Source organism: Hallella mizrahii (assembly GCF_009695775.1).
GTDB classification, from domain to species: domain Bacteria; phylum Bacteroidota; class Bacteroidia; order Bacteroidales; family Bacteroidaceae; genus Prevotella; species Prevotella mizrahii.
In genome coordinates, this window is sequence record NZ_VUNG01000016.1 from 1 (window position 1) to 57,671 (window position 57,671).

The 57,671-nt window shown below is 51.8% G+C and carries 37 protein-coding genes (1 of these 37 running past the window's edge); 22 read left to right on the forward strand and 15 right to left on the reverse strand.

What is annotated here, in order from left to right; genetic code table 11:
* Positions 1 to 234 precede the first annotated feature (234 nt).
* The 3 genes from FYJ73_RS07465 to FYJ73_RS07475 all read right to left on the reverse strand — a co-directional run bounded on the left by FYJ73_RS07465 (position 235) and on the right by FYJ73_RS07475 (position 6,890).
* A complete protein-coding gene (locus FYJ73_RS07465; RefSeq protein WP_154534094.1) occupies positions 235 to 1,362 on the reverse strand; it encodes a glycoside hydrolase family 43 protein in 1,128 nt (375 codons plus the stop codon).
* A 216-nt stretch (positions 1,363 to 1,578) separates the two neighbouring features.
* Positions 1,579 to 3,573: a RagB/SusD family nutrient uptake outer membrane protein gene (locus FYJ73_RS07470; protein WP_154534095.1), complete on the reverse strand. Its 1,995-nt coding sequence runs from the start codon at positions 3,571 to 3,573 to the stop codon at positions 1,579 to 1,581.
* An 11-nt stretch (positions 3,574 to 3,584) separates the two neighbouring features.
* Entirely contained in the window at positions 3,585 to 6,890 is a 3,306-nt protein-coding gene (locus FYJ73_RS07475; RefSeq protein ID WP_154534096.1) for a SusC/RagA family TonB-linked outer membrane protein, read from the reverse strand.
* 191 nt (positions 6,891 to 7,081) lie between these two features.
* Here FYJ73_RS07475 and FYJ73_RS07480 point away from each other — a divergent pair, with 191 nt between their 5' ends.
* The 12 genes from FYJ73_RS07480 (at position 7,082) to rpe (ending at position 23,608) form a co-directional block, all read left to right on the forward strand.
* On the forward strand, positions 7,082 to 11,158 hold the full coding sequence (locus FYJ73_RS07480; RefSeq protein ID WP_154534097.1) for a hybrid sensor histidine kinase/response regulator transcription factor: 4,077 nt from the start codon (positions 7,082 to 7,084) through the stop codon (positions 11,156 to 11,158).
* 1,087 nt (positions 11,159 to 12,245) lie between these two features.
* Positions 12,246 to 12,596 (forward strand): NADH-quinone oxidoreductase subunit A, encoded by a 351-nt coding sequence (locus FYJ73_RS07485; protein WP_154534098.1) that lies wholly within the window; start codon positions 12,246 to 12,248, stop codon positions 12,594 to 12,596.
* Positions 12,587 to 13,402 carry an NADH-quinone oxidoreductase subunit B gene (locus tag FYJ73_RS07490; protein WP_154534099.1) on the forward strand — a complete coding sequence of 272 codons (816 nt, stop codon included), beginning with the start codon at positions 12,587 to 12,589 and terminating at the stop codon, positions 13,400 to 13,402. Before FYJ73_RS07485 ends, FYJ73_RS07490 begins: the two co-directional genes overlap by 10 nt.
* Positions 13,403 to 13,417: 15 nt before the next feature.
* Positions 13,418 to 14,995: an NADH-quinone oxidoreductase subunit D-related protein gene (locus FYJ73_RS07495; RefSeq protein WP_154534100.1), complete on the forward strand. Its 1,578-nt coding sequence runs from the start codon at positions 13,418 to 13,420 to the stop codon at positions 14,993 to 14,995.
* 123 nt (positions 14,996 to 15,118) lie between these two features.
* The gene (locus FYJ73_RS07500; protein ID WP_154534101.1) at positions 15,119 to 16,204 is read left to right on the forward strand and encodes a complex I subunit 1/NuoH family protein; all 1,086 of its coding nucleotides are present in this window, start codon (positions 15,119 to 15,121) and stop codon (positions 16,202 to 16,204) included.
* 7 nt (positions 16,205 to 16,211) lie between these two features.
* Positions 16,212 to 16,787, forward strand: a complete 576-nt coding sequence (locus FYJ73_RS07505; RefSeq protein ID WP_336509586.1) for a 4Fe-4S dicluster domain-containing protein — start codon at positions 16,212 to 16,214, stop codon at positions 16,785 to 16,787.
* A gap of 5 nt (positions 16,788 to 16,792) precedes the next feature.
* Positions 16,793 to 17,314: an NADH-quinone oxidoreductase subunit J family protein gene (locus FYJ73_RS07510; RefSeq protein WP_154534103.1), complete on the forward strand. Its 522-nt coding sequence runs from the start codon at positions 16,793 to 16,795 to the stop codon at positions 17,312 to 17,314.
* A complete protein-coding gene (gene nuoK, locus FYJ73_RS07515) occupies positions 17,311 to 17,619 on the forward strand; it encodes an NADH-quinone oxidoreductase subunit NuoK (protein ID WP_154534104.1) in 309 nt (102 codons plus the stop codon). Before FYJ73_RS07510 ends, nuoK begins: the two co-directional genes overlap by 4 nt.
* Before the next feature lie 7 nt (positions 17,620 to 17,626).
* Positions 17,627 to 19,588: an NADH-quinone oxidoreductase subunit L gene (nuoL, locus tag FYJ73_RS07520; protein ID WP_154534105.1), complete on the forward strand. Its 1,962-nt coding sequence runs from the start codon at positions 17,627 to 17,629 to the stop codon at positions 19,586 to 19,588.
* A 36-nt stretch (positions 19,589 to 19,624) separates the two neighbouring features.
* Positions 19,625 to 21,148 carry a complex I subunit 4 family protein gene (locus tag FYJ73_RS07525; RefSeq protein ID WP_154534106.1) on the forward strand — a complete coding sequence of 508 codons (1,524 nt, stop codon included), beginning with the start codon at positions 19,625 to 19,627 and terminating at the stop codon, positions 21,146 to 21,148.
* 24 nt (positions 21,149 to 21,172) lie between these two features.
* Positions 21,173 to 22,645 carry an NADH-quinone oxidoreductase subunit N gene (locus tag FYJ73_RS07530; protein ID WP_154534107.1) on the forward strand — a complete coding sequence of 491 codons (1,473 nt, stop codon included), beginning with the start codon at positions 21,173 to 21,175 and terminating at the stop codon, positions 22,643 to 22,645.
* A gap of 291 nt (positions 22,646 to 22,936) precedes the next feature.
* Positions 22,937 to 23,608 (forward strand): ribulose-phosphate 3-epimerase, encoded by a 672-nt coding sequence (rpe, locus tag FYJ73_RS07535; protein ID WP_154534108.1) that lies wholly within the window; start codon positions 22,937 to 22,939, stop codon positions 23,606 to 23,608.
* A gap of 316 nt (positions 23,609 to 23,924) precedes the next feature.
* On the opposite strand, the gene FYJ73_RS07540 is transcribed toward rpe, so the two are convergent.
* The 8 genes from FYJ73_RS07540 to FYJ73_RS07575 form a co-directional block, all read right to left on the reverse strand.
* A complete protein-coding gene (locus FYJ73_RS07540; protein ID WP_154534109.1) occupies positions 23,925 to 24,386 on the reverse strand; it encodes an endonuclease domain-containing protein in 462 nt (153 codons plus the stop codon).
* Positions 24,387 to 24,492: 106 nt separating this feature from the next.
* A complete protein-coding gene (locus FYJ73_RS07545; protein ID WP_154534110.1) occupies positions 24,493 to 25,089 on the reverse strand; it encodes an RNA polymerase sigma factor in 597 nt (198 codons plus the stop codon).
* Positions 25,090 to 25,325: 236 nt separating this feature from the next.
* Complete coding sequence (locus FYJ73_RS07550) at positions 25,326 to 26,426, reverse strand: SGNH/GDSL hydrolase family protein (protein WP_154534111.1); 1,101 nt, start codon at positions 26,424 to 26,426, stop codon at positions 25,326 to 25,328.
* 119 nt (positions 26,427 to 26,545) lie between these two features.
* Positions 26,546 to 29,236 (reverse strand): DUF5686 family protein, encoded by a 2,691-nt coding sequence (locus FYJ73_RS07555; protein WP_154534112.1) that lies wholly within the window; start codon positions 29,234 to 29,236, stop codon positions 26,546 to 26,548.
* A 171-nt stretch (positions 29,237 to 29,407) separates the two neighbouring features.
* The gene (locus tag FYJ73_RS07560) at positions 29,408 to 30,115 is read right to left on the reverse strand and encodes an HAD family hydrolase (RefSeq protein ID WP_154534113.1); all 708 of its coding nucleotides are present in this window, start codon (positions 30,113 to 30,115) and stop codon (positions 29,408 to 29,410) included.
* 43 nt (positions 30,116 to 30,158) lie between these two features.
* The gene (locus FYJ73_RS07565; RefSeq protein ID WP_154534114.1) at positions 30,159 to 31,091 is read right to left on the reverse strand and encodes a CDP-alcohol phosphatidyltransferase family protein; all 933 of its coding nucleotides are present in this window, start codon (positions 31,089 to 31,091) and stop codon (positions 30,159 to 30,161) included.
* A 50-nt stretch (positions 31,092 to 31,141) separates the two neighbouring features.
* On the reverse strand, positions 31,142 to 31,963 hold the full coding sequence (locus FYJ73_RS07570; RefSeq protein WP_154534115.1) for a hypothetical protein: 822 nt from the start codon (positions 31,961 to 31,963) through the stop codon (positions 31,142 to 31,144).
* Complete coding sequence (locus FYJ73_RS07575; protein ID WP_154534116.1) at positions 31,956 to 32,687, reverse strand: nucleotidyltransferase family protein; 732 nt, start codon at positions 32,685 to 32,687, stop codon at positions 31,956 to 31,958. Before FYJ73_RS07575 ends, FYJ73_RS07570 begins: the two co-directional genes overlap by 8 nt.
* 208 nt (positions 32,688 to 32,895) lie before the next feature.
* Between FYJ73_RS07575 and FYJ73_RS07580 the strand changes: the two genes are divergently transcribed.
* The 4 genes from FYJ73_RS07580 to FYJ73_RS15900 all read left to right on the forward strand — a co-directional run bounded on the left by FYJ73_RS07580 (position 32,896) and on the right by FYJ73_RS15900 (position 37,069).
* Positions 32,896 to 34,995 carry a patatin-like phospholipase family protein gene (locus FYJ73_RS07580; protein ID WP_154534117.1) on the forward strand — a complete coding sequence of 700 codons (2,100 nt, stop codon included), beginning with the start codon at positions 32,896 to 32,898 and terminating at the stop codon, positions 34,993 to 34,995.
* A 690-nt stretch (positions 34,996 to 35,685) separates the two neighbouring features.
* On the forward strand, positions 35,686 to 36,330 hold the full coding sequence (locus FYJ73_RS07585; RefSeq protein ID WP_154534118.1) for a response regulator transcription factor: 645 nt from the start codon (positions 35,686 to 35,688) through the stop codon (positions 36,328 to 36,330).
* A gap of 134 nt (positions 36,331 to 36,464) precedes the next feature.
* Complete coding sequence (locus FYJ73_RS07590; RefSeq protein WP_336509587.1) at positions 36,465 to 36,632, forward strand: type II toxin-antitoxin system HicA family toxin; 168 nt, start codon at positions 36,465 to 36,467, stop codon at positions 36,630 to 36,632.
* A 176-nt stretch (positions 36,633 to 36,808) separates the two neighbouring features.
* Positions 36,809 to 37,069: a hypothetical protein gene (locus FYJ73_RS15900; RefSeq protein WP_235899281.1), complete on the forward strand. Its 261-nt coding sequence runs from the start codon at positions 36,809 to 36,811 to the stop codon at positions 37,067 to 37,069.
* 41 nt (positions 37,070 to 37,110) lie between these two features.
* Here the strand turns inward: FYJ73_RS15900 and FYJ73_RS07600 are convergent, their stop codons facing one another.
* Positions 37,111 to 41,118: a hybrid sensor histidine kinase/response regulator transcription factor gene (locus FYJ73_RS07600; RefSeq protein WP_154534120.1), complete on the reverse strand. Its 4,008-nt coding sequence runs from the start codon at positions 41,116 to 41,118 to the stop codon at positions 37,111 to 37,113.
* Between the two features lie 258 nt (positions 41,119 to 41,376).
* Between FYJ73_RS07600 and FYJ73_RS07605 the strand changes: the two genes are divergently transcribed.
* The 5 genes from FYJ73_RS07605 to FYJ73_RS07625 all read left to right on the forward strand — a co-directional run bounded on the left by FYJ73_RS07605 (position 41,377) and on the right by FYJ73_RS07625 (position 52,253).
* Positions 41,377 to 43,704: a beta-glucosidase gene (locus FYJ73_RS07605; RefSeq protein WP_154534121.1), complete on the forward strand. Its 2,328-nt coding sequence runs from the start codon at positions 41,377 to 41,379 to the stop codon at positions 43,702 to 43,704.
* Positions 43,705 to 43,927: 223 nt separating this feature from the next.
* Positions 43,928 to 46,996 (forward strand): SusC/RagA family TonB-linked outer membrane protein, encoded by a 3,069-nt coding sequence (locus FYJ73_RS07610; RefSeq protein ID WP_154534122.1) that lies wholly within the window; start codon positions 43,928 to 43,930, stop codon positions 46,994 to 46,996.
* 50 nt (positions 46,997 to 47,046) lie between these two features.
* Positions 47,047 to 48,609, forward strand: a complete 1,563-nt coding sequence (locus tag FYJ73_RS07615; protein WP_154534123.1) for a RagB/SusD family nutrient uptake outer membrane protein — start codon at positions 47,047 to 47,049, stop codon at positions 48,607 to 48,609.
* A 39-nt stretch (positions 48,610 to 48,648) separates the two neighbouring features.
* Positions 48,649 to 49,857, forward strand: coding sequence for an esterase (locus tag FYJ73_RS07620; RefSeq protein WP_154534124.1), 1,209 nt, complete (start codon positions 48,649 to 48,651; stop codon positions 49,855 to 49,857).
* A 35-nt stretch (positions 49,858 to 49,892) separates the two neighbouring features.
* Positions 49,893 to 52,253, forward strand: a complete 2,361-nt coding sequence (locus FYJ73_RS07625; RefSeq protein ID WP_154534125.1) for a beta-glucosidase — start codon at positions 49,893 to 49,895, stop codon at positions 52,251 to 52,253.
* 219 nt (positions 52,254 to 52,472) lie between these two features.
* On the opposite strand, the gene yfcE is transcribed toward FYJ73_RS07625, so the two are convergent.
* The 3 genes from yfcE to FYJ73_RS07640 are packed head-to-tail and all read right to left on the reverse strand — an operon-like array spanning position 52,473 to position 54,050.
* Positions 52,473 to 53,015, reverse strand: coding sequence for a phosphodiesterase (yfcE, locus tag FYJ73_RS07630; RefSeq protein ID WP_154534126.1), 543 nt, complete (start codon positions 53,013 to 53,015; stop codon positions 52,473 to 52,475).
* An 18-nt stretch (positions 53,016 to 53,033) separates the two neighbouring features.
* Positions 53,034 to 53,753 (reverse strand): sigma-70 family RNA polymerase sigma factor, encoded by a 720-nt coding sequence (locus FYJ73_RS07635; protein WP_154534127.1) that lies wholly within the window; start codon positions 53,751 to 53,753, stop codon positions 53,034 to 53,036.
* 57 nt (positions 53,754 to 53,810) lie between these two features.
* A complete protein-coding gene (locus tag FYJ73_RS07640; RefSeq protein ID WP_154534128.1) occupies positions 53,811 to 54,050 on the reverse strand; it encodes a hypothetical protein in 240 nt (79 codons plus the stop codon).
* 162 nt (positions 54,051 to 54,212) lie between these two features.
* Between FYJ73_RS07640 and FYJ73_RS07645 the strand changes: the two genes are divergently transcribed.
* Positions 54,213 to 57,671: the 5' portion of a BadF/BadG/BcrA/BcrD ATPase family protein gene (locus FYJ73_RS07645; protein WP_154534129.1), read on the forward strand. The gene runs 897 nt beyond the window's last position; only the first 3,459 of its 4,356 coding nucleotides appear in the window; the start codon lies at positions 54,213 to 54,215; its stop codon lies off the right edge, out of view.

Below are 57,671 nucleotides of genomic sequence, written 5' to 3' on the forward strand. Positions count from 1 at the left end.
TACGCTCAGATGCTGCCCGGACAACTCGCTATTGATTAACAAGTCTTAAATCTTACTCAGCCTAGCATAAAACGGGGTACTCGAAAGTACTCTGTTTAAAGCTGATAAGCAACAATTGGACATTTACGATACTTAGGCATTGATTACGCCATTGTCGCTACAAAATTAAAAAAGAAAATCGACAAACGATCGTGTTTCCACGATCGTTTGTCGATTTTCTTGTGTTTTGCTTGTTCATCGTCTCAGCACGGGCTTGCCGTCCTCGAAGCGGATTGGGATCCACAGATGACCGCTGTTGCCGAGCTCTTTCGGTTTCCACACGTCGGCCATGAACAGATATTCGGCGCCGCCGAACTGTCTGCGAAGCTTTGCGTCCGACACCTTATATATATAAGCACCCTGTCCGCCAAACGTCGTCTCAGCACCTTCACCTCGGCAGGGATTGGGCAGTTGCGTCCACGGGCCGAAGATGTTCTTGGCAGTAAAGAGACGAGCGGCATTCGGAGCCCAACCTGTACAGCCACTCGTGATCATCCAGTAGGTACCATCCTGCTTGAAGATAGTCGGTGCCTCGTTTTGTCCACCGGCAGCCACACGCACAAACGAGCCGTTGTGACCGAGGTAGTCGTCAGTGAGTTGCGCGATGTTGAGCGTCATATTATCCTCAGAAGAGAAGATGTGGTAAGCCTTGCCGTCGTCATCGACAAACACCGTCTGGTCACGCGCCATCTGTCCGCCTTGCAAGTCACGCATGAAAAACATGCCACGCTCGATCTGTTTCCGCCATTCCGGTGTCCACCAAGTCTGCAACTCGGGAAAGAGCAGCTGATGGCGCAAGTCGGTAGTGTCGGGCAGACAGAAGCCTATCGGATAGCAACCCGCATTGACGCGACCCGAGCGCACAAAGCGGAAAGGCCCTATAGGATTGTCGCTGACCGCCACGGCAGCACGGGCGGCTTCGTAGCCCCGCCCTTTCAACTCAAGATGAAACCACATCACAAACTTCCTCGTCCGGGCGTTGAATACTACCTTCGGCCGCTCAATGATGCATCCCCGCTGTATGTCGCTGTTAGCATCGTCGGTCACACTGAGCACCAGGCCGCGTGAAGTCCAGTCGCGAAGATTCTTGGAAGTGTAGCAGCTCACGCCGAGAGAGCTGACCGGTCCTTTGTTGCTGCGTGTCTCACCATACCAATAATAAGTGCCGCGATACTGGATGATATTTCCTCCATGCGCGTTGATATGCTTCCCGCTCGTGTCTTTCCACTGTCCTCCCTCCATCGGCTTCTGCGCTGCTGCGGAGAGAGAGAAGAAGAAGGACAGGCAAACGGTGAGCAGATATATTTGTCGATAGTTTGTCATCTTTATCTGCTTTCTATAGATAATATCGTTATCAGTGTTCTATATATAATAATGTGTAGTTCTCTTTCTCCATACCACAACCGGTAAGGAGAAAGAAAAGGGGATATGCCAAAGCCGATCGGCATATCCCCCTTATCAACTTACTTTATATTATAATCAACAACCTTCATGCCATAGTAGAGGTAATCTATTGATGGCATCACCGGCTACAGTCGTTTATTGTTCTGCCGGAGAGTCCGGTGTTGTTGGCCAATAAGGATTCTGATACAAGGGACTTTCAGAGATGGTAGCGTGATCTGAGGCTGTAAGCAGGAACTGTCGGATCGGCAGTGGCTCGAGATAGTGAGCCATGTGCCATGTCAGTCCGTTGAAGAAATTATTGTTGGCCTTGATTTTCTCATGAGGACGCAGGTAAGCACTCAGCGAAGAAGATGAAACATTGGAATTGCTTGATCCGTTGGCAACGAGGTTTTTGTACCATTTCTCCATTGGTGTACCCCACAGATGAATACCTTCGGTATGTGCCGGAGTCTTCATAAGCTGATCGTAAGAGCGCCAACGCTGCAGGTCCATGCCGCGGAGACCCTCGGCGATCAGCTCACAACGACGTTCACGACGAATGTTGTACAGCACTTTGTCGCTCAAGAGTTGACCGGCAGAATAAGCACCCCAATCAAGAGTCTCTTTGCTCATGTCGGTAGCATTAATGGTTGTCAACGGATTCACAGCCTCGCCCGTGAAGCCAGCCGCGCGGCGCACGTCTTCCCAATATTCCAGCACTTTGCCGGAGAGGCTCTTTGTCAGCATATACTCAGCCTCCATATAGTTGAGCAAAGCTTCTGTAGCACGAAAGACAACACAAACATTGTAGCTGCCTCCGTTGGCAGTCAGTGCGCGGTCGAAGGTCATGCCTTTGCGGATTGCATAGCCTGTGACGTAGCCATCCTCGGGATTGGAGTTAGTAATAGCCGGTATGGTCTCAATACGTGTCCAGTGATCACCCGACTCATCGTCGACATTCTTGAAGCAGTTGATGTCGCCGGGGGCCTTCAGAAACACGCTCAGTCGTGGATCACGATTGGTGCGCACTTTGCTCAGGCTGGTGTCGACATACTCATATTGCGAAGCGTAGATAGGCTTTCCGTCCTTCATCAGGTAGCCCTCAATGAGGCTGCGAGTGAATCCCGTGCCTATATTTCCCTTTTGAACGGCAACCTCGACATCGTTACGGACACCCAGAGACTTACTGTACTGTCTCCAGAGAATCACGTCGGGCACCTTGGAGTCATCCGTAGATCCCCAAATGCTCAGATAAGGATTGGCGGGATCGTCAAGGCTCTGAGGCACTTTGCCGGTATTGACAGACAGGTTGCCCTTGTATTTCTCGGCCACCTGCTCAGCAGCTTCAGCAGCTGTGGTGAAGAAGAACTTGGCTTCGGCCTCGATGCTTCCGGAAGGATATTTATAGTCAGCGTTCTTTGCTGCACCGGGCCATCCATTGCCATTGGGCACGAAAGGCGTACCGGCGAAGTTGGTCAACCATGATCCTTCATACAGAGCCACACGACTTTTGAACAGGTTGGCGGCATCGTAGGTCACACGTGTCGTAGCGAATCCCGACTTAGGCATATAGGTCATTGCTGTATCCAAGTTGTTGATGATGAACCGCGCCACTTCGTTGCACGGCTCGCGCTTGTCGGCAGCCACCAATACCGACTCCTCGTCGGGCAGAGCCTGCGTGATGATCGGCAGGTCGCCAAAGCGCTGCAGAAGCGTGAAGTAGGCGTAAGCACGGAAGAAATACAGTTCGCCGATATACTGGCGCAGGTTGTTGTCCGAGCCACTGATCTCTCCTGCTTTGTATTTTTCCACGATCTGGCCGAGCTGGTAATTGACATTGCGCACATTGCTCCAGCTCCAGTCGTCATTGGTGTTGCTGACTTTCCACAACCCCGTACCGAACTTATTGTCGGGATAGAGCGACATCTGGTTGTCTGTGTTGTTGTCAGTAATATAGGTACCATAGTCCCAACCGCCGTGTCCGGGCAGGATGTCCTGATAGAACTTATTAGCGGCAGCCTGCACCTGATCCTCGGATGTGTAGAAATTCTCCGGTGTCAAGTACGAAGGAGGCTCTTGCTCCAGATAGTCATTGCAAGAAGTAGCCCCCAAGATTGGCAGAGCCAAAAGGAATAACTTATATAGTTTCATAGCTGTACGATTTAGAATGTGAGGTTAATGCCGAAGGAGAATGTTTTTGAAAGTGGATAACCATTGGATGTATAGGATGAGGTACCAATCAGCTCAGGGTCAAACTGGTCGGGCATATCCGTGATGGTGAACAAGTTCTCGGCAGAGAAGAAGACCCGAAGATTTTGGATATACCACTTCGAAGTGATGGAGCGAGGAATGGTGTAGCCAACCTGCAAGTTCTTCATACGCAGATATGCAGCATTCATCAAATAGCGTGTCTGGCACTTTTCGTTCTTGTCGCTGAAGGTAGCGCGCGGCAACCAGGCATCGGTGTTAGCCTGCTGATAACCGTTGGCCACTGACCAAGTGTTGGCATCGCGGTAGTAGTCATGGACAGCGGTGATACCTGCTGACCACCACTGGCCGGAATTGGTAGCCCCGAACAGATACTCCAGTGAGCCCCAAGAGCCACCCAGCCAAGCATCGCGCTTTGCTACGCCCTGGAAGAAGGCACGTACGTCAAAGCCTTTCCAGCTGGCATTCAAATCCAAGCCGAAGAGATAGCGGGGTGTGGAGTTGCCGATGACCTTCAGATCGCCGTGGTCTGCCAGTGTGCGGGCTCCTTGTGTAATCTTCTTATCACCGTTGAGGTCAGCATACATGATGTCGCCGGCAGCCCAGTTGTCGCCCAACGAGGACTGATCTGCCACGGCGAGATGCTCATTCATCTCGTCATCGCTCTTGGCAATGCCTATTGTTTGGTATCCCCAAATCTCATTGAGGTATCGCCCGGCAATGTAGTTGTCGATAGAGTTGGTCGGGTTGTTGGGATAGCGTGTGATCTTTGTACGTGCGTCAGAGAGGTTGACTGTAGCACTGTAGCTCAGTCCATTGTGCAGTTTGTCGCGCCAAGTGATCTGCAGTTCCCAGCCGTTGGTGCGCAAGTCAGTGTTGTTGGTGACAGGCACACCGGTACCCAGGATAGCCGGCAACTCGGGTGCGTTGCCGACCATATCCTTGGTGTTACGCACATAGTAGTCGAATGATCCGGACAAGCGGTTGTTGAGCAGTCCAAAGTCAAGGCCAATATTATAGCTCTCAACCTTCTCCCATGTCAGCAAAGCAGAGACAAGGCTTGGAGCAGAAGTGATGTTGGTCTTCTGTCCATTCTGGAGCCATGTGCCGGCGACAGAGCTGTAGGAGATAGTCTGATAAGTCTGATACCAGTTGTCGAGGTTTTGGTTTCCAAGAGAACCGTAGGAAAGGCGGAGCTTCAAGTTGTCGAGCCAAGAGCGAGTGCTCTTCATGAAAGCCTCCTCGGAGATACGCCAGCCAAGAGAGACAGAGGGGAAGAACTTCCACATCTTGTTGGTGCGGAACTTGGAAGTACCGTCGTAGCGCATGTTTAACTCGGCGAGATATCGCTCAGCATAGTTGTAGTTGATACGCCCAAAGAAGCCTGCTGTCTGCCATTGGTTGCGGGAGCCGTTGACAGAGGGCGTCACGGCCTCACCGGTATAGCTCAGTCCGTTGGTCAGGTCCACCTCCGGCTTGTTCGGGTCAAGGATGCCGTCACGTTGCAATCCAAAGGCCAGTTGCTTGAGCTGCTCGGTTTGGAAACCACCCATCACATGGAAGTTGTGTTTCTTAGCCAAAGACCATGAATACTCGGAATAAGCCTGGAAGTTGAGATAGTTTTCCTTGTACTCATCCTCGTGCACGTTTGATCCGGTATTATAGATGACTGCTTCGCCTGCCACATTGTGGTTGTAGGTGCGCTGCGAGTCCCAATGGCGTGTGGAGTTGTCTGTCTTGTAGTTGAAGTCAATATGTGTTTGCCAGTTCTTGATGGGCTCGATGATGAATCCAATCTGATGGCTGATGATGTCGCGCTGCTTGGTGTCTTTGCCGCCAGTGGCAAGGCCGAGTGCGGGAGAGGGCGAGCTATAGTAGTAGCCATTGCGGTCGTACAGTGGCAGTGTCGGCCAGCCTTGGCGCGCCATGTCGCTGTAGAGGCTGTTGGTCAAGCCTGCGGGGCGCTGATAGTCTGTCCGCGTCCATCGCATGTTGTAGGACATACGTGCCCACGGTGTGATTTCGGCATTGATCTTCGCCGTGCCGTTGTAGCGATTATACTTGTCGCTGTTGAGTTTCATGAAGCCATTGTTGTCGAGGTAGTTGAACGACGTATAGTAGTTGAACTTCTGATTTCCTCCGCTGACGCTGGCGTTGTGCTCCATGGCAAAAGCCGTGTTTTTGTAAACCACGTCGTACCAGTCGACATCATCGATGCCGTAAGCATAGCCATCGGCCCATACCGACTGGTTGGTCGGGCTGACCGGAAGGGCATAGAGCAGGGTGCCGTCGGCAGCGCGACGCACGCCGGGAGAATAGGGCGAAGCGTTGTGGTAAGCCACAATGTCTTTCATGCGCTGGTCGTCGAAGAAGGTACCGGAACCGGAATTGGTGCAGGCGTCGTTAGTCCACGAGGCGAAGTCGACAGAATTCATCATGTGTTTCTCGCGGATCAGATTGCTGAAACGGAAACTGTTGTTGTAGTTGACGGTTACTTTTCCGTTGCTGTCACCGCCCTTCGTGGTGACGAGGATCACACCAAATGGCGCGCGCGATCCGTAGATAGAGGAGGCGGCGGCATCCTTCAGGACAGAGATGCTTGCAATGTCCTGTGGGTTGATGGTGTTGAGATCGCCCTCAACACCGTCGATCAATATCAGCGGGGAGCCACTGGAACCTTGACCGATGGTACCGGTACCACGCACGTTGATAGATGAAGTGGCCTCAAGACTACCACCTGTTGCCGCAATCTGCAAACCGGGAACCACGCCTTGCAGAGCCTGGGTGGCAGTCATCACCGGGCGCTGAGCCAGCTCGTCACCGTCAACCACGGCCACGGCACCGGTCAGATTCACCTTTTTCTGCTTTCCGAAACCGACGACCACCACCTCGTTGAGCGTCTTGTTGTCTTCCTTCATCACGATGTTCACCGAAGACTTGCCTTTGGCTGATACGTGAGTCGTCTGAAATCCTATATAGGAGATTGTCAGATTGCCGGAAGAAAGATGTGAAAGGGTGAAGTTGCCGTTAAGGTCAGTTACAGTACCGTTCTGTGTTCCGTCTTCCGTAACACTTGCGCCAATGATAGGCTCGCCATTGGCGTCAACGACGGTTCCTTTTAATACGGACGCGTTTTGTTGTACGTTGTCAAGACGTTGTACAGCAAATGACGATTGAGGAACCATTCCCAGTAGGACTGTCGCAGCAATTGCGGAGTCAAGCAAGATAGATCCTCTGCATTTCTTAGGGTTAGATTTCATACGTTCAAGTTTTTTTAGTTATAAAGTATTTGATGTGTCTTTCGTCATAGGTTACATGAAGCGATGTGTTAAGACTACGGTCACAAAGATAGCCGTCTCATGGCTTACAAGGGGTACAAAATAGTTAAAAAGGGGGCACAAAATGATATTTCTTTGTGATTCTGTCAATAAACCATTAACTTTGCAACAATATGAGAACATGCGTTAATAAAATCAGATATGTCGGCCTGCTGATGTTTTTCCTGATCAGTAGTCTTGTTTGCATGGCTTTTCCTCTCCGCAGTTTTCCTCCCCTGCTGCTCTCTCCCTCGGAGAATGCCTTCTGCATGATGTTTGACCATAGAGGAGTGCTGTGGATCGGTACCAACAATGGGCTCAAGAGCTACGACGGGTATCAGGTGAGAACCTATCGGTCGGATGCCTATTCACCACATCTGCTGCCCAACAACACCGTGCGCTCGCTCGCCGAAGACAAGGACAACAGACTCTGGGTGGGCACACGCAACGGACTGCTGCGCCTTGACCTGCGCACGGGAGCGGTCACCACCTTTCATCTGCCCGGTGAGGATCAACGCATCATCTATTCGCTCTATGTCGACCCGCAGGGACAGCTGTGGGTGGGCACCGACGGCGGACTGTCGGTGTTTGACCGGAAGACGCAGCGATTCTACACCTATACGAATAAGAACTCATGGATCGTCACACCAGAGGGGAAAAGAATGAGGATGACTTACTACAGTGTGAAGAGCATGGTGCAGGCTCCCAACGGTGACCTGATCATCGGCACGTGGTCGTCGGACCTGCTGCGGCTGCGACGCGGCACGCATACTTTTCTGCGCTATCCTGCCTTCAACGCTATCCACTCCGCCTATTCGCTCTGCTATGACCACCGCGGACGGCTGTGGGTGGGCTCATGGGGAAGTGGGGTGGTGCGTGTTGACAATCCTGACAACGTGCGTCATCCTATTGTGAAAACATATCCTTTCACCACCGGCAACTTCGACATCTTCCTCAGCATCGTGGAAGATCCGGTCACTCACAACCTTTGGGCTGCTACACGCGAGGGTATCTGCATGCTCAACACCAACGACGACTTGGCGCAGTGGCAGCGGATTACCAACATCGACGGCACAAGTCTGAACTACAGCAACAGCATCGCTACGGATCTCAGCGGCAACATCTGGGTGCTCACACAAAACAATGGAGTCATACAGACGACATTCGACCGGACGCCATTCCGCTGCTATGACCTGGATATGGGACAGCAGTCTTTTCCCGTCAACTTTGTCAGTTCGCTCTATACGCCCGACGGCAACACGTTTTGGTTAGGACTCAACCCGTACGGCATCGCACGCTTTGACCGGCAAACGGGCACCACGCTGTTCAACCACGACATCCCCGGGTTCAGCAACATCCCGGCGGGGGCGCTGTCGACAAGCTTCTCGAGCATCGTACGGCGAAGCAACGGTGATCTGTGGTTCGCCGACAACAACTATGGCATCATCGTCAAGAAGGCGCAAGGCGACGCCAAAGTTCTCGACATGAGCAATACGCCGTGGATGAAAGAAAATTTCGTCAACACGATTTTCGAGTCAAGAAATCATATTCTTTGGATCGGGCAACGCAGTGCACTGAGCATGGTGCTGCCCGACGGACGCGGCTTCCCCGTCACACTCCGACAAGGCAACCGCGACATCTCCAACTGCGACATCCGGGGCATCAGCGAGGACCGGCAGGGCAACATCTGGCTGGCTACCGACAACGAGGGCATCATCTGCGTGGTGAAGCCTGACGGCCGTCACGCACGCATGACCGTGAGACAGTATTCGCCGCGACTTGGTAACTTTGCTGTCGACGACGCCACGAACTGCCTGCAAGACCGTGCCGGCAGACTGTGGGCGATCTCCAACAGTGGCGGACTCTTCCTCTACAATGCCGCCGATAACCGCTTTGAGGCAAAGAACCGCGACTATCACTTTCCTGGCGACCGCATCCTCGCCATCGCCCAGGACAGCAAGGGCAACCTGTGGCTGACGTCCGACCGGGGGCTCATTCGCCTTTGTCTCGACAAGGACAACAAGCCGACAGATGTCAACTACTACACCCGCGAGGATGGACTGGGCGACCTGCTGTTCTCGGAAAACAGCATTGCCACCTTTGGACGGGAGATCTATCTCGGCAGCCGGCAGGGCTTCATCGCCTTTGACCCATCCACCATGGCTAAGAACCAGCCGAAAAACTACCGGCTGATCATCACAGACATCATCATCAACGATGAGCCCTGGCGACAGATGACCGACAGTACGCTGAGGCAGCGTATCTCAGAAGAGTCGCCGTCGTTTACGCGTCGTGTCACACTGCCTACATCCGTGAAGAAGATCAGCTTTGACTTCGCCCTGCTCTCCTACGGCAATGCCAGAAAGAACATCTACTCGTATATGCTTCAGGGCTATGACGACGACTGGAAATACTGTGCAGGAGGCAGTCACAGTGCCACGTATCAAAACCTGCCCTCGGGTACATACCATCTGCGCGTACGTGCCGCGGGCAGCAACGGACAATGGCAGGAAATGGACTATCGCGTCACCGTCAGAGTGCTGCCGCCATGGTATGCATCGTCGTGGGCATACCTTATATATATAGTACTCCTCTTTGCCGCCACCTTTGCCACCATTCGCTGGTACCGTGAGCACCTGCGCACGCAAAACCGACTGCGCATGGGCGTGGTGCTGACCAACATCACACATGAGTTGCTCACCCCGCTGACGGTCATCTACGCCACCATTTACAAACTGCGATCTCAGGCTCCGCAATACGAAGACGAATACCAAGTCATCGACAACAACATCCAGCGTACCAAACGACTCTTGACGCAGATCCTCGAGGTGCGCAAGAGCCAGGCCGGGCAACTACGGCTGAAGGTGAGCCGGGGCGACCTCGCGGCGTTTGTCAGCAACGTCGTGGAAGAGATCAGACCCATGGCGGAGCAGAAACACATTGGTTTGGAGACCTCACTGCCCGAAAAGGAGAAGACGGCATGGTTTGACAGCGACAAGCTCGACAAGATTCTCTACAACCTGCTCTCCAATGCCATCAAATACAACCGCAACGACGGACATATCCTTCTCTCGCTCGACATCAAAGAGCAGGAAGCCGTCATCAGCGTGAAGGATAATGGCATCGGCATGGACAAGAAACAGCTCAACCATCTCTACACCCGATTCTTCGACGGCGACTACCGAAGGCAGAACACGGGAGGAACGGGCATCGGACTGGCTCTGGTCCACGAGCTCGTCACGCTCCATCACGGCTCGATACGATGCAAAAGCAGCAGGGGGGTGGGGACTACCTTCACGGTGATCATCCCCATCAACAAAAAAGCATACCCTCAGCAGGAAATCGACACCTCGGTCATCAGCAAGGCGGTGGACTACGAGACCATGCGTAGTCTCACTGACGATAGCACCCCGACACCGGGTATCAAGCAGGAACGCGTCGTGGTCAAAGCCAACGTGCCCACCATGCTCATCGTGGAGGACAACGCCGACCTGCTCGAGCTGATGAAGCAGGCACTCAGCAAGCACTACCGCGTGGTCACGGCGAAAAACGGAAAGCAGGCGTGGAACGTCATTCAGAAAGAACCGCTCGACATCGTGGTCAGTGACGTGATGATGCCGATCATGGACGGCATCGAGCTCACGCGGCTGATCAAAAACGACCAAAGCTTCTGGCAGTTGCCCGTCATCCTGCTCACTGCCAAGGACCGACAGGAAGACGAGAACGAAGGCTACGCCATCGGTGCGGACGCATACATCACGAAACCTTTCTCCTTTGAGGAGCTCACGTTGCGCGCCGACATGCTCATCGCCAACCGACAAAAGGTCTGGGACAACGCACGGCAGGAAGCCAAGCTCCGGCAAACCGAAGAGAAGACTACCTCGGTAAGCGATCCCGACAAGGCCTTCATGGTGCGGGCCACACAGATCGTCATGGAGCATATCGACGACACAGCCTTCGACCGTGAGACTTTCGCCAAAGAGATGCTCGTCAGCTCATCGACATTGTACAATAAGGTGCATGCGATCACAGGCAAGACCGTCGTAGAGTTTGTCAACAGCATCCGGCTCGAAGAGGCTGCCAAAATCCTTCGTGCCGAGCCTACGATCACTATCGTGGACCTTGCCGCACGCGTAGGCTTCAACACGCCGAAATACTTCTCGCGCTGCTTTAGAAAACAGTTCGGCGTGCTGCCAAAGGGGTATCAGTGAAGCAAGGTGGAGAGCGTGGAGGTAACTATTCACCGAATGCAGACCGAAAGGCAGAAGAATAAGTAGATAACGCAGCAAAAGTCTACTTCTAACGAATCACTTCTTACTAACTTCTCCGGCGTTAGTGACATCATCCGCGCGTAGGGGCGGGGTTCATCCCCGCCCTAACCCTCTTGTCTGTAATATTCTCACACAGAGAGCACAGAGATCTCTACCCGTGAGAATGTTCACACAGATGCCACAGATCTCCACAGATCTTAACAGTCTCTCCGTGCTCTCCGTATTCTCTGCGTGAGATAAATCCAGTGCATTCATGCTTTCAGAGGCATATTTAGTCATTGCTAAACCATTAACTTTTATCCCCGAAAAAGTGACGAAAAAAGGAAAGGAATTCGCTGAATAGCTATGCGTGGAGGTGCGGGAGCTGAATAGATTGACAGAAGATGCGGAAGAAACCTGAAACATGATATAGCAACCTTGTGACTCTTGGTATTTATTCTTACAAAAGTACTTCCGAACAATATTGCAATCTAGAGAGAAAAACTCTCCGGAAAGTGCTCTCTACTCGTCACGGAAGGCCTCGATTTGTGAGAAACAAGTGTTTTCTCATTGTCATCTCAGTTGTTTTTGCTGCTAAAACAACTGTTTTCATCGTGTCATCTCACTTGTTTGATGCGGTCATCCTTATTGTTTTATAGTCCGATTGATGGATTTTGCAGGCTCTATAAAATTAAGAAATCTGTAACTTGCTGATTATAAGCATATTCGCAAAATGCTTTATTTTTGCGAAAAATCGTGGCGAAGTAGGTCTTTGCTCAGAAAAATCGATTCTCGTGCCTCGTTTTTGGTTAGAATAATCAACAAATTAACTTTTCTATAGACAGTTGTAGAACAACTCGTCCCGTGTTCCTGTCGAGACTTGGGTTTTTGCAGCGTATTTGTCCATGGTTCGTTTCTTGTGTTCCTTATGACGAAATTGTCAAGCAGAGATAACATTTTTGGCTAAATCGTGTTCATGTTACAGAAAGATTTAGTAACTTTGCAAGCACTTAAGCGAATATTCAAAAAATAACGTTATCATTTTTTTATGAACTTCATTTTATTCATCACCGTTTTGTTGACGGCTGTCACGCTGGTGCTTGGCGCTTATGTCATTGCCAAGCTCATCGGTCCCCGTTCCTACAATCCGGTAAAGGGTGAGCCCTTCGAGTGCGGTATCCCCACGCGCGGCAGCAGCTGGTTGCCTTTGCATGCGGGCTACTATCTCTTTGCCATCCTTTTCCTGATGTTCGACATTGAGACCGTGTTGCTCTACCCCTGGGCCGTTGTCGTGAAGCAGTTCGGCTCACTGGCTTTGGTGAGCATCGGCTTCTTCCTGGTGGTTTTGGTTTTAGGCTTGGCTTATGCCTGGCGGAAAGGAGCATTGGAATGGAAATAAGAAAACCACACATCAAGAGCATTCCTTACGAGGAATTCAAGGACAACGAGACCTTGGAAAACATTGCTGCCGAGCTCAACGACGGTGGCGTGAACGTGGTGCTGGGAAGTCTCGATCAGATGATCAACTGGGGACGCAGCAACTCACTGTGGTCGCTGACCTTCGGTACATCGTGCTGTGGTATTGAGTTCATGGCTGTGGGCTGTGCCCGTTACGACTTTTCTCGCTTCGGCTTTGAGGTGACGCGTAACTCTGCCCGCCAGGCCGACTTGATCATGTGTGCCGGTACGATCACCAACAAGATGGCCCCGGTATTCAAGCGCTTGTATGATGAAATGGCCGAACCAAAGTATGTTGTCGCTGTCGGCGGCTGTACCATCAGTGGCGGTCCTTTCAAGAAGAGCTACAGTGTCGTGCGCGGTATCGACCAGATCGTGCCCGTGGATGTCTACATCCCTGGCTGCCCGCCGCGTCCGGAGGCTATCCTCTACGGTATGATGCAGTTGCAGCGCAAGGTGAAGATCGAGAAGTTCTTCGGCGGTGCCAACCACAAGATGACACGCGAGGAAAAAGCGGAGAGCATGGGCCTCGGTGGTCTGCATGGCATCAGCAACGAGAATCTCAGTGCTGCCAAGATTGGCGAGAAGACACCGATCATGGTCACTGCTTCTCCCAACAAGGAAGACCTTGAGTCCCTCGGACGTGAGCTCGACGCTCTCAAAGAGGAGGGAAAGGAATTTGAAGTGCACAAACAACCCGCTGCCGACACTCAGAAGGCTGCGGCAAGTGATAACAATCAACAATAAGGTAAGCGAACTGTCATGAAGTTAGAAAACAAAGAATTCGGTTTTGACAACTTTGCCGCTGAGATGGCAAAGCTGAAAAATGATAAGCATTTCGATTACCTGGTCACCATCATCGGTGAGGATTTCGGTCCCGAGGAAGGTCTGGGATGTATCTACATCCTGGAGAATACCGACAGCCACGAGCGCGTCTCTGTCAAGCAGATTGCCAAGAAGGTGGGAGAGACGGACTATGTCATCCCCTCTGTGCTGAAGCTTTGGCACGACGCCGACCTGCTCGAGCGTGAGGTCTACGATTTCTTCGGTATCAAGTTCCTCGGTCATCCCGACATGCGCCGCCTGTTTATGCGCAGTGACTTCCAAGGCTGGCCACTTCGCAAGGACTTCGATATGAGTCCCGAGAAAAACCAGTTCCCCATGACCGATGAGCCTGAGACCGACTGGACCTCAGAGTGGAACCTCAACGACTGCGGTGATCTCGTGGAGACCAAGCACCGCCTGCTCGACGACGACGACTTCGTCATCAACTTCGGTCCTAACCACCCGAGTACCCACGGCGTGCTTCGTCTGAGAACTGTCGTAGACGGTGAGACCATCAAGCACATCTATCCTCACCTCGGATATATCCACCGCGGTATGGAGAAGATGATGGAGAGCATGACCTATCCTCAGACGCTCGCTCTCACTGACCGACTGAACTATCTCTGTGCCATGCACCATCGTCACGCCCTCGTCGGCGTCATCGAGGAAGCTATGGGCATTGAGCTCAGCGACCGCATCCGCTACATCCGCACCATCATGGACGAGTTGCAGCGTATCGACAACCACTTGCTCTTCCTCGGAACGTGCGCCCAGGACCTCAGCGCCCTGACGGCTTTCCTCTACTGTATGCGTGACCGTGAGCATGTGCTCAACGTCATGGAGGAGACGACGGGCGGACGACTCATCCAGAACTATTATAGAATAGGTGGTCTGCAGGCCGATATAGACCCGCACTTCGTGGAGAACACCAAGACACTCTGCAAATATCTCCGTCCTTTCGTACAGGAGTATCTCGACGTCTTCGGTGACAACGTCATCACTCACCAGCGTCTTGAAGGTGTCGGCTACATGAATCTTGAGGACTGCATCAACTACGGCGTCACCGGTCCTGCCGGACGTGCCGCCGGATGGAAGAACGATGTCCGCAAGAACCATCCTTACGATCTCTACGACAAAGTCAACTTCGAGCAGATCCTCGGTAAGAATTGCGACTCGATGGACCGCTACATGATCCACATCAACGAGATCTATCAGAGCCTGAACATCATCGAGCAGCTCATCGACAACATCCCTGAGGGTGACTTCTACATCAAGCAGAAGCCGATCATCAAGGTGCCCGAGGGCCAGTGGTGGTTCTCTGTAGAGGGCGGCGCCGGCGAGTTTGGTGTCTACCTCGACAGCCGTGGTGACAAGAGTCCTTATCGTGTGAAGATGCGCCCGATGGGCTTGACGCTCGCCGGTGCTTTCGACAAGATGCTGCGTGGCGAGAAGATCGCTGACCTCATTGCCACCGGTGCCTCTATCGACTTCGTAATCCCGGATCTGGACAGATAAAACGGAATGATGAATGATAAGTTTGGAATGATGAGTGTATCAGTCGGCATTCAACACTGAACAGTCAGCATTGCGAAGGAAGTCATTTGGCATTCAACATTTAACATTCAACATTACTAAGATATGTTTGATTTCACAGTAGTAACACAGTGGTTTGACAATCTCCTCCGACAGACATGCGGGTTGGGGGACTTTTGGACAATCCTCATTGAATGTGTCGTGGTGGGTCTGATCGTGCTGACGCTCTATGCTCTCATCGCCATGTTCATGATATATTTCGAGCGTAAGGTCTGTGCGTTCTTCCAGTGCCGTCTCGGCCCTATGCGTGTGGGCCCCTGGGGTTCCGTACAGGTGGTGGCCGACGTGCTGAAGATGCTGATCAAGGAAATCTTCGGCGTGGACCGCTCAGACAAGCTCTTGTATGCGCTGGCACCGTTTCTGACCATCATCGCTTCAGTGGGCACCTTCTCGTTCCTGCCTTGGAACAAGGGTGCTGCCGTGCTCGACTTCAACGTCGGCGTGTTTATGGTCTCTGCCATCAGCAGCATCGGCATCCTCGGCATCATCCTTTCGGGATGGGGCTCCAACAACAAGTATTCTGTTATCTCTGCCATGCGTGGCGCCGTGCAGATGATTTCTTATGAGATGAGTCTCGGTCTGTGCATGGTCACGGCAGTGGTGCTTTGCGGCACTATGCAGCTCAGTGGCATCATCGAGGCGCAGACAGGTCCTTGGAAATGGCTGATCATTCAGGGTCACATTCCTGCCATCGTCGCTTTCATCGTGTTCCTTATCGCCGGTAACGCAGAGGCCAACCGTGGTCCGTTTGACTTGGCTGAGGCAGAAAGTGAGTTGACTGCCGGTTACCACACCGAGTACTCCGGCATGGGCTTCGGTTACTTCTATCTGGCTGAGTACCTCAATCTCGTGGTCATCGCCGGACTGGCTACCACTATCTTCCTGGGTGGCTGGGCACCACTGAACATCGGTGTTGCCGGTTTCGACAACGTGATGAACTATATTCCCGGCTTCGTGTGGTTTGGTGGTAAGATGCTTGTGGTCATCTGGGTGCTCATGTGGGCCCGCTGGACTTTCCCTCGTCTGCGCATCGACCACATCCTGCAGCTCGAGTGGAAATATCTCATGCCGCTGATGCTCCTCACTCTCGTGGTGATGACCGCATGTGTGGCTCTTGGACTTACTCTTTAATAAATATATAGAAATGTCAAATCAATCATATTTCGGCGGCATTAAGAATGCTGTGAAGACATTGACTACGGGATTGAAGGTGACCATGAAGGAGTACTTCACCCCAAAGTCAACGGAGCAGTATCCCGAGAACCGCAAGACCACGCTCCACGTCTCTGCCCGTCACCGCGGACGTCTCGTGTTTAAGCGCGTGGAGGATCCCGAGGATCCGCAGGCCGTGAAGCGCGGTCTGAAAATTGGCGACTACAAGTGCACGGCATGTACCATGTGCGAAAAAGCATGTCCCAACGACACCATCAAGATCACGTCCCACATGGAGACCGATCCTGAGACGGGAAAGAAACACAAGGTGCTCGATGACTATCAGTACGACTTGGGCGACTGCATGTTCTGCGAACTCTGTGTCAACGCTTGCAACTTCGATGCTATCCACTTCACCAATGACTTCGAAAACGCAGTCTTTGACCGTAGCAAGCTCGTCATGCACCTCGACAAGGAGGTTTATCAAGGAGGCAGCCTGCCCAACCTCATCGATGGCGGCGCACCTTTGAAGATTGGAGAGTTTAACACCAAAACCAAGTAAAGACAATGGCTAATATCGTAATGTTTTGCATCTTGGCTGTAGTCATCCTTGGCTCAGCCGTGCTGTCGGTGTTTACCCGCAGCATCATGCGTGCCGCCACGTTCCTGTTGTTCGTGCTGTTTGGCATTGCCGGCATCTATTTCCTGCTCGACTACACCTATCTGGGTGCCGCGCAGATCTCCATCTATGCCGGTGGCATCACCATCCTGTACATCTTCGCCATCTCGCTTGTCAGCAAGCGCACACTGCAAAACCTCACCAGTCGCTTCAAGGGCGTGCGGGTCGTGCAGGGAGCGCTCATCTCGATCGTGGGATTGGCTACCGTGGCCGTGGTGCTTCTGAAGAATAAGTTTATAGACGCTGCCTGCAGTGTCGCCGACGTTGAGGTGCCCATGGCCCAAGTGGGTAAGGCACTCGTCGGCTCTGGTAAATATGAATATGTGTTGCCGTTTGAGTTCATCTCCCTCTTCTTGTTGGCATGTATCATCGGTGGCATTATGATCGCAAGAAAGGAGGACAAGAAATGATTCCCGTTGAATGTTATCTCGCGCTGAGCACTCTGCTGTTCTTCATCGGCGTGTTTGGCTTTGTCACGCACCGCAATTTGATCGCCATGCTCATCTCTATTGAGTTGGTGCTCAACTCGGCTGACCTGAACTTTGCAGTGTTCAACCGCATTCTGTTCCCCGGACAGTTCGAGGGCGTCTTCTTCACGCTGTTCTCCATGGGCATCAGTGCTGCCGAGACCGCTGTGGCGTTGGCCATCATCATCAATGTTTACCGCAACTATCACAGTGACCAGGTGAACAGTATTGAAAACATGAAATTCTAAACGAACCATGCAATACAGTTATTCATTCTTGATACTGCTTCTGCCTTTCCTGAGCTTTCTCTTGCTCGGACTCCTTGGCATGAAGATGAAAAAACCGGTTGCGGGCATGATCGGCACGGCTGTCCTGGCTGTGCTGTGGGGTATGAGCCTGTACACCGCTTACGAATATTTCTTCGCCGTGGGGCGTGATGCCTCCACGGGACTCTATCCGACTGTGACCGTGTTTAACTTCACATGGCTGAAGTTTACCGAGGCCCTGACGTTCAACATCGGTTTCCGTCTGACTCCTATCAGCGTGATGATGCTTATCGTCATCACCACGGTGAGTATGATGGTTCACATCTATAGCTTCGGCTACATGGCTGAGCGCGACGAGAACTATAAGAAGGAAGGCTACGAGAAAGGTTTCCAGCGCTTCTATGCTTTCCTGTCGCTCTTCACCATGAGTATGCTCGGACTGGTAGTGGCCACCAACATCTTCCAGATGTATCTCTTCTGGGAGCTCGTGGGTGTATGCTCTTACCTGCTCATCGGCTTCTACTATCCCAAGCACGCTGCCGTGCATGCTTCCAAGAAGGCGTTTATCGTCACGCGTTTCGCCGACTTGTTCTTCCTCATCGGTATCCTGTTCTTCAGCTACTATGTGGGTACGTTCAACTACGATCTCAACGCTGACCCGACCTTGGCAGGCCGTCTGCCTCATGCTGCATGGATCATGCCTACCGCACTGTTCCTGATGTTCATCGGCGGTGCCGGTAAGAGTGCAATGTTCCCACTGCATATCTGGTTGCCCGACGCTATGGAGGGTCCAACACCTGTCAGTGCCTTGATCCACGCCGCTACGATGGTTGTCGCCGGTGTCTACCAAGTTGCCAGCCTGTTCCCCATTTGGATTCAGTACGCTCCTAACACACTTCATTATGTCGCATACATTGCTGCCTTCACAGCGTTCTATGCAGCTGCTGTAGCTTGCTGCCAGCGTGATATCAAGCGTGGTCTGGCCTTCTCGACCATCTCACAGATTGCTTACATGCTCGTGGCTCTCGGCGTATGCACATCTATGGAGGGCGAGGGAAGTGTCGGCTACATGGCCAGCATGTTCCACCTTTTCACCCACGCCATGTTCAAGGCTCTGCTCTTCCTCTGCTCCGGTGCTATCATTGTCATCATCGGCAGCAACTTCAAAGAGTATATGGGCGGCCTGCATAAGTACATGCCTATCACCAACATCTGCTTCCTCATCGGAACGATTGCCATCAGCGGTTTCTGGCCGTTGGCTGGTTTCTTCTCTAAGGATGAGATTGTGGACGCTTGCTTCCACTTCTCTCCCTACATGGGTTGGTTCATGACTTTGGTATCAGGTATGACCGCCTTCTACATGTTCCGTCTCTATTATGTCATCTTCTGGGGCAATTCTTACTACGAGGCTGATCCCGAGCACCGCCGTCGCCCGGCCGAAGTTCCCTTCATCATGTGGGGACCCTTGGTGTTCCTGGCTATCATCAGCTGCGTGGCAGGATGGATTCCTTTCGGTCACTTCGTTTCTGCCAATGGCTTGAGCGAGGATATTCCTTTGCAGAGTTTCCACTTCGGCATGACTGCCTGGTGCTCTCTGGCCGTGGCAACAATCGGCTTTGCCCTTGCCACTTGGATGTATGCCAGCGGCAAGAACCCTGTGCCGGATATGCTCGAGCACCGTATGCCGAAACTTCACAAGGCTGCCCTCAACCGCTTCTACATCGACGATGCCTGGCAGTTCTTCACTCATAAGATTGTCTTCGGCTGCTTCTCTATTCCTATTGCCTGGTTCGACCGTCACGTCATCGACGGCATGTTCAACTTCTCGGCATGGGCAACACAAGAGGCCGGCGAGACGATCCGTCCGTGGCAGAGTGGCGATGTCCGTCAGTATGCTATCTGGTTCCTCACCGGTAGTGTGGCACTGACGCTGATTCTGCTTTGCATTTAACAACATCGAAACATTCACTTAGACTGAAATAAGAAAATGACATTTTTAACGTTTTTCGTCGTTATACCTATTCTGATGTTGCTTGCCCTGTGGCTGGCTCGCAACGACAGTCAGGTGCGTGGCGTCATGGTCGTAGGTTCTACGGCTCTTCTCGCCCTTGCCATCTATTTGGTATTTGCCTTCCTGGAGGCGCGCGAGACCATGCCGGCAGAGAAGTTCCCCTTCCTCTTCGGCGACGCCATACCTTGGTTCAAGCCCTTGCACATCTTCTATCGCACGGGCGTGGACGGCATCTCGGTGGTGATGATCCTGCTTTCTGCCATCATCGTCTTCACCGGTACTTTTGCCTCTTGGCAGCAGCACCCCATGCAGAAGGAGTACTTCCTCTGGTTCACCTTGCTGTCTACCGGTGTGTTTGGCTTCTTCATCTCTGAGGACCTCTTCACCATGTTCATGTTCTACGAGGTTGCGCTGATTCCTATGTACCTGCTTATCGGCGTTTGGGGTACTGGTCCTAAGGAGTACAGTGCCATGAAGCTGACGTTGATGCTCATGGGCGGTTCCGCTCTGCTCATCATCGGCATTCTTGGCATCTACTTCTTCAACGGTCAGTATAGCGGCACCTATACCATGTCGGTCGTGGAGATCGCTGCTTCCAATGCTATTCCGGCATTCATTCAGAAGATCTTCTTCCCGTTCATCTTCATCGGTTTTGGTGTTCTCGGCGCTTTATTCCCGTTCCACACTTGGTCTCCCGACGGTCATGCTTCAGCCCCGACAGCTGTGTCTATGCTCCACGCCGGTGTGCTGATGAAGCTCGGAGGTTATGGTTGTTTCCGCATTGCCATGTATCTGTTGCCCCAGGCAGCCCACCAGCTCTCTTGGATCTTCCTCATCCTTACCACCATCTCAGTGGTCTATGGTGCGCTCTCCGCTTGTGTGCAGACCGACTTGAAGTATATCAATGCTTACTCTTCTGTGTCTCACTGCGGCATGGTGCTTTTCGCTCTGCTGATGATGACCCAGACTGCTTGCACAGGTGCTATTCTGCAGATGCTCTCTCACGGTCTGATGACAGCCCTTTTCTTCGCTGTCATCGGTATGATCTATCACCGTTGCGGCACGCGTGACGTGCGTCGCTTGGGCGGATTGATGAAGATCATGCCTTTCCTGGCCGTTGCCTATGTTGTTGCCGGTTTGGCCAACCTCGGTCTTCCTGGCTTCTCTGGCTTCGTCGCCGAGATGAACATTTTCGTCGGTTCTTTTGAGAACCCCGATCTGTTCCACCGTACCTGCACCATCATCGCTTGTACCTCTATTGTCATCACCGCTGTGTATATCCTGCGTGTTGTCGGTAAGATCCTGTATCAGCAGGTTCCCGACCAGGCTTATTACAAGCTTTCGGATGCTTCTTGGGACGAGCGTATCGCTGTGGGCGGCTTGATTTTCTGTGTAGCCGGCCTTGGTATGGCTCCACTGTGGGCACAGAATATCATCAACGATGCCATGGCTCCTATGTTGCATCATATCCTTAGCGCAGGTGTTGTCGCTGGCATGTAATACGATTGAAAAGAGAATAAAGTTATGAATATAGATTATAGTCAATTTCTTAATATGATTCCGGAGACCACGCTGACGGCTATTCTGTTGATCGTATTCCTTGCTGACCTGTTCACAGCTCCCCGCTCCGGTGAGAGTAAGGTGCGCAGCTGGTTCAATCCGTTGGTGTGTGTGCTGATGCTGGCTCATGTCTTCATCAACATTTTCCCGACAGCTTCTGCTACTGCCTTTGGTGGTATGTATATGACAAATCCGAGCGTGGGTGTCATCAAGACGATTCTCGCCTTTGGTACGCTTATCGTCCTCATCCAGTCGCGCGAGTGGCTGCAGCGTCCAGATACTAATTTCAAGGAAGGAGAGTTCTACGAACTCGTCATCTCTACGCTTCTCGGTATGAACATGATGGTAAGTGCCAATCACTTCCTGCTGTTCTTCATCGGTCTTGAGATGGCTTCTGTGCCTATGGCCTGCCTTGTCGCTTTCGACAAGTACCGTCATCACAGTGCAGAGGCCGGTGCAAAGTTCATCCTCACCGCTACTTTCTCCAGTGGTGTGATGATCTACGGTATCAGCTTCCTTTATGGGGCTACGGGCACTCTCTACTTTGATGATGTCGTGAAGAACATTAGTGCCACGCCACTGACAATCATGGGCATGGTCTTCTTCTTCAGCGGACTGGGCTTCAAGATTTCTTTGGTTCCTTTCCACTTCTGGACGGCAGATACCTATCAGGGTGCTCCGACCAATGTCAGTGGTTACCTGAGTGTCATCTCTAAGGGTGCCGCTGCCTTTGCGCTGTGCTCCATTCTGATGAAAGTCTTTGCTCCAATGGTAGAGTACTGGCAGTATATGCTGATGATCGTCATTGTGCTGTCTATCACCATTGCCAACCTCTTCGCCATCCATCAGAAAGATCTGAAGCGCTTCATGGCGTTCAGCTCTATCTCTCAGGCCGGTTACATCATGCTGGCTGTCGTTGGTGACTCTGCTATGGGCGTGACGGCTCTGTCTTACTATGTACTCATCTATGTGGTAGCCAACCTCGCCGTCTTCTCCATCATCTCTTCTGTAGAGGAGCATAACAATGGTGTGGTGAGCATGGATGCCTACAACGGCTTCTACAAGACCAATCCGCGTCTGGCTTTCCTCATGACGCTGGCACTGTTCTCCTTGGGTGGTATTCCTCCGTTCGCCGGAATGTTCTCGAAGTTCTTCGTGTTCATGGCAGCAGCCAACGGCGCACAGGTCACTACGACCATTGGTGCTACCATCTATGCAGTAGTCTTCATTGCCTTGGTCAACACGGTGGTGAGCTTGTACTACTATCTGCTCATCGTCAAGGCCATGTTCATCAAACACAACGAGAATCCGTTGCCGACTTTCAGTGCCCATGTCAACACGAAGCTGGCACTGGCTCTCTGCACTCTCGGCATCATCGCCTTCGGTGTTTGCAGCTATGTCTATGACTGGATCCAGGCTGCGTCGGTGATGCAGTAATTTGGGTAGGATAGTAACATATAAAATAAAAAAAGGCTGTGGAAACATCTTTCCACAGCCTTTTTTCTTGCTTCTTTATAATAAAAGGTAGCAAACTCCGTTATAGGTATATTCGTATTACAATAAAATATGTCCGCCTATGAAGTATTCTACTCCCAAAGAATGTGTACCTTCAGAGTTATCGTTGTATATCATTCGACAGATTGCTCACACCTATCGTATTGACAGGCGTAGTTCGGAAGTGGCTGTTCATTGTATGAACTGATGACGGATCAAAACCGATAAAGCAACATGAAAACAATCGTTTCTCCTTCTTTGCTTGCAGCAGACTTTACGAATTTGCAAGCTGATATAGACATGATCAACCGCAGTGAAGCTGATTGGCTGCACTGCGATGTAATGGACGGTGTGTTTGTCCCTAACATTTCCTTTGGCTTCCCAGTGTTGGAAGCAGTGAAGCGCATTTGTACGAAGCCGCTTGACGTGCACTTTATGATTGTCAAGCCTGAACGTTATATCACTCGCACGGCAAAACTTGGCGCTATGATGATGAATGTTCACTATGAGGCATGTACGCATCTCAACCGTACTATTCACGAGATACATGAGGAAGGGATGAAGGCTGGCGTGACGCTGAATCCGTCTACCCCTGTCTGTATGTTGGAGGATTGTATCCAGGACGTGGACATTGTGTTGCTGATGAGTGTCAATCCTGGCTTCGGCGGTCAGAAATTTATTGAGAACACTTACGCGAAGATCGGCCGACTGAGAAAGCTGATCAAGGACAGCGGCTCACAGGCTCTTATCGAAGTGGATGGTGGCGTGAATGCAGAGACAGCGCCGAAACTCAAGCGCGCCGGCGTGGATGTGCTTGTCAGCGGCAGCTATGTGTTTAAAGCAGAAGAGCCGGAGCAAGTGATAAAGACTCTCTCCTCCCCCCTGCCCCCCTTCCTCTCCCTGTAGGGAGAGGAGGGGGACCTGCGCACCCCTTAGTGTCCAATGGGGGAGCTCTTAAATTTACGACTGCGCTTCTCTTAAATTTACGACTGCGCTTCTCTTAATTACTTTACGACAGGGCTTCTCTTACTTTACGACAGGGCTTCTCTTACTTTACGACTGCGCATCTTTTAATAGGAGCTGATCTTCTTTAAAGAACAGGAACGATCTTCTTAAAGGATAGAAGAGATTTCTTTAAATGGCAGAAGTGATTTCTTTAAAGGATGAGAGTGATCTCTTTAGAGGGAAGAAGAGATTTCTTTAAAGGATGAGAGAGATCTCTTTAGAGGGCAGAAGTGATTTCTTTGACAACTGCTTCGGTATCAAACTCCACCTGCTCGTTAGTAAAACGAAGGACGACGAAGCCTTTACTTTCCAACCAACTTTGGCGCTGTGTATCCATCATTTGCTGTAAAGCTTCGGCATGATATCCACCGTCTACCTCAACAATTACTTTACGCTCCAAGCATACAAAATCAACAATATACTCACCAATTGCATGTTGACGTAGAAAACGATAGCCGGTTTTCTTCGCTCTGAGTTCATTCCAAAGGACTCGCTCGCCTTCCGTCATCTGTTTTCTGTTCTCTCTTGCATTGTCTTTTAGTATCGGATACAGCATCCTGTCGGCTGTCTTATAGCTTGCTACTTTATTATAGCATTTTTGTTCCTGTGTGCAGTGTCCATTTTGTTTTTGACTATTTTTATGGCCATCCTCTTTATGGTTATCGTCTTGATTTTCCATCCTCTTTCATTTGTATTCTCGATAAGATTAGTGTTATGGGGGTGCACTTCCCCCTCCTCTCCCTCGAGGGAGAGGAGGGGGGCAGGGGGGAGAAGAGAGTCTTTTCCTATTCTATTTCCAGCAGGATTCCGTTTTTCTTTGCCATTCTTCTCATGTTCAGCACAGCGTAGCGCATGCGGCCGAGTGCCGTGTTGATGCTCACCTGTGTTGCATCAGCGATCTCTTTGAAGGACATCTGTTGATAGAAGCGCATGAAGACCACCTCGCGCTGTGTATCAGGGAGTTTGTCCATAAGCGTCTTTACGTCTCTGAGTACCTGCTCATTGACGTATCGCCCCTCGACATTGCCTTCCCAAACTTGCTTATGTCTCAGTTTTCCAAGGTCGTTGTCCTCGTTGGGCTCAACGATATGGCGTGCTTTCTGTCTGCGGAAAGCGTCCATAATTACGTTGTGGGCAATGCGCATACACCATGCCGAAAACTGCCCCGACGGCTCGTAGAGTCCGTTTTGTAACTTCACGATGATCTTGACGAATGTCTCTTGGAAGACGTCGTTTGCCAAGCCCTCGTCGTGGACAACAAAAAGGATGTAGGCAAACAACTTGTTCTGATTGCGTGACAACAGAATATCGAAAGCCTGATTATTGCCCTCCATATATTTAATGGCCAACTGTTCGTCGGTCATTGTCTTGAGCTGTTCCATTTTCTTAATGCTTTTAATTAAGTAAATGTATTATCGATAGGCTTTCTTCTTTAAAAATTATCTACGAAGACAAAGTTAGCAAAAATCTACAAGAGTGCCAAATTTTTAACACTCCAACTACAATATTCTTAAGGAAACGACGTTGAGAAGCCTTTGCTATTCTCAACGTCGTTATCTTTTTTGTGGACGCTTCAGACTTTTGAAGCTTCAGTCCATTATGACAGCAACTAAGTTCCTTATTGTTTGAAGATGTTTTCTTTTAGGAATTTCGTCAGTTCTTCAGCCATCTTCTGATGCTGCGCCTTGCTGGGATGGTAGTCTGCGCCATAGCCGAGGCTACCGTCCTGTGGTGTGAAGTCGAAGCGTAAGATGCGTTTGTCGCCTTTCTTATTAAGCGTTTTCTTGATGTTGTCGAGTGCTTTTTTGACGATGGCGTTGGTTTTCTCTTGGAGCATGGGACCGCTCATCAGCACAATGAAAGCCTGTGGATAGCAGTTTCTGACGTGGCGCACAAGTCCGAGATAGGATTTCTCGTAAAGAGCTGCGTCGTAGGCCGGTGCTGAGAAGTCATTTGTTCCGAGGTTGATGCAAACCACGTCGGGTGTCCAACGCTTAAAGTTCCACAGCTGTGTGCTATCGTGGTAGAGCGTGAGATCATACATCTGCGGCATGGCATCTGGTGATCCTGTTGCTGGTCCGCCGTAGTTGCGGTATGCGCCAATACCGCTTCGTGAGATGGAGAAGTGCTGAGCCCCCAGTGCATCAGAGGTCAGTGTGGCATAGCTAAGCCAGTGGTTTTCAGTCTCGTCGAGGTAATGGTCATCGCCGAGGGTGTCTTCCACGCCGTAGCCACAGGTGATAGAGTTTCCGATGAACTCTATTTTGCGCTTGGGCAGAGGGTCAGGAGTGACGAGCTTACAGCCCTTGTCGAGGACAAAGCCGCGGAAAATGGCATGACGGTCAAGCCCCTCGATAGTATACATCATCCTTACGCTATGCTCACCTTGCGACAGTGCTGTAGCAAGCTGAGCGACAGAGTCTCGCTCGCTGTTGAAGGCCACCTTGAACGGTGTAGCGTTGTCGATGGAGCACATAAAGTATCCGCTTTTGGGCTTAGCCACCATTCGCAGTGACGTGCCTTGGAAGCGAGCCCGTATCTCAATGCCCGGCCAGTTGAATGTCGGCTGGTCGGGATTGCTGTCGTTGATGCGTCCTATATATTGAATCAATGGGTTGGACGGTTTCACCCATACTCCCTCGACGGGCAGAGTGTGTACTGCCCGGCAAGCGGAAGAGAAGGTCAGCATGGCAATGATTGCGAATAGTATTTTCTTCATAGATGTTTGGTATTATTAGCCAGTCTGGGTGTCCTATATATAATAAGGTGTCCTCAATATATGATAAGGAGCCTCTTCGATATAAAAGGAGTCCTATATATATAATAAGGTGTAGTCCCTTAGAACGTCAACCTCATCATCAACCTGATGCCATTCTTATGTGCTGTTGGCAACTCGTTGTAGTTGCAGCGGTGGACATATTCCACGTGCAAGAGCTTGAAGATGTTGTGCACACCGGCGATAAGCTCCACGTAGGGTTTATGCGGGTCCATGACGTAGCAGCCCTCGGGGAACTGCATGAGCACAGAAGAGTTGGCGTTCTGTTCCAGATAAGGATTGTTTTTGTCGGTGAGCTTACCCCAGAGAGCCTTCACACCGATATACTCGCGCCACTTGAGCTTCTTGAGCAATGGTATTCGGTTGAAGATCTTACCGTTGAGGTCCCAGCTGGCATCGAGACTGGCGTAGCGGTCGTTGAGGAACTCCATGTTGTTGATCAAGTTAAACGTCTCGTCCTCGATGATATAGCTCAGATTGGCAGCCGGCATAATCAGTAAGGGGTAGGGCACACGGTTCCACTGTGCTCCCGCCTTGACGTTGATATCGATTTTACCCCAACTGTTCATCCAGAAGCGCTTATAGATACCAGCTTCCGTGAAGTTGTATTTATAGTCGCCACCGAGCACATTTTTCAGTCCCATGGTATGTCCGAGCGTAAACACGGGTGCGTCGAGGTTGATCGGCAGACGGCGCTGCTTAGTGTTGATGTAAGTGCGTCCGGGTGCCAGTTGGAATTGCAGGCTGAGTTCCGTGGTACGTATCTTACCATTGTGGATGAGGTCACCGACGGGCGTATTTTTCGGTGCCGTGTAGCTGAACCCACTGTTCAGCGGGTTGAAGAAGAGAGCGCCGGCAGCCTCGTTTTCCTCAGTCTTCAGTCCGAATGTGGTTTTCAGTCCCCATTCCTGCTCGTATTCAAACTTCAGCTGCTGTCGGTTGTAGAACATCATCTTGTCCACCTTTGCCCATTTGAAGGCTGTGAACACATTGTCCTTGTCGGTTTGCATAAACTTATCCGAAGGCGACATGATGTCGTAGGTGGACTCAAAGGAAATCGTGCGCTTGGGAAACTCGCGCGGCAGATAGTCCTTTTTGTTCAGCGAGTAAGTCAGCATCGCGTCGTAGTAGTTCTTCTTCGAGTGGAAACCGTGGGCGTAGTAGCCTTGGAAGAACCAGTGCTTGTTGAGGTTGGCGGTAGTCTGTCCGCTGACGCGCGCACGGTATCCGTCGATGAAGTTTTTGGTGATGAGCGTGTTCACCGGTCCGAAGTCGAACTTACTCGGATGGTTTTCATCACCGGTTTCCACGAAGTTCTCGATGAACGCCTTGGCGCCGAAGATGATATACTTAAAGCCTTTGATTTGCTCGATACGATGCACAAAAGCACTCATGGAGCTCTCGCTCTTCGTGAGTTCCACTGTTCGGTATTTATTCCAGAAGGCTTCGTCGCGCATCTGCGAGTCCGCCTCCCGTTTTATCTTTGCCTTACCCTTGAAGAGTTGTTTCGCCAGCGGCTGGAAGTCATAATCGCTCAATCGTGTCGTTCGTGTGATGAGCACCTTGCTCAGGAACTTAGCCACCTTCATCTCCACGATCATATCGTCGACGCTCAGAGCCCACTCACCATTAGGGAGCTTTCGGTATTCCTGCTGTATCTGCAGGTTCTCCACAAAGTTGACGTCGCTGCGTTTAGGGATCGTGAGGTTGCATCGCTTGACGTGCAGCGACGAGTCGGCGAGGATATACAGTTCTCCGCGGAATCCAAAGTCCTGCTGGTTGTTGGGAATGAACTGCAGGTGATAGCAAAGATCGTGATCGACATATACGGTGTCCTCGATGTAAAATCGGTAGAAGGCGATCGCATCCTTGCCAATCGGCGAGGTGAACGGATATTGCAACAGGCGCACTTGGTCGTCGTAGATGTCCACGTCGGTAAAAACATCCTTCATGGCCACCGTCATGATGTCACCTGTCTGTATGAGCTGGTTGACACCGGACGAGCTTTGGCCCATGACGATGTCCTTCTCATTCTTGGGGTCTTTGCGGAAGAGGTGTTGTGTGACCGTCTCATCGACGGTGAGCGGCAGAATCAGCTTACCGTTGTAGGGGCTTGTCTCCACCTGGTCGAGCAGCCACTTATGCTTTCCGATGAATCCCGAGTCGATGTCAGCCGGTGTGATGTCGTTGATGGCCATGGTGAGCTTTTGGTATTTGGTATAGCTCAGATAATCGTGGTTCTCGAGATTGGTGCGTTTTTTGGCGGCGATGACTCGCTTCATCAGTTCTACGGCAGGGTTGTTCTTTCGGGAGTAGTGTGCACGTTTCGACTTCACGACGACTTCCGCGAGTTGACGTGTGTCGGGTTTCAGCTTCACGTTGAGCACCTCCGGTGTAGAAGCGTTGATGGTGATCGTCTTCGGCTTATAGCCCACGGCAGTAAAGGTAAGCTGCCAGCCATTGTGTCGCTCGATGGTGTATTCACCCATGGCGTTGCCGCTCACGGCGATGTGATGGCCGCGGTAGGTGGCACTGGGGTAGAGGATGGTGTCGCCTTTTTCCGCGTCGATGACTACGCCACGGATCTGGGCGTGGGTGGCGAGGGAAAAGAAGAGGAGGAGAAAAAGGGAAAGGAGAGCCTTCCCCCACACAGCCTCACCCCCTCGCCCCTCTCCGAGGGAGAGGGGAGTGAAATGTCTGCTCCACCCTTTGACGTCTCGCCAAGTGTGTATGATGTTACTATATAGTTTCATTGTATTCTTGTCTGTTAATACCTATTTTATATCCTTAATTGTTATCCTTGCAATCTTTGAGGTGTATGTTGGTCATTCAACGTTGATCACTAACCGTTCAACAACTCAACACTCAACATTGTTCATTCAACATTCAACATTGATCACTCAACATTGATCATTCATCATCGATCACTCAACATTGATGAGTTGTTGCAAGTCCGTGATGACTTTGTCGGGAATGCTTTCGTCGTATTCTTTCTTTGTCCATCCTTCCCCTTTCATCCAGATGGCATGGCAGCCGGCAGCCAATGCGGGTTCAATGTCCTTGTAGAAGCTGTCGCCCACGACGACCACCTCCTCTGGCTTCAGTCCCAGCCGCTCTACCCCTATGGAGAAGATACGTGGGTTGGGTTTGCGGATGCCCACCTCAGCCGACTCCACAATACTTTTGAAGAAAATGTCGAGGCCAAACTCCTTGAGCACCGTGGCGATGTTGCCATAGAAGTTACTTACGAGCACCATCGGATAGTGCTTGTGGAGCACGGCGAGCACTTCACGGCTGTGAGCAGTGATCGTTTTCACCTTGCCATAGACATCCTCCAGCACGGCATCGTGCTTTTTTCGGAACATCTCCTCGTCGGCATCCCATGCGCCGGAGGTACAGAGCTGTTCCATCTCCAGGCGTATCTTCACCTGCAGCGTCTTGTAGAAAGTGTAGTCGGGTTGTATGATCGGACTGTTGCCCAGCGTGCGCTCGCCGTAGACATAAGCGTCGCGAAACTGCTGTTCGGTCACTGGCACCTGCTGCCGCTGATAGGCGTGCCAGAGCATCTGTCCCCAGTGGCAACCGGCAGTGTCGAGCGTGGCACCATAGTCAAAGATATATCCTTTAATCATTGTCGTTGTTCTTAATACCTATTGTTTGAATATCATGTAGAGCTTACAGTTTTTCTGTCAGCCGCCCACAAAGCGTCTCGTGACGCTTGTGCATGTGGATATAGAGCATGTTGAGCGGGATGATCTCCACCAAGAGATAGATCCATGGCATATTGATCAGGCAACATATATATAAGGTGATGGCTCGCACGTTAAACGTCAGTGCGTTGGTCATCGGCATGAGCGGTCGGCTGCCGTTGAGGAACTCTGTCTTCAGAGCGTCACGCTTCTGAGGATCGAGGGTAGGCATCGTCTCTTTCCATTTTTTGAAGAACTGCTGGAACTTCGGGGTACGCTGTTCCTGGCTTTTGCAGTAGTTGGCGTAGGTGCGGTAGAACATGCGTGCGAAGAGCTTGTTTTTCGGTGTGCTCTCGTAGACAGCGCGCTGCTGAGCATAGTTGTCGAGTTCCGAGCCATCTTTGCCTTTGAGGAAGAAGAGGTGGATCTGGCGGTAGTAGTCAGCCAACGAGCTTTGCGGCGAGTGGCTCATGAATCCAGCGATGATTGCCATCGCCCATATCCAGATGCCCCAGTGCAGATGTGTGCCGGGGATATACTGCCCCATCATGCGGAAGGCAAGGGCGAAATAGATGAAGACAAACCATACGTCGCCTGACGCACCGTCGAGCACACGGCCCACGAGTGTCTTTTTCCCTGTCAGTCGCGCCATCTGTCCGTCGGTGGAGTCACAGAAGTTGGCCAGCATCAGCAACGCCACGCCAAGGATGTTGTGCGGCAGGTCGGTATAGTAGAACATACAACCGGCGGCAGCACCGAGGAAGATGCTCAGGATGGTGATGGCGTTGGGATGCACGCCGAGTTTATTCCAGAAGAGCGCAAAAACCAGTCCGATGGGGCGTGTGAAATGCACGTCGAGCCATTCTTCTGTATCGTTGGATTTAAAAGATGCTTGTAAGAGTTCCTTAAATGTAGACATGTATCGTGATTTTCTTTATGATTCTTAATGATGTGAATATCTTGGGCTGCTTATTGCCGGCCTTGCGCGATGATCTCCTCGGCGATAGTCTTTGCCGCCTCCTCACGGCAGCGTGAGAAGCTCGGCCAGTCGTTGAAGTCGATGAAGAAGTACCTTCCCTGCTCGTCGATGATTGCGTCGCCGCCGTAGGCCGTCACTCCCGTGAGCTCAGCCAGGCGGAAGGCATCCTCTCGCAGAGCATCCTCGTCAAAGGGATAGTGCTGTGCCGTGCCGTTGCGCCGTTCATCACCGAACTTGCTGAAGCCGCCGTCGGTGGAATAGTAGTAGTGGAAGAGGCGGCGGCCGACACCGTAGAACTTCACCAAATCGCCCTCGACATGCGCGCTGGTGACGTATTCATTGATGCCGCGTGCTTTGAAGGCGGCAATAGCCTTCAGGAGAGCTTCCCCGTCAGGGCAGAACACCACGTCGCTTTTGCTTTGCGCGGCAGCGTCGCCCCGCTTGAGCCATGTGCCGTGCTCGCCTTGCCTGTCGGGCATGGGTATGTGGTGGCATCGCATGAGCTTGTCAAGCAAAGCGCGTTGGCAGTGGTTCACGCCCGCCACGCTGTTGACGCACAGTGCGCCCTCCGCCGTTCTTCGCCCTAAAGCCTGCAGGGCTGCCGCGGAGCGCGCCATGGTCACATAGACCCTTGCCGCCGTCGGTGACTTGGCAAAGTCGTCTTCGTCGATGACGGGAATGGGGTCCGTGAGCGACAGCTTGCGGCGCAAAGCCTCGCAGACAGCGTGGAGGATGGCGTCGTCGCGGTCGACCGAGTTGGGCGAGAAGCGTGGTGCCCGCCTCACAGCGATGATGATCTCTTGCTCACTCATTTTTGCCGGCGATGAAGTCTTCAGCCTTCTTGATGTCCGTGGCGTGGTCGATGTCGAGAACCTTAGAGAAGGCAAACGCCTTCAGCTGCCGTCCGTCGCGGATGAGTCCCCGTTGGAAGTTGCGCATGCGGCTTTCGCCGAGATCCATGCAGCGATGGAGCGTGTCGATGGCATTGGGTGCCAGGCCATAGATGCCGCCGCTGATGTAGGTGCAGTGCTGGCTGTTGTCGTCGTAAAATCCTGTGACGTGCATCTCTCCATCCGTGCCGACATAGAGCGGCTTCTCGTCGTCGATGTAGTCAGTGACGCCCATCAGCCCGTCGCCGCCCTGGCGGAGGTAAGCCTGAAACTGGTGGATGTATTCGCCGAACTCTTCTTCTCGGAAGATCGTGTCCACCGTCGTCAGCACGAAAGGCTGCCCGACGAGCATCGGGCTCAGCTCAAAGAAGGAATGCATGCTGCTCGGTGTGCTTTTCACCTTCAGCCGCAGAGGAATGGTATGTCCTTCCAATCCATTCTTGATGATTTCGCGCAGATGTTGCTGCACATCGGTCATCTGCCCGTTACAGATCACGCAGATCTCTTCTGCGTCGTGCTCCATGAAGATGCGTATCAGACGGTCGATGAGACGTTCGCCGTGGACGCGTACCAAAGGCTTGGGATCCTTGATGCCCTCAGCAGCGAGCCGTGAACCTTCACCGGCTGCTATAATTGCATATCTCATAACAAATACTATTCTTTTACTCTACTCTATGTTCAGCGTCATTCTCCCCTTGGCAAGAAATCCGTGCAACGTACGAAAATGGCACTTACTATCTAATTTATCTACAAAGGTATAGAGTTCTTGGGAGACATAGAAAACTTTTTAGCTTTATTTTGGTTTTCAGTGAGTTTTTGATTATATTTGCAGCAAAATAGACGATACCACGCTTATGAACAGACTCCTTTTGTCCGTGCTTCTTCTCTTGGCAGTCTGCTGCCAGCTGCCTGCCGCGCCGAGGCTTTCCTCACGCTCTTCCGGTGTGGCGGACAGCAGTGCTGCCGACACGCTTCCCCGTGTCGTGCCCCATCAGCGGCCCCGCGTGGCGGTGGTACTCTCCGGTGGTGGCGCGAAAGGCATGGCGCACATTGGCGTGCTGAAAGTGCTGGAGCGGGCGGGCATACCCGTCGACATCGTCACGGGTACGTCGATGGGCAGCATTGTCGGCGGTCTCTACTCCGTGGGACTCTCGGCGACACAACTCGACTCGCTGGTGCGCCGCCAGGACTGGCCTTTCCTCTTGAGCGACCGTGCCGTCTATTCTTCCGAGGACCTGGAGGGGCGGCGTGTGCAGTCGACTTATTTTTTCTCCAAGACGTTGCGGTTGCATAAGCGCCATCTGACCGGTGCGACAGGAGTCATCGAGGGCAAGAACCTGATGCGCCTCTTCCGGCATCTCACGGTCGGCTACACCGACTCGATGAGCTTCGACAGCTTGCCGCGTCGCTTTGCCTGCGTGGCGACCAACATCGTCGACAATACGGAGTACGACTTCCATAGCGGCGTGCTGGCCGAGGCGATGCGCACGAGCATGTCCATCCCCGGCGTGTTCACCCCCGTGAGAAAGGGCGACCGTGTGCTGGTCGACGGTGGACTGCGCAACAACTATCCCGCCGACCTGGCACGCGCGATGGGTGCCGCGTATGTCATCGGTGCCACCGTGCAGGGACCGCCCAAGACAGCCGACGACCTGGCCAACGGCTCCTCTGTGCTGGGACAGATCGTCGACGTGAACTGCAAGAACAAATACGACGACAACCTCAAGCTGACCGACATTGCCATCCGTGTGGACACACGAGGCTACAATGCCGCTTCGTTCACCCCCGCTGCCATCGATACGCTCATCCGGCGCGGCGAGGAGGAGGCCATGCGCCACTGGGACGAGCTCATCGCCTTGAAGTGCCGCTTGGGATTGGGCGACGACGCGGCTGTACCGACGCTCAGTCCTCATGCCGGAGCACTGAAGCCCTTGGATTTCTCCGCGCCGGAAGCCCAGCCGTCCGACCCGTCCGACGAACTGCAGGGAAGCCTTGGCGTGCGCTTCGACACTGAGGAGAAGGTGGCCATGCAGATGGCCGGTACATGGATCTCAGGCCGGAAGCCGTTCCGTGTGGCTGCTGTCGTCAGGCTCGGACGCAACTATAAAGGGTCGCTCTACGGCGGTTGGAGCCTGCCGCGCGGCACGGAGCTCGGCGTGGGCTACACCTATGCCTACCACGATCTTGACTTCTACCAAGGCGGTGACAAGAGCTTCAATGCTACCTTCGCCCATCATCAGGCCCGCCTGAGCATGATGAACATCAACGTGCGCAACATGGCTATGGACGTGGCTCTGCGCTTTGACGGCTATGACTATCACTCCGTGCTTTTCGCCGCTTCCTCTGACAACAACGAGAAACCATCCGATGATCATTTCTTCAGCTACCATGCCGCGCTCCACTACAATAGTGAGAATGCGGGACTCTTCCCCGTGCGCGGTGCCCGCTTCGTGGCGGAGTATGCCTATTTCACCGATAACTTCACGGGCTACCACGGCCACAAGGGATTCAGCGAGGTCAGTGCTAACTGGCGTATCTCGTTGCCACTCTCGCATAGACTCACCCTTCAGCCTCTGTTCTATGGCCGTCTGCTCTTCGGCAAGGAGATTCCGCTCGTCCGCCGCACCTTTTTGGGCGGTCCCTGGTTTGCGCATTATCTCGAGACGCAACAGCCCTTTGCCGGTACCCATCACATCGAGATGACCGATCTCCACTACGTTGCCGCTCAGCTGCAACTGCAATATCAGTTGACCACCAACAATTTCATCCTTCTCCAAGGTGCATGGTCGCAACACAACGACCGCCTTGCCGACATCCTGCGCCAAAAGGGCGATTGGGGCGTGCAAGCCGCTTACTACTATCGCACCATGTTCGGTCCGCTTGGTGCCAGTGTGGGATGGGCCAGCGAACAGCGCGACCTAAGGCTGATGGTCAACTTGGGATTTGAGTTCTAAAGGTGGTTCGCAATGGACAAGATGGTCTCTTGACATATCGTTAGTATAGTGTGCGTGTTAGAATTGTCTTATAAACTGACAATTTTCCGCCCACGAGAATCGATTTTTTTCGACGAAGACCTATTGGGCTCTGATTTTCGTGAAAATGAGCCATTTTTTATAAGTGTCAGATAATCAAAGCGTTACAATATTACCTCTTTCCCGATGCTATCAAATCACTGATTTCTCGCAAAATTCTCTAGAGAATTTTCGGTCATCTCGGTTGTTTTATCTGATCATCTCGGTTGTTTTATCCGATCATCTCACTGAGATGTGCACAAGAAAACACTGAGATGACCGTAAGAAAGCACTGTTTTCTCACTCAGACTCGGTAAGGCGGAGTCAGAAAAAGCCAAAAGAGTAGCATTCCTTTTCTATTTCATGAGTTGTGACGAACATGCTTTTGTCATGGAAAATCAAGCCCGAATGCCTGAAAAAGTAATTCTGCACGGACCGCGCAAAGCAAGAAATATTGAATGATTGTATAGGGGAAAAGAGATCAAAAAGGTTGGATTGATGAAACAGATGGTTTTTCTGTTAAAAATAATAATAAAATCGCTTGCTTTTCTTTGTATTTTTAATTATTATTACTACTTTTGCACAAGAAAGTAAGCATAGTATAAAAGAGATAAGATAACGGAGAGAATAGTAATGGAAATCATATTGGCTGACCCGCAGGGCATCACCCGCATGGGACTAATGTATCTGCTCCACGAGATGGGACAGGATGATCCTCGCTATGTAGAGGACAAAGCCGGACTGATCGAGAGGCTGAAAGAAGATCCGGCAGAGGTGGTCGTGCTCGACTACAACCTCTTTGACTTCAACGATGCCAACGAGATGTTTATTCTCAGCCAACGTTTCCCCAAGACGCTCTGGCTGCTGTTCAGCGAGGAACTCAGCGGAGAATTCATGAAGATGGTGATGCTCAACGGGCAGCAGTTCAGCATCATCATGAAGGACTCGCCGCTGTCTGAGATCCGCGAGGCGCTTCGCTTTTTGATGCACGGCAAGCGGTTCATCTGTCAGCATGCCATGGAGCTGCTCATCGAGGAGCAGTCCGCTGACAGTCATCCCGAGACGGTCAACCTCACCAAGACCGAGCAGGAGATCCTCAAAGACATTGCCCTTGGCATGACCACCAAGGAGATTGCTGCCAAGCGCTTCTCCAGTTTCCACACCGTCAACACCCATCGCAAGAATATCTTCCGCAAGCTCGGCGTGAACAACGTCCATGAGGCCACCAAGTATGCCCTTCGCGCCGGCCTCGTCGATGCGGCGGAGTACTACATATAGAATTTGATTAGTTTTGTTTCGCTGAATACAGATTTCCTTTAAAAAGTTTGGATAAGAATATTATTTTTTTACTACCTTTGTCACATTGAGTAAAGATACTGCCAAAGAAGAAAAGATATAAAGTAATAGAAGTTATTCGTCTTTTGGAAAGTGATGGTTGGATCCAATGCTATTGTAAGGGTGACCATCGACAATTCAAGCACCCCCAAAAGAAAGGGAAGGTGACGGTCAGAGGCAAAAATAGTGAAGTATTAAGCCAGTTCTTGTTGAATAGCATTTGGAAACAGGCTGGATTTAAATAGAAATTAGGAAAGGAGTGTATACTATGGTAAAGGTTGATGTTTATGTAGATTGGTGCAACAAGAATTTTGCTGCATCATTTGGCGATATGATTCCAGGCGGTGTAGTATTTACGGCTCGTACGTGGAGCGAGGTTCAGAAAGAAGCGAAGGATACTCTTGATTTCCATGTAGCAGGCATGTTAAATGACGGTGACGAAGTACCAGCTTGGTTGCGCGAGGGTGATTATGAGTTCGTCTATCATCCAGTAAGTACCGCAGCTTTGCTTCGATGCAGTGAGGACTATACTACCATGGCAGCCATTTCACGGGCTTCAGGCGTTAACCAACGTCAGCTTAGCCACTATGCCAATGGTCTGAAAAAACCACGGGCACAGCAGCGTAAGCGTATCGTTGCCGGACTTCATAAGATAGGGCAGCAACTAATGTCTGTTGAATAGTAATTGCATCTATAAATGAGTACTCAATATTTAAAGAGTACTCAATATTTCTTTTTGCCATATTCGCTCGGCGTGCAGCCAAACTGCTTCTTGAAGGAAGTGGAGAAGTGCGAGAGCGTGTTGAAGCCTGTCATGAAGGCTATCTCCGATATGGTGTGCTCACCGGCCTTGATCAGTTCCGCAGCTTTATTGAGCTTATAGGTTTTGAAGAATGTGCTGGGACTCTCGCCTGTGAGTCCTTTCACCTTGTAGTAGAGTTTGGTGCGCGAGACATGCATCATTTCTGTAGCCTTGTTCACGTCGAGCTCTGCATTGGCCATTTCCTTTTCCATCATCTGGTAAAGTTCGTCCATGAAGTGCTTGTCTTGTGCCGAGAGCACATCCTCCACGTCTTTGTCAGTTTCCGTCGTGGAGGTGAGAATCGTGCGTACCCGTTCGCGATTGGTGAGCAGCGACTTGATCATTGCCATCAACACTTTGGGCGCAAAGGGCTTGGTGACGTAGGCGTCAGCGCCACTGTTGAGGCCTTCCACTTTGTTTTCGTCCGTTATCTTTGCTGTAACCAGTATCACGGGGATGTGGCTGGTCTGTAAGTCGTCTTTGATCATGTGGCAGAGTTCATAACCACTCATGCCCGGCATGACCACGTCGCTGAGGATAAGCTGGGGTCTCTCTTCGTGTGCTGCCTTCAATGCACTTTCAGCGTCGAAGCAATAAATCATTTTATATTCGGGAGCAAGCAGCGTGCGCAGATAGTGTACCACCTCGGTATCGTCATCCACGACGAGGATCTTTGGCCGTTTGTCCTCACCGTCTTGCTCGTCAGTGACATCGTCCACGTCGCTTGCCGGTGTCTTTGCGGGAATGTCGGCGAAAGCCGGTTCCAAAGATCTTTTTTCCTCCTCGGTGTAAGCGCCTTCGTCGGTCGGCAACACCAGAGTGAAGAGAGCGCCTGTGCAGTCCGTGCGATTGCCGGCCGACAGCGTGCCATGATGTAGCCGGGCCAGTTCCCGGGCATAGTAGAGTCCGATGCCTGACCCCCAGTTGATGGTGCCTTTCGACTGGTTGTCGAGTTGATAATAGCGCTTGAAGATATTCTCCAATTCGCTTTGTGGTATGCCTTTGCCGGTGTCAGCAATGCTGAGTGAAATGCGGCGCCCATTGTCCAGCGTGTCGAAGATGACATCGATGGCACCGCCACTTGGCGTAAACTTCATGGCGTTGGACATGAGGTTGTTGAAGATCTTCTCCAGTTTGTCGGCATCGAGCCACATCGTCAGGCTGCCTTCCAGTCCTTGCGTACGGATCGTGATGCCCTTTTCTTCAGCATTCATGGCGAAGAGGGCAAGGTATCGGTGCAGTTCTGCGATGATATCTTTTTGTTCCACATGCAGTCGTAGCGTGTCGTTCTCGAGTTTGTTGAAGTCGAGCATTTGGTTGACCAGACGTAGCATGCGGTTGACGCTTCTGGCCACGATGTCGAGCAGCCGATGCTCTTGTGGTCGGATATCGCTGCTGTTGCGCAGTTGATCCACGGGTCCGGCGATCATGGTGAGTGGTGTCCGGAACTCGTGTGAGACATTTGCGAAGAAACTCATGTTCATCTTGTTGATGCGCTGCTCCTGCTCTCGCTCTTCTTCCGCTTTGAGAGCGAGTCGCTTCTCTTCCTCGATGCGCTTTCTTGCTTTTCGGACATACCAGAAGATGGCGGCAGCTGCTAAAAGATAGAAGCACCATGCCCACCATGTATTCCAAGGTTCCGGAGCTATGCTTACCTTAATGGCGTTTTCGGCCAACGGCCGGTCAGAGTCGTTGCCTACGATTTTTACGCGGAAGATGTAGTTGCCTGATGGCAGATTGGAGTAGTGAGCCTCGTTGTTGCTGTCGGCGTCTGTCCATATGTTGTCGTGTCCTTCCAGACGGTAGTAATAGTGTATGCGTTTGAAGTCGCTGTAGTCGATGGCGGCAAAAGATATGGAGAAGCTGTTTTGGCGATAGCTAAGGTTGATCTCTTTCGCTGTCTCCATGCTCTCGCTGATAGGCTGTCCTTTGCCGGGAATGACGATATTGTTGTGCACTTTCAGGTTTTCAAACATCAGCCGTGGCGAGCCTGTGGCTACTATCTTCATTGGGTTGAAGACCGTCAGTCCATGCGTGCCACCGAAGACGAGCGTGCCGTCGGCCATACGACAGGAGGCTCTGTCGTTGAATTGGAAGCCTCCGATGCCGTCAGCCTCGTGATAGATGGTGATGCTGTAGTTGCGTGGATCCACCTTGTTGAGTCCGTCCATGGTGCTCACCCAGATGTTGCCTCTCTGATCCTCCTCAATACTCGACACGTCAGCGCATGACAATCCTTGGATTGCAGTCATGCGGTGGGTGCGGGCGTCGTAACGCAGCAGTCCGTTGGTCACCGTGCCGAGCCAGATGTTTCCTTTGCTGTCTTGGAAGCTCTTCGTCGGGATGTAGACGCTGCGTCGTATGCAGGCTTGGATATCTTCCTGCCTGATTGTGAAGCGTCGCAACTCCTGGCTTTGTCTGTCGATGAGCATGGGTGATTGGGCAAAGGCAGAAAGGAGAATGTCGCCATTGCGGAGCGTGAGCAGCCCGGGGATGAAGGTGAAAGTCTTCGGGAATACTTGTTTCAATGTATAATGGTCGTTCTCGGGATTGATGGCACAAACATAATATCCTGCCGTCGAAACCCATATCGTGCCACGGTGGTCTTCAGTGATTTCCATGGGCATGTAGACTGGATAGGTTTTGAGCACACGGAGGCGGTTTCCGTCGTACTGGCATTTACTGATTCCGCTCATGGTCAGTAGCCACAGTCTCTGTTTGTGATCGACAAACACTTTGTAGATATCGTATTTGTCGCTGTTGGTCGGCGAGTAGCCCGTCTGCAGGTTGGTCAGTTGTCGCGTCTGCGTGTCGTAGACGCAGAGTCCTTTTTGCTTGCTTGCTATCCAGAGGCGATGCTGGTTGTCAGCAGCTACTGATTTCACGTCTTGTCGGTTGAGAGCCCGAATGAGATGGGTGTCGGCATTGAACATGTCCTTATATCTATACACCACCTTGAATCCTTGGCCTTCAGAACCCAACCAAAGGTTGCCGTGAGAGTCGGTATAGATCTGCGTGACATTGAAGTCCGGAGCCTCGAATGGAAACTCTTCTTCCGATTGGTTGACGATTTTCTGCTGTCGATGATCATAGAACCAGAGCCCGTGTCGGTAGGTGTTGAGCAGCAAGTCGCCTTTGCCGTAAGGAAGGATCAGCGACACAACATCATTGCTGATAGCCGGATGCTCAAGCACCGGCGGCAAGGGCATGAAGCGGCGCAGCGTAGTGTCGAAGAGTCGCAGGCCTTCAGGACCGCTGATCCATAGCTGATGCCCATTGAGCAGAAAACTGCCGCTGCTGTTGTCGATGGCAATGGTGGCGACGGGGCGGAATGTGCTGAGAGCGTATGCCGTGAGCGTCTTGGCCTTACGAATCCATAGCAGGTTGTGGTTATCGAGGTGACAGGTGACGTTGAAAGGGCTGTCATGGTCGATATTGCGCAGTCTGACATCAACGCTGTTGTCTTTGTCGTTGTATTCATAGACTTGGTCCATGGTGACAAAGAACATGCGGTGATCTCGGCTTTCCAACATGTAGAGCACATTTTTGTTTTTGACATTCATTTTGACCCGTGTGAATCCGTCATTGCCATTGTATCGGCATGGTCCGTTGACGGTGGCCACCCACAGCTGTCCGCGCGAGTCACGGTAGCAACATTTCACGTTGTTGTCGGGCAGTCCGATGCTGTCGTCGATGCAATAATATTGGTGAAAGGTGTTGCCATCATATTTGTTGAGTCCACGGAAAGTGCTGATCCACATCTGCCCGAAGCGGTCCTCCATGAATCCGTTGATCTGCTCGTTGGAGATATGGTTGGAAAGCAATAAGGGCTGCTCCTTATGGTTTTCACTGACATTGTCTGGGTTGTGGGAACACGCGAGCAAGGCCAGTGACAGTATCAGCGATAGCAAGACATGTGTTGTTTTCATATTTTTAGATTGTGTTCTATAGACAAAGATACGTTTTTTTCCTGTGAATACCAATGGATTGACAGCATTTTTGAACACAAATGTAACGGTTTGAACAAATAAGCAAATGACGCGATGGAAAATCAAGTGGGATGAGCTGACAGGGGACCTATTTTAAACCATTGAGAAATACTTTAGTACATTAGAGGAAGTATTTTCACGATGATTTTCATAACTTTGTGCATAAAACATTTTATTCACTTTCTAAACCCCAAATTAATGACAGCCAAAAAACTATTTACCTTGGCCGTAGCAGCTATCAACGTGCTCTGTGTCATGTCACAGCCACGGCTTCGTGCCGACAATGTCGACGAAGTGTTGCAGGCCATGACACTGGATGAGAAATGCCATTTGCTGCTCGGCTGCGGAATGCATTTCAATGATGACGCGAAGTTCCCGGGAACGGCGGGCAGTAGCTATGCCGTCCCCAGACTGGGTATCCCCTCGATCTACTGTGCCGACGGCCAGCAAGGATTGCGTATGAGCGCCACGCGCCCATGGGATCACCGTGACTATTTGACTACTGATTTCCCGGCTTCCATGACCGTGGCCTCCACGTGGGATTGTGAGGCTGCCTACGCTGTGGGTAAAGCTATCGGCAACGAGGTGAAGGAGTATGGACTGGACTGGATACTTGCTCCTTCCATGAATCTGATGCGCTCGCCGCTGTGTGGCCGCAACCATGAGTATTATTCCGAGGATCCACTGCTCTCCGGAATGATTGCCGCGGGATATGTACAAGGTGTGCAGAGCGAGGGCGTGGCTGCCACACCTAAGCATTTTGTAGCCAACAACCAGGAGACCAACCGCAACAATAACGATGCCCGTGTCTCTCAGCGTGCTTTGCGCGAGCTCTATCTTCGGGCTTTCGAGGTGGTGGTGAAGAAAGGACAGCCCTGGACGATCATGACATCCTACAATAAGCTTAATGGTACCTATACCCTTGAGAACAGCGAGCTGCTGAATACGGTGGTGCGTAAGGAGTGGGGATGGAAGGGCATGTTTGTCTCTGACTGGAATGCTGGTCAGAATCCGGTGCTCTCCATGAAGGCAGGCAATGATATGCTTCAGCCCGGACAGGACCGGCAATACAAGGCTATTTACGAGGCTGTGGAGAGTGGACGGCTGCCGATGGCGGTGCTTGATGCCAACGTGCGTCGCGTGCTCCGGCTTATTGTGAAGACACACAGCTTTGCACAATATCCCTATCAGAGCCAGCCCGACTTGCAGCAGCATGCTGATGTGGTGCGACGCGTGGCCGCCGACGGCATGGTACTGTTGAAAAACAACCATGAGACTTTGCCGCTCTCTCAAGGCAGGATAGCCCTCTTTGGCAATACCAGCTACGAGCTGATCTCCGGAGGCTCAGGCTTTGGAGGCATGTCTACCGGCCACTATACCGTATCACTGGTCGAAGGTTTGCGCGCTGCAGGGTTCACGGTCAATGAACAATTGCTCAAGACCTATAGCCAGTATCTGCGTCAGGCCAATGCCCAACTCTTCCCCCATGGCAAGCCCGCCTTTACCCTTGCACCGCCGGCGCGCCCCGAAGAGATGAAGCTCAGCGACTCGTTGCTCACTCAGTCGGCTCGGGATGCCGATGTCGCAGTGTTCACTATCGGACGTAAGAGCGGCGAAGCTACCGACCGGCCTAAAACCGACTTCTATCTCACTGCGGCAGAAAAGGAGAGTCTGCATCTGCTGTCACAGAGCTTCCACAAAGCTGGCAAGAAGGTGGTGGTACTGCTTGACATCTGTAGTCCTGTGGATGTGACGTCTTGGCAGGACGATGCCGATGCCATCCTTTGCACCTGGCAAGGCGGTCAGGAGATGGGCTTTGCCGTGGCAGATGTCCTTTCGGGCAAGGTCAACCCGTCGGGCAAACTGTCCATGACTTTTGAACGTAGCTATGGAGATGCTTATGCCGACCGAAACTTCCCCTCAGAGGTTGACGACAAGACACTCGGCAGCATGTTTATGTGGGGAAACAATGATCAGCAGGCTCAGCCGCGTGAGCTACAGAAGGATATCGACTTCACCAACTATGATGAAGACATCTATGTGGGCTATCGCTATTTCGACTCTTTCGGCAAGCCGGTGGCCTATCCTTTTGGCTATGGACTCAGCTACACGACCTTTGACTACAGCGACATGAAGGTGAAAAAAGAGGGAGGAAACTACAGTGTGGCTGTGACCGTAGAGAACACGGGCAAGCGCCCCGGACGCAATGTGGTGGAGCTCTTCGTTGCTGCTCCTGACAGCCGAAGACTCAACAAACCTGAGAAAGAATTACGTGCCTTCGCCAAGACACGGCTGCTTGCTCCCGGAGAGAGACAGACGGTGGAAATGACCGTCACGGCAGCTGATCTTGCCTCTTTCAATGAGAAAAAGAGTGCGTGGGTGACAGATGCTGGGGTATATCGTTTTCTCGTTTGCTCTTCCGCAGAGAAGGTAGAGGCCCAGGCAAATGTACGTGTAGATAAATATGTGGCTAAGGTTCACAATGTGTTGAAACCAAAGGTAAGACTGGATCTGCTGCACCGATAGCAGCTGGATATGAACCTAAAAAGAGAGCCGACGCAACTGAAAAACAGTTGTGCCGGCTCTGTTCATTATGTTTGGGATAGCTATTTGAACATATAAATAAACTTTGGGACTGGCAAATTTCACTTTTGAACAAACGTGTAAATCTTTAAAACCTATTTGAAAAAGACATATTCCTCTTTTCGCTAATTTTGCGACAGTTTTTAAACCCTATAACTAAAATCTTATGAGAATCAACTTACAGAAAAAACGCATCTTGGCAATGGCCATCTTGCTGGCATCCTGTGGGCTTCCGTCGTTGGCACAGGAACTGTTGCGTGTCAATGGTGTAGTGGTCGACAAAGATGCTAACCCCATGATTGGCGTCACGGTTCGTCCGGAAGGAACCTCTACCGGTACGGTCACTGATCTTGATGGTCACTTCTCCATTCAAGTCAAGCGTGGTGCCAAACTCTCCTTTTCTTATTTAGGCTATCGCAGTGCTGTCGCCACAGCAACGTCGAATATGAAGGTGCTGATGCAGGAAGACAGTAAGGTACTCGATGATGTAGTTGTCGTCGGCTATGGCGTGCAGCGCAAAAGCTCTGTCACCGGAGCCATCTCGCAAGTCAAGGCTGAGGATATGGAGCACCGCACGATCACCGATGCCAATCAGGCCTTGCAAGGCAAGACTTCCGGTGTGCAGGTCATCACCACTTCTGCAGCGCCGGGCAGCACGCCCACAGTGCGCATCCGTGGCTACTCTTCTAATGTCAGTTCAAGTCCGCTCTACGTCGTTGATGGCGTGCGCACGACCAATATCAGTGGTATTGATCCTAACGACATTGCCTCCATGGAGATCCTCAAAGATGCCGCCTCGGCAGCTATCTACGGTGCTGAGGCTGGAAATGGTGTCGTGCTGATCACAACGAAGAAAGGTACTACGGGCAGCGGTAAGATCTCCTACGACTTTCAGTACGCATCGCAGTCGGTCAACCATGTGCCAAAGGTGCTCAATGCTGAGGAATATATCAACTATATGAGTGAGGCCGGTGCCTTCACCAAAGACTACATGCTCAAGAACTGGGACGGCGTGACCGACACGGACTGGGCCAAGGAAGCTTTTGAGAACGGCGAGATGATGAAGCACAATCTGGCATTCCAAGGCGGAAACAAAGACGGCAACTACTATCTCTCACTGTCCTATCTCAATAACGACGGTATTGTCAAGGGCGACCGTGACAGCTATACCCGACTGACGGCGACGATCAATGCGGAATACAGAATCAAGAAGTGGCTTAAGGTGGGCACGACCAACCAAATCGAGAAATACAATACCCGCGCTGTTTCTGAGGGTAGCGAGTATGGTTCTGTGCTGACAGCAGTGATGACCATGGATCCGCTGACCCCTGTCTATTACAGTCCCGACAACTTACCTGATTTCCTTGCGCAGGCACAAGCCAACGGACGTACACTGCTGCGCGACAAGAACGGTGACTATTATGGTGTGTCACGCTTCTCCAATGGTGAGCAATACAATCCGCTGATCATGAGCCAGAACAATGCCAACAAGGCTTCGGGCTACAATGTCAATGGATCGATCTATGCCGACTTCACTCCGCTCAATGGTCTGACGCTCACCTCGCGCTTTGGCTACCGTCTTGCTGGCACGCGCAATCGCACGGTCTCACTGCCTTTCTACGGAAATGCCACGCAAAACCGCGATTTTGTGGACATGGGCAGCACGTCCTCGACCAGTATCTATTACCAATGGGAGAACTTCGCCAACTATATGAGGACGTTCGGAGGACACACCCTTACGGCGATGCTGGGTATGAGCTATCAGGAGTCTTCATATGACTACGTGAGTGGTACGCTTAATGCCAATGGAGAACATTCTGTGTCGAAAAACGATCCGCTCTTCTACTATCTCCACTACAAAACAGCATCGGCTACGCAGGTCGTCGACGGTGAGACGACACGTGGTTCCAAACTTTCATATTTCGGACGTGTGGGCTATAATTATCGCAATCGTTACTATGCTCAGTTCTCCTTGCGTGCCGATGCCGCTGACCTGAGCAAATTGCCAAAGAACAAACGATGGGGTTACTTCCCCGCAGTTTCCTTGGGATGGACTATGTCGGAAGAGAACTTCTTCCAGCCGTTGCGCAAGGTCATTGACAGTGCCAAGCTGCGTGCCAGCTGGGGACAGAACGGCTCACTTTCCGCTCTTGGCAACTATAGCTATGGCACTGACATGGCACAAGGCGGTATCTATGCTTTTGCGCCGGGATTGGTCTACACCAAGGCTGTGGCTCCCTCTACAATGGGCAATGACGATCTGAAGTGGGAAACCTCTGAACAGTTTGACTTGGGTCTTGACCTCTACGCGTTTAACTCCCGACTGAATTTCAGCGTTGACTATTTCAATAAGAATACTAAGGACCTCCTGATCTGGAACACTACGCCTTCTCTGGAGATCGGCGGCGCTACCTCACCGATCAATGCAGGTAAAGTGCGCAACCGAGGATTTGAATTTGAACTGGGATGGAGAGACCATATACATGATTTCCAATATAGCGTGCGTGGCAACCTCTCTACGCTGAGCAACAAGGTGACCTACATCGATCCGTCAATCACCCGACTCACCGGCGCGAAGTTCCATACCTATGACATCACCTTCTTTGAGCAGGGCTATCCTGTCTACTACTTCCGTGGCTATAAGTTCAAAGGTGTTGACCCCCAGACCGGTGATCCACAATTCTATGATCTCGACGGCGACAATCAGATCACGGAGAATGACCTGACCAATATCGGTGACGGCATTCCATCGATTACCTATGGCATCACGCTCACCGCTGCCTACAAGGGTTTTGACTTCACGCTCTTTGGTACAGGTGCACAGGGTAATGACGTGTTCTGCTGTATCAACCGTCCCGACATGCTCGCTTGGAACAAGATGAAGGATTATCTCTATGACGACCGCTGGACTCCCGATCATACCAATGCCTCTGTGCCGCGGGCCGGAGCCAACAACATGGACAAGTATTCCGTTTCAGATGCCATGGTCAAAGATGGCTCTTATTTTAAGATCAAGCAAATACAGCTCGGCTACACCCTGCCAAAGACTTTGCTGAATAAGACTTTCATCAGTAACTTGAGGATCTACGCTTCTCTTGATGACTTCTTCACCTTCACCTCTTATAAAGGCTTTGACCCGGAGGCTTCGACCAGTGCTACTTCCGGCATGGGTGTGGACAAAGGTGCATATCCCACATCGAAGAAGGTCGTTGTCGGTGCTACCATCGAGTTCTAACCCTACGTGAATATGCATGAATAAACCTTCTAACTAAAAAGAACACAACAATGAAAAAGAATATATTCTATAGCCTGATGCTCCTGCTCGTGGCCTTTGTGAGTGGATGCTCTGATCGTCTCGATATTCCCAAGAACGGCAACATGGGCGGTATAGACGATTTCTATCAGACCGACCAGGAAGTCGACGAGGCCTTGGCCACGCTCTATGTGAGCCTGAAGTCCAACTACTATAACTGGTGGTTTGTCAAGAACTCTCTCTCCGATGATGCTTGGGTTGGTGGAGGGTCACGTGGTGACAATGGTGAGATGGAAAAGCTCAACGAGTATCGTTTCGGTGCCGATGAAAGTATGATCCAAGCTTTGTATAGCGGGCTCTATACCAACATCTATAATGCCAACCTCATCATTGACAAGACGGATCCTAATACCAACGAAAAGAAACGTTGCGTGGCTGAGGCTAAGTTCTGGAGAGCTTTCTGCCATTTCGAGCTCGTCACACTGTGGGGCACGGCACCCGTTGTCGATCATCTGCTGCTGCCCAACGAATACCGCCCGGGCAACAGCACACCGGAACAGTTGTGGGCATGTGTGGAAAAGGATCTGAGTGAGGCCATCAGCAGTGATGCGCTACCGTCGAAGACTGACGCGAATGACCAGGCAACCACCATTCGTGTCACGAAGGAAGTCGCTGAGGCAATGCTGGGTAAGGCTTATCTCTTCCAAAAGAAATATGCTGAGGCCGCTGATATGCTCAACAGGGTGGTGAACAGTGGAAAGTATCAACTCTATCAGGGTGACTATGGCAAGATCGTGCATGCGGCTACCAACAACTGCTGTGAGTCGATGCTTGAGATTCAGATGCGCAATGACCCTAGCCAGCAATGGTCGCAACTGACCATGCAGTTCCTGATGATTGGCTGGCGTACCGATCATCTTATTCTTACCGGTAAGGCCGCCTCTGAGATTGCTACTGGTACCTACGGCTTTATGAATCCTCGCAAAGAGGTCTATGATGCCTTTGTCGCTGACGAGGGTAAGGACGGATACCGACTCAACAACACCATCCGTACCTATCAGCAGATGCAGGATTATGGCGTGACATTGCAGGCCGGTGCTTCTTATTATGGCAATGAGGGCTATTTCAACTGGAAGAACCGAGCACTCAAAGAGGACTGCATCACTGATGCTTCCTACTTCCAGGCTTTGCAATACATCGACTTGCGCATCATGCGCTATGCCGAGGTGCTCTTGCTGGCTGCTGAGGCTAATCTGCAGAATGGAAATGCAGAGGAGGCTCTCAAAGACATCAATCTGATTCGCTCACGTGCTCGTCTCACTCCGCTGACTACTGTCACACTCGACAACATCAAAACGGAGAAGCGGCTGGAGCTTTGGCTTGAATGCACACGCTATCAAGACCTTGTCAGATGGGGCGATGCAATGAAGGTATTGGGCAAACAAGGTGAGCAGATTCCTTCCTTGACGGCTAAGGGAGTCAGCTGGGACTTTAAGAACACAGACTATGGCTTCAAGGAGAAAAACATGCTTCTGCCAATTCCTTTAAAGGAGAAAGAACTGAATCCAAATATCAAGCAAAACGTCAATTGGTAAAATTTATAACATATAATCATCAAGAAATATTCCTAAACTATGAATCTTAAACGTATTTCAACTTTGGCTCTTGGTGCTCTCATGGCAATGGGCCTTTATGCACAGCAAAATCTCTCTTGGGCTCAGATGCCAGTGGTGTCGCCCGAAGTCAATGCCGACAACAGTGTCACCTTCCGCGTGTTAGCGCCTCAGGCTCAGAAAGTACAGATTACCGGCGATATGCTTCCTACCCGTAAGATCGACACGCCGATGGGTAAGTACGATGCACCGGGTGTGGCAGATCTCGTGAAGGACGACAAGGGCGTGTGGTCGTTCAAGACGGGTAAACTCCCCTCGGAACTCTATACATATAATGTGGTGGTCGATGGCGTACGTACACTTGACCCAAGCAATGTGTATTGTGTACGCGACGTGACCAACCTCTTCAGTATGCTGCTCATCGGCGGCGGGCAGGGAGACTGGTACCGTGTGAAGGAAGTGCCTCATGGTACCGTGTCAAAGATCTGGTACAACAGTCCTACTGCAGGCCTGAAACGTCGCCTCACGGTGTATACGCCTGCCGGCTATGAGACCAGCAAGGAAAAGTATCCTGTGCTCTATCTGCTTCATGGCATTGGTGGTGATGAGAATGCTTGGTCGGAACTGGGAAGGGCGGCTCAGATCCTTGATAATTTGATCGCCGCCGGTAAGGCAAAACCAATGATCGTGGTGATGACCAATGGCAACATATCGCAAGAAGCCGCACCGGGTGAAACTCCTAATGGCTTCACCGTGCCAACACTGATGCTTCCTAAGACTATGGACGGTAACTTTGAGTTGGCTTTCCCTGATGTGATCAAGTTTGTAGAAAGCAACTATCGTGTCAAGGCCGACAAAAACGACCGTGCCATAGCCGGTCTGTCCATGGGTGGTTTCCATTCGCTGTATATCTCTGCCAACAATCCTGATACTTTTGGCTATGTCGGTCTTTTCTCTGCCGCAATCAACAAGCAGCAGACAAGTGGTGTGGAAAGCGAACGCGTTTATGATGATCTTTACGGGAAACTCGCCAAACTGTTTGCTGCTAAACCTAAGCTGTACTGGATCGGCATCGGCAAGACCGATTTCCTCTATAAGGACAATGCAGACTTTCGTGCGAAGCTCACCGCAAAAGGGTATCCTTTCACCTATATGGAAACCGAGGGCGGACACATCTGGCGCAATTGGCGCATCTATCTCACCGAGTTTGCTCAGAAACTGTTTAAATAGGAGGGAAAGGTTCCTTCATGAATAATTACGGTTCTATGAAAATCAAAGCGTTGTTATTTTCTGCGCTCACGGCGTTCGCCTCACTGCCGGCGGCCGCACAGCCTGCGCCTCAATTGCGTGCCGATAATATAGATGCTGTCATTGCTGCTATGACTTTGGAAGAGAAAGCTAATCTTGTAGTCGGTGATGGTATGGGGGGCTTTTCTGCACGACCTGTAATAGGCTCTTCTTCAAGTATCGTGCCTGGAGCGGCCGGTACGACAAAGGCTATTCCACGTCTTGGTATCCCTTCTGTGGTGCTCAGCGACGGCCCTGCGGGATTGCGCATCAATGTCGACAGACCGTTTGATCACAATAAATACTATGCTACTCATTTCCCTATTGGCACGTCCTTGGCCAGCTCTTGGAATACGGCACTCGTCGAAGATGTCACTAAAGCTATGGGACAAGAAGTGAGAGAGTATGGTGTGGAGGTGTTGTTAGCTCCTGCTCTTTGTCTGCAACGCAATCCGCTGTGCGGCCGCAACTTTGAGTATTACTCCGAGGACCCGGTGCTCTCGGGCAATATAGCTGCTGCCTATGTCAATGGCATTCAGAGTCAGGGCGTCGGCACGTCTGTGAAGCACTTTGCTTTCAACAATCAAGAGACAATGCGTATGGGCAACGATGCCCGTGTCAGTCAGCGTGCGGCTCGTGAGCTCTATCTTAAGAACTTCCAGATATGCATTGAGAAGTCCCATCCTTGGACTATCATGTCGAGCTATAACCGTGTCAATGGTGTCATGACCTCTGAAAGTCACGATTTGCTGACAACCATCCTGCGTGATGAGTGGGGATACAAAGGCCTTGTGATGACAGATTGGTTTGGTGGTACCGATCCCGTGTGGCGCGGTGGGCATACCGATCGTGGTGCTAACATCTGGGCTGGCAACGACCTTATTGAACCGGGGATGGACAAGGATGTGAAGGAGATTGTGGATGCGGTGAAGAGTGGTAAACTCGATGTGAAGTATCTCAATCAGTGTGTGCGTAATGTGCTCGACCTGGTGGTGCGTACCAAGCGCTTTGCCGGTTATCACTATAGCAATCATCCTGATCTTGAAGCTCATGCCCAAGTAACCCGTCAGGCTGCTGCGGAAGGAACTGTTCTGTTGAAGAACAATGGCACATTGCCGTTGACATCCGTGCGCAATGTTGCGCTTTATGGCAATGCCAGCTACAGTCTGATAGCAGGCGGTACAGGTTCTGGCAATGTCAATCGGGCTTATACAATTTCTCTTGTTGAGGGCTTGCGTAATGCTGGTTGTCATGTCGATGAAACCCTGACCAACCGCTATGCTGCCTATTTGGAAGAGTGGACACGCAAGCACGGTAAGCTCAACGCCAACGTACTTGAGGTTCCAAAACTTCCTGATGAGTTGGAGGCTGAGGTCACCAGTGAGGAGGTGAGCAACAACGATGTGGCAATCATCACCTTGAGTCGTATTTCGGGAGAAGGACAAGACCGCACGGCAGAGAACTATAACCTCAGTACTCAGGAAAGGGAGCTGCTGCATCGCGTCTGCGCGGCTTATCACCAGGCTGGAAAGAAAGTGGTGGTGGTGCTCAATGTGGGCGGCGTCATGGAGACTGCCTCTTGGAAGGATCTGCCTGATGCCATTCTGTTACCATGGCAGTGTGGGCAGGAGATCGGCAACTCCATCGCTGACCTGCTCATGGGTAAGTCTACACCATCTGGTAAACTGCCAATGACATGGCCGGTGAGTATCAATGATGATCCTTCAACAAAGAATTTCCCGTCTGATGTGAAGGATGAGTCTCTTGATCTGTCGAGTATGTTTAAGGATGCCTCAAAGATGGCACAAGTGAAAAACGTCGGTTACACCAACTATGAAGAAGGTATCTACGTGGGCTATCGCTATTACGATACGTTCAAGAAAGAGGTGTCCTATCCTTTCGGCTTTGGCTTAAGCTATACGACTTTCTCGTTTGGCAAACCGTATGTAAAGGATCAGGGAAAGAGCATCAGCCTGTCTGTGACGATTACCAATACGGGTAAGCGCCCGGGTAAGGAAGTGGCGCAAGTCTATGTGACAGCACCAAAGGGTAAGGAAGACAAGCCCGCACAGGAACTCAAGGCTTTTGCAAAGACACGCACCTTGCAGCCCGGCGAGAGCCAGACGCTGGTGATGAATATCGACAAAATTGATTTGGCCAGCTTCTATGAGAGCAAGAGTGCTTGGGTCGTTGATCCGGGTGTTTACACTTTCCGAGTGGGTTCGTCAAGTCGTGATATAAAGGGAAATGCCACGTTGGCCGTTAAGAAACAAATAAAGAAGGTCCACAACGTACTTAAACCGCAAGTGAAGCTTACTTCATTGAAACTTGGGCAATAAGAAAAGGCTTATCCTTGCATTGAACTGAAAGCAAAATCGTTTGGGCTTGCTTATGTCTCCCCAGGGGAACATTAATAGTGAGAATTTAATTCCTTATGCCAAGTTGTTTCAACTCCTGATTACAACTGCTTTTTAGTTAACGCTCCGCTCTGCGGAATAAAGAATATAACCGAATATCGAGAATATCTTATCTTGATGTTCGGTTATATTCTTTCTCGGTTATATTCTTTCTTCTTTTAGCATCTTGCCGTCGAGGTTGTAAATGGCGACATGGTCTTTGTCCATCACGGCCATGGTGGGTTCGTTGCCACCCTTGGGAAAGGTGATGGAACCCGTGTTGCAGATGAGCGTGCCGTCGGCATTGTGCTCGAGCTGCCAGAGATGGGTATGACCGAAAAAGACGGTGTCGTAGTGGCCGACGGGCAGATGGTCGGGATTGTAGACGTGGCCGTGAGTGAGCAGGATGCGGCGGCCCTCGTCGACGAGCAGCACATAGTCGCTCATCATTGGGAAGCGGAGCAGCATCTGGTCGACCTCGGCATCGCAGTTGCCGCGTACGGCGACGATATCATCGGCCAGCGGGTTCAGTGCCGCGACGATGCCCTTGGTGTCGATGCCTTCGGGGATGCTGTTGCGCGGCCCATAGTTGAGGATGTCGCCGAGGATGAGGAGCATGTCGCACTGCTGTTGGCGGTAAAAGTCCAGTGCACGTTGCAGCCGGGGCAGACTGCCGTGGATGTCAGAGATGATCAGATAGCGCATGGTGATGTCGGCGGTGTGTTATTTGAGAAGAAACGATTTGATGTTTTTGTTTTTCGAGAGTTTGCAGAGCTTTCTGACGGCTTGGTTGCGGATCTGTCTGACGCGTTCACGCTTCAGCCCCATCTCCTGTGCCGTCTCGGCGAGCGTGCGGTGCTCAGCGCCGATGCCGTAGAAGCGCTGTATCACCTGCCGGCTGCGGGCGTCGAGCTTGTCGATGATCTGCAACAGTTCGGCAGTGGCGGTCTCGTCTTCCAGAGCGTTGTCGGGCTGCGTGGCGTCTTTGTCGGGTATGACATGCCCCAGGCTCAGCTCATTGCTTCCGCCGATGGGTGCGTCGATCGACAGCGGATGGCTGCGTTTCTTCTCCCATGCGGGGTCCTTGGCGTTGCGCGGCACACGGTAGAGTCCTGCCTGCTGCTCGATAGCCTGCTCGATGGCCTCGCGGATGTAAGGTGCGGCATAGGTGACAAATCGCTTGCCGTGCTTGCCGTCGAAGTGTGTGGCAGCTTTGAGCATGCCGATGTTGCCCTCGCTAACCAGGTCGTCCATGCTGAGCCCTCGGTTTTTGTATTGGTTGGCGACGCTGATGACATAGCTCAGGTTGGCAGCCACCAGTTTGTCCAAAGCCCGTTTGTTGCCTTGGGCAATCTTCTCGGCGAGCTGCTGCTCCTCGGCGTCGCTGAGTAATTTTTGCTTTCCTACTTCCTGTATGTAAGCGTCGTTGAGTTCTTCGTTCATGTTGATATCCTTTCGTGAGTATTGTGTGGTAGAGCGGACGGGCTTGTTTCTTTCTGCTTAGTCGAGTCCGCTGTCGACCAGCAGCTCTGCTACCTCTTCCGGTGTGTTGTAGTCCATGCCGAAGGCGAGGTCTTCGTCGGAGAGTTCCTCCGAGAGTCCTCTGGCCTGCTCCTCGGTATATCGTGTGTTGCCGTCCTTGTCTTTGACCAGACAGATGGCTGCGACGATGCGCTCGCGATAGGCGGCGATGGCCTCTTTGCCGTTGGCGGCGGAAATGTTGTCTAAAGTCTGCTCCATAGTGGTGACGTTTCTATTTCGTACAAAGATATGAATTATTTGGGAAATAACCCTCGTAATTTGGGATAAATAAGCTAAAAAAACTAATTCCCCGGTGAAAACGTAATGTTTTTTTAGTAACTTTGCATAGATAAAGAAATATAGGAATACGCCAATAAAGATATGGGAAAAGAATACAGAGCCGGACTGGATGTCGGATCCACGACGGCTAAGATCGTTGTTCTTGATGACGAAGATCATATCGTTTATTCACAGTATCGGCGACACAACGCCCAAGTGCGTGAACTGACCACGACCTATCTCAACGAGATCAAGCATCAGCTCGGCGATCCGTCACTGCGTCTTTGCGTGACCGGATCGGTGGGTATGGCCACTGCCGACGAGCTCCGTGCGGAGTTTGTCCAGGAGGTGGTGGCAGCCACGGTGTTTGCCCGCAACCGCTATCCCGAGGCGCGTGCACTCGTGGACATCGGCGGTGAGGATGCCAAGGTGGTCTTCTTCAATGGGCAGAGTACGGAGCTGCGCATGAACGGCAACTGCGCGGGAGGCACCGGGGCGTTTATCGATCAGATGGCTTTGCTGCTCGGCTGCGACAACCAGCGCATGAGCGAGCTGGCCATGACCTCCACCCATGTCTATCCGATGGCCGCACGCTGTGGTGTCTTTGCCAAGACCGACGTGCAGAACCTCATGTCGCGCAACCTGCCGGAGAGCGACATCGCCGCCAGCATCTTCCACAGCATCGCCGTGCAGACCGTCACCACGCTCAGCCACGGCATCGACTTCACGCCGCCGATCCTCCTTTGCGGTGGCCCGCTGACATTCCTTCCTGCCCTGCGCAAGGCGTTTGCCGACTATCTCCATCTCGAAGCCAGCGACTTCATCGTACTCCGGGAGGGCAACCTCATCCCGGCACTCGGCTGTGCCATCCGTGCCGGGAAGGAAGCTGAGGCGGTAGACATCGACGAACTTCTCGACCGTATCGCACATCCCGAAGCATGCCGCCACCAACAGAAGTGTGGATGCACAGCTGTCGCTGACGCCGACGAGTTGCAGCCACTCTTCCACTCTGAGGCTGAATATACAGCATGGTTGCACGACAAACAGCGTTATGCCACCCCTCTCTATCCCATGCACAGCGGGCGCGAAGAGGTGGTCATCGGCATCGACTCGGGTTCCACGACGACAAAGCTCATCGTGGTGCGGGCTGACAAAGACCACCAGGGCGAGATCATCTTCAGCGACTACAGCATGAATCTTGGTAATCCGATCCATGCCGTGGAGCAAGCTCTGAAACGCTTGAAGCAAAAGGCAGAAGAGAGCGGAACCACGCTCGACATCGTGGGCTCCTGCTCTACGGGCTATGGCGAGGAACTGATCAAGGCTGCTTTCAACCTCGACGACGGCATCATCGAGACGATGGCGCATGAGCGCGCGGCGGCACGGCTGTTGCCCGACGTGTCGTTTATCCTCGATATCGGTGGGCAGGACATGAAGGCGATCTTTGTCGATCATGGCGCTGTGGTGCGTATGGAACTCAACGAAGCCTGCTCTTCGGGTTGTGGAACGTTTATCCAGACCTTCGCCCAAAGCCTGGGCTATCGGGTGCAGGACTTTGCCGCCTTGGCTTGTCAGGCAGACCGCCCCTGTGACCTCGGTACGCGCTGTACGGTGTTTATGAATTCCAAGGTGAAGCAGGTGCTGCGCGAAGGCGCTACGGTGGCAGACATCGCGGCCGGACTGGCATACTCTGTGGTGCGCAACTGCCTTTATAAGGTGTTGAAGCTCAGAGGCAATGATGATCTCGGAAAGCATATCGTCGTGCAAGGCGGCACGATGAAGAACGATGCTGTCGTGCGCGCTTTTGAGCTCCTTTCGCATACGCAGGTGGCACGCAGCAACATTCCCGAGATGATGGGTGCCTACGGTTGTGCCCTGCACGCCATTGCCGCTTGCCAGTCCTCAACCCAACTGCATCATGCCTCGCTTGACGATCTGCTCCGGCAGTCGGCGTGCGAGACTCGTCTGCTCAACTGCAAGGGTTGCGAAAACCAATGTCTCGTGACGATGTATCGCTTTGGCAGTGGTCGCCGCTATTACTCCGGCAACAAGTGTGAGCGGGTATTCAACAACCAGGGAAAGAACCACGACAAGGGAGAGAACATCTATCGCGAGAAATACGAGCTGCTCTTTGGTCGCGCCGAGCAACCCTCCTTGGCGCAGCAGACCGAGGTTGTCGCCATTCCGCGTGTGCTGAACATGTATGAGGAGTTTCCGTTCTGGCATACACTCTTCACCAGTGCTGGCTTTGAGGTGATGCTCAGCTCGGAGTCTACATTCAAGAAATACGAGCGCACGCTGAGCACGGTGATGAGCGACAACATCTGTTTCCCGGCGAAACTCACCCATGCGCATGTCATGGAACTCGACGAACGGCTCGGTGAACTGCCTGAGGGAAGAACGGGATTTATCTTTATGCCGTATGTGGTCTTTGAGCATCAAGACGATGACCGCACCATCAACAGCTATAACTGTCCCATTGTCACGGCCTACTCCGACGTGATCCGCAGTGCCATGACACTGCAGCACCGTGTAGAGTCGCCCGTGATCAACTTCCGCGATGAGCCTCTGCTGCGCAAGCAGATCCTTGCCTTCCTCAAGAAACACGGTGTCGGCAAGCATACTGCCGAGGCTGCGCTGAGCGCGGCTTTGGAGGCTGAGCGACAATATACTTCCCTGGTCAAGCAGCGCTGCAAGGATATTCTGGTGCAAAGCCGCAAGGAGGGCAAGCTGACCATCCTCTTGGCGGGACGTCCTTACCATACCGATCCGCTCATCCAGCACAAGCTCTCGGAGATGATCGCGGCACTTGGCGTGAACGTGATCTCCGACGACATTGTCAGAACTGACGAGCAGACGCCTTCCGGCGATACCTGTCTGGTGAAACAGTGGGCTTATATGAACCGCATCATCAAGTCGGGACAGTGGTGCGCTGAAGAGCCCGACGATGTGCATTTCGTGCAGATGACATCCTTCGGCTGTGGGCCTGACTCGTTCATCCAGGACGAGGTGCGGCATATTCTCCGTGAGCATGGCAAGCCCTACACGCTGTTGAAGATCGACGATGTGAGCAATCTTGGCAGCTTGAAGTTGCGTGTCCGTTCACTCATCGAGTCGCTGAGAGGACAGAAGAACGAAACGGAAGTGCAGAAAACAACCTGCGATGCAGACTCGCAGACAGCAGACAAGACTGATGACGAGAACTCGCTCCCACCGATCACCCGCCATATCCTGGCTCCTTACTTTACGGAATATCTCACACCGTTGCTGCCTCCGATCTGCCGTTTGATCGGTTGGGATGTGGAAGTCTTGCCGCCCAGCGATGCCGAGAGTGCGGAGTATGGACTGAAGTACGCCAATAATGAGGTGTGCTATCCGGCGACATTGATCGTCGGTGACTTTGTCAAGGCACTGCGGTCGGGGAAATATGATCCCGACAAGGTGTCGGTGGTGATGAGTCAGACCGGTGGACAGTGCCGTGCGACGAACTATGCCGCGCTGATCCGTCGTGCTCTCGATGCCAACGGTTTCAAGCGTGTGCCGTTGATCACCTTGGGCGTG

Bases quoted from the DNA above. Each gene is read 5' to 3' on its own strand.
- FYJ73_RS07465 (WP_154534094.1), bottom strand. From the start codon at position 1,362: ATGACAAACTATCGACAAATATATCTGCTCACCGTTTGCCTGTCCTTC.
- FYJ73_RS07470 (WP_154534095.1), bottom strand. From the start codon at position 3,573: ATGAAACTATATAAGTTATTCCTTTTGGCTCTGCCAATCTTGGGGGCT.
- FYJ73_RS07475 (WP_154534096.1), bottom strand. From the start codon at position 6,890: ATGAAATCTAACCCTAAGAAATGCAGAGGATCTATCTTGCTTGACTCC.
- FYJ73_RS07480 (WP_154534097.1), top strand. From the start codon at position 7,082: ATGAGAACATGCGTTAATAAAATCAGATATGTCGGCCTGCTGATGTTT.
- FYJ73_RS07485 (WP_154534098.1), top strand. From the start codon at position 12,246: ATGAACTTCATTTTATTCATCACCGTTTTGTTGACGGCTGTCACGCTG.
- FYJ73_RS07490 (WP_154534099.1), top strand. From the start codon at position 12,587: ATGGAAATAAGAAAACCACACATCAAGAGCATTCCTTACGAGGAATTC.
- FYJ73_RS07495 (WP_154534100.1), top strand. From the start codon at position 13,418: ATGAAGTTAGAAAACAAAGAATTCGGTTTTGACAACTTTGCCGCTGAG.
- FYJ73_RS07500 (WP_154534101.1), top strand. From the start codon at position 15,119: ATGTTTGATTTCACAGTAGTAACACAGTGGTTTGACAATCTCCTCCGA.
- FYJ73_RS07510 (WP_154534103.1), top strand. From the start codon at position 16,793: ATGGCTAATATCGTAATGTTTTGCATCTTGGCTGTAGTCATCCTTGGC.
- nuoK (WP_154534104.1), top strand. From the start codon at position 17,311: ATGATTCCCGTTGAATGTTATCTCGCGCTGAGCACTCTGCTGTTCTTC.
- nuoL (WP_154534105.1), top strand. From the start codon at position 17,627: ATGCAATACAGTTATTCATTCTTGATACTGCTTCTGCCTTTCCTGAGC.
- FYJ73_RS07525 (WP_154534106.1), top strand. From the start codon at position 19,625: ATGACATTTTTAACGTTTTTCGTCGTTATACCTATTCTGATGTTGCTT.
- FYJ73_RS07530 (WP_154534107.1), top strand. From the start codon at position 21,173: ATGAATATAGATTATAGTCAATTTCTTAATATGATTCCGGAGACCACG.
- rpe (WP_154534108.1), top strand. From the start codon at position 22,937: ATGAAAACAATCGTTTCTCCTTCTTTGCTTGCAGCAGACTTTACGAAT.
- FYJ73_RS07540 (WP_154534109.1), bottom strand. From the start codon at position 24,386: ATGGAAAATCAAGACGATAACCATAAAGAGGATGGCCATAAAAATAGT.
- FYJ73_RS07545 (WP_154534110.1), bottom strand. From the start codon at position 25,089: ATGGAACAGCTCAAGACAATGACCGACGAACAGTTGGCCATTAAATAT.
- FYJ73_RS07550 (WP_154534111.1), bottom strand. From the start codon at position 26,426: ATGAAGAAAATACTATTCGCAATCATTGCCATGCTGACCTTCTCTTCC.
- FYJ73_RS07555 (WP_154534112.1), bottom strand. From the start codon at position 29,236: ATGAAACTATATAGTAACATCATACACACTTGGCGAGACGTCAAAGGG.
- FYJ73_RS07560 (WP_154534113.1), bottom strand. From the start codon at position 30,115: ATGATTAAAGGATATATCTTTGACTATGGTGCCACGCTCGACACTGCC.
- FYJ73_RS07565 (WP_154534114.1), bottom strand. From the start codon at position 31,091: ATGTCTACATTTAAGGAACTCTTACAAGCATCTTTTAAATCCAACGAT.
- FYJ73_RS07570 (WP_154534115.1), bottom strand. From the start codon at position 31,963: ATGAGTGAGCAAGAGATCATCATCGCTGTGAGGCGGGCACCACGCTTC.
- FYJ73_RS07575 (WP_154534116.1), bottom strand. From the start codon at position 32,687: ATGAGATATGCAATTATAGCAGCCGGTGAAGGTTCACGGCTCGCTGCT.
- FYJ73_RS07580 (WP_154534117.1), top strand. From the start codon at position 32,896: ATGAACAGACTCCTTTTGTCCGTGCTTCTTCTCTTGGCAGTCTGCTGC.
- FYJ73_RS07585 (WP_154534118.1), top strand. From the start codon at position 35,686: ATGGAAATCATATTGGCTGACCCGCAGGGCATCACCCGCATGGGACTA.
- FYJ73_RS15900 (WP_235899281.1), top strand. From the start codon at position 36,809: ATGTTAAATGACGGTGACGAAGTACCAGCTTGGTTGCGCGAGGGTGAT.
- FYJ73_RS07600 (WP_154534120.1), bottom strand. From the start codon at position 41,118: ATGAAAACAACACATGTCTTGCTATCGCTGATACTGTCACTGGCCTTG.
- FYJ73_RS07605 (WP_154534121.1), top strand. From the start codon at position 41,377: ATGACAGCCAAAAAACTATTTACCTTGGCCGTAGCAGCTATCAACGTG.
- FYJ73_RS07610 (WP_154534122.1), top strand. From the start codon at position 43,928: ATGAGAATCAACTTACAGAAAAAACGCATCTTGGCAATGGCCATCTTG.
- FYJ73_RS07615 (WP_154534123.1), top strand. From the start codon at position 47,047: ATGAAAAAGAATATATTCTATAGCCTGATGCTCCTGCTCGTGGCCTTT.
- FYJ73_RS07620 (WP_154534124.1), top strand. From the start codon at position 48,649: ATGAATCTTAAACGTATTTCAACTTTGGCTCTTGGTGCTCTCATGGCA.
- FYJ73_RS07625 (WP_154534125.1), top strand. From the start codon at position 49,893: ATGAAAATCAAAGCGTTGTTATTTTCTGCGCTCACGGCGTTCGCCTCA.
- yfcE (WP_154534126.1), bottom strand. From the start codon at position 53,015: ATGCGCTATCTGATCATCTCTGACATCCACGGCAGTCTGCCCCGGCTG.
- FYJ73_RS07635 (WP_154534127.1), bottom strand. From the start codon at position 53,753: ATGAACGAAGAACTCAACGACGCTTACATACAGGAAGTAGGAAAGCAA.
- FYJ73_RS07640 (WP_154534128.1), bottom strand. From the start codon at position 54,050: ATGGAGCAGACTTTAGACAACATTTCCGCCGCCAACGGCAAAGAGGCC.